At 30.5% G+C, this 54986-nt stretch carries 84 protein-coding genes, 1 pseudogene, 1 riboswitch and 1 other annotated feature (2 of these 87 running past the window's edge); of the genes and pseudogenes, 76 read left to right on the forward strand and 9 right to left on the reverse strand.

Features of this window, described 5'->3' with window-relative positions; all coding sequences use genetic code 11:
- Positions 1-447, forward strand: partial view of a GNAT family N-acetyltransferase gene (locus KQI41_RS00800; protein WP_195837936.1) — the 3' portion only. 51 nt of this gene lie to the left of the window's left edge; only the last 447 of its 498 coding nucleotides appear in the window; its start codon lies beyond the left edge, outside the window; the stop codon is at positions 445-447.
- Positions 448-585: 138 nt separating this feature from the next.
- On the opposite strand, the gene KQI41_RS00805 is transcribed toward KQI41_RS00800, so the two are convergent.
- The 5 genes from KQI41_RS00805 to KQI41_RS00825 all read right to left on the reverse strand — a co-directional run bounded on the left by KQI41_RS00805 (position 586) and on the right by KQI41_RS00825 (position 5768).
- On the reverse strand, positions 586-1671 hold the full coding sequence (locus KQI41_RS00805) for a uroporphyrinogen decarboxylase family protein (RefSeq protein ID WP_154439543.1): 1086 nt from the start codon (positions 1669-1671) through the stop codon (positions 586-588).
- 45 nt (positions 1672-1716) lie between these two features.
- On the reverse strand, positions 1717-2475 hold the full coding sequence (locus tag KQI41_RS00810; protein ID WP_154439542.1) for an ABC transporter permease: 759 nt from the start codon (positions 2473-2475) through the stop codon (positions 1717-1719).
- 105 nt (positions 2476-2580) lie between these two features.
- Positions 2581-3651: an ABC transporter substrate-binding protein gene (locus KQI41_RS00815; RefSeq protein ID WP_154439541.1), complete on the reverse strand. Its 1071-nt coding sequence runs from the start codon at positions 3649-3651 to the stop codon at positions 2581-2583.
- Between the two features lie 21 nt (positions 3652-3672).
- A complete protein-coding gene (locus KQI41_RS00820) occupies positions 3673-4464 on the reverse strand; it encodes an ABC transporter ATP-binding protein (protein ID WP_154439540.1) in 792 nt (263 codons plus the stop codon).
- Between the two features lie 302 nt (positions 4465-4766).
- Positions 4767-5768 (reverse strand): aminopeptidase, encoded by a 1002-nt coding sequence (locus KQI41_RS00825; protein WP_195837935.1) that lies wholly within the window; start codon positions 5766-5768, stop codon positions 4767-4769.
- Between the two features lie 181 nt (positions 5769-5949).
- Between KQI41_RS00825 and KQI41_RS00830 the strand changes: the two genes are divergently transcribed.
- From KQI41_RS00830 to KQI41_RS00920, 19 genes are all read left to right on the forward strand, one after another.
- Entirely contained in the window at positions 5950-6318 is a 369-nt protein-coding gene (locus KQI41_RS00830) for a hypothetical protein (protein ID WP_154439538.1), read from the forward strand.
- Positions 6319-6332: 14 nt separating this feature from the next.
- Complete coding sequence (locus tag KQI41_RS00835) at positions 6333-6872, forward strand: DUF2087 domain-containing protein (RefSeq protein ID WP_154439537.1); 540 nt, start codon at positions 6333-6335, stop codon at positions 6870-6872.
- Positions 6873-6919: 47 nt separating this feature from the next.
- Positions 6920-7207 (forward strand): DUF2087 domain-containing protein, encoded by a 288-nt coding sequence (locus KQI41_RS00840; RefSeq protein ID WP_326828313.1) that lies wholly within the window; start codon positions 6920-6922, stop codon positions 7205-7207.
- A gap of 33 nt (positions 7208-7240) precedes the next feature.
- Entirely contained in the window at positions 7241-7741 is a 501-nt protein-coding gene (locus tag KQI41_RS00845; protein WP_154439536.1) for a hypothetical protein, read from the forward strand.
- A 127-nt stretch (positions 7742-7868) separates the two neighbouring features.
- Positions 7869-8129 (forward strand) — a binding site (T-box leader).
- A gap of 111 nt (positions 8130-8240) precedes the next feature.
- Positions 8241-8783, forward strand: coding sequence for a GNAT family N-acetyltransferase (locus KQI41_RS00850; protein ID WP_154439535.1), 543 nt, complete (start codon positions 8241-8243; stop codon positions 8781-8783).
- A gap of 611 nt (positions 8784-9394) precedes the next feature.
- Complete coding sequence (locus tag KQI41_RS00855) at positions 9395-9982, forward strand: GNAT family N-acetyltransferase (protein WP_216584595.1); 588 nt, start codon at positions 9395-9397, stop codon at positions 9980-9982.
- Between the two features lie 200 nt (positions 9983-10182).
- Complete coding sequence (locus KQI41_RS00860; protein ID WP_154441458.1) at positions 10183-11196, forward strand: acyl-CoA thioester hydrolase/BAAT C-terminal domain-containing protein; 1014 nt, start codon at positions 10183-10185, stop codon at positions 11194-11196.
- Between the two features lie 33 nt (positions 11197-11229).
- Positions 11230-12444 carry an RtcB family protein gene (locus KQI41_RS00865; RefSeq protein WP_216584596.1) on the forward strand — a complete coding sequence of 405 codons (1215 nt, stop codon included), beginning with the start codon at positions 11230-11232 and terminating at the stop codon, positions 12442-12444.
- Between the two features lie 213 nt (positions 12445-12657).
- Positions 12658-12765: riboswitch (SAM riboswitch) on the forward strand.
- A 132-nt stretch (positions 12766-12897) separates the two neighbouring features.
- On the forward strand, positions 12898-13770 hold the full coding sequence (locus tag KQI41_RS00870; RefSeq protein WP_154441460.1) for a homoserine O-succinyltransferase: 873 nt from the start codon (positions 12898-12900) through the stop codon (positions 13768-13770).
- A gap of 16 nt (positions 13771-13786) precedes the next feature.
- Positions 13787-15016 (forward strand): homoserine dehydrogenase, encoded by a 1230-nt coding sequence (locus tag KQI41_RS00875; protein ID WP_154441462.1) that lies wholly within the window; start codon positions 13787-13789, stop codon positions 15014-15016.
- A 15-nt stretch (positions 15017-15031) separates the two neighbouring features.
- Positions 15032-16222: an aspartate kinase gene (locus KQI41_RS00880; RefSeq protein ID WP_154441464.1), complete on the forward strand. Its 1191-nt coding sequence runs from the start codon at positions 15032-15034 to the stop codon at positions 16220-16222.
- 137 nt (positions 16223-16359) lie between these two features.
- On the forward strand, positions 16360-16761 hold the full coding sequence (locus KQI41_RS00885) for a metal-dependent transcriptional regulator (RefSeq protein ID WP_154441466.1): 402 nt from the start codon (positions 16360-16362) through the stop codon (positions 16759-16761).
- A gap of 3 nt (positions 16762-16764) precedes the next feature.
- Positions 16765-17691, forward strand: a complete 927-nt coding sequence (locus KQI41_RS00890; RefSeq protein WP_154441468.1) for a metal ABC transporter solute-binding protein, Zn/Mn family — start codon at positions 16765-16767, stop codon at positions 17689-17691.
- A 28-nt stretch (positions 17692-17719) separates the two neighbouring features.
- The gene (locus KQI41_RS00895; RefSeq protein ID WP_154441470.1) at positions 17720-18454 is read left to right on the forward strand and encodes a metal ABC transporter ATP-binding protein; all 735 of its coding nucleotides are present in this window, start codon (positions 17720-17722) and stop codon (positions 18452-18454) included.
- A gap of 18 nt (positions 18455-18472) precedes the next feature.
- The gene (locus tag KQI41_RS00900; RefSeq protein WP_154441523.1) at positions 18473-19591 is read left to right on the forward strand and encodes a metal ABC transporter permease; all 1119 of its coding nucleotides are present in this window, start codon (positions 18473-18475) and stop codon (positions 19589-19591) included.
- On the forward strand, positions 19592-20713 hold the full coding sequence (locus tag KQI41_RS00905) for a metal ABC transporter permease (RefSeq protein WP_216584597.1): 1122 nt from the start codon (positions 19592-19594) through the stop codon (positions 20711-20713).
- 34 nt (positions 20714-20747) lie between these two features.
- Positions 20748-21251 (forward strand): dihydrofolate reductase, encoded by a 504-nt coding sequence (locus tag KQI41_RS00910; protein WP_216584598.1) that lies wholly within the window; start codon positions 20748-20750, stop codon positions 21249-21251.
- Between the two features lie 236 nt (positions 21252-21487).
- Complete coding sequence (locus KQI41_RS00915) at positions 21488-22666, forward strand: hypothetical protein (protein ID WP_216584599.1); 1179 nt, start codon at positions 21488-21490, stop codon at positions 22664-22666.
- A 47-nt stretch (positions 22667-22713) separates the two neighbouring features.
- The gene (locus KQI41_RS00920; RefSeq protein WP_216584600.1) at positions 22714-23241 is read left to right on the forward strand and encodes a YcxB family protein; all 528 of its coding nucleotides are present in this window, start codon (positions 22714-22716) and stop codon (positions 23239-23241) included.
- Positions 23242-23389: 148 nt separating this feature from the next.
- Here the strand turns inward: KQI41_RS00920 and KQI41_RS00925 are convergent, their stop codons facing one another.
- Positions 23390-24580, reverse strand: a complete 1191-nt coding sequence (locus KQI41_RS00925; protein ID WP_154441480.1) for a coenzyme F420-0:L-glutamate ligase — start codon at positions 24578-24580, stop codon at positions 23390-23392.
- Between the two features lie 97 nt (positions 24581-24677).
- Here KQI41_RS00925 and KQI41_RS00930 point away from each other — a divergent pair, with 97 nt between their 5' ends.
- The 4 genes from KQI41_RS00930 (at position 24678) to KQI41_RS00945 (ending at position 27396) form a co-directional block, all read left to right on the forward strand.
- Entirely contained in the window at positions 24678-25559 is an 882-nt protein-coding gene (locus KQI41_RS00930) for a LysR family transcriptional regulator (protein ID WP_154441482.1), read from the forward strand.
- Positions 25560-25629: 70 nt separating this feature from the next.
- On the forward strand, positions 25630-26022 hold the full coding sequence (locus tag KQI41_RS00935) for a hypothetical protein (RefSeq protein ID WP_154441484.1): 393 nt from the start codon (positions 25630-25632) through the stop codon (positions 26020-26022).
- A gap of 31 nt (positions 26023-26053) precedes the next feature.
- Positions 26054-26854 (forward strand): J domain-containing protein, encoded by an 801-nt coding sequence (locus KQI41_RS00940; protein ID WP_154441486.1) that lies wholly within the window; start codon positions 26054-26056, stop codon positions 26852-26854.
- A gap of 35 nt (positions 26855-26889) precedes the next feature.
- Positions 26890-27396: a GNAT family N-acetyltransferase gene (locus KQI41_RS00945; RefSeq protein ID WP_154441488.1), complete on the forward strand. Its 507-nt coding sequence runs from the start codon at positions 26890-26892 to the stop codon at positions 27394-27396.
- Between the two features lie 41 nt (positions 27397-27437).
- Here the strand turns inward: KQI41_RS00945 and KQI41_RS00950 are convergent, their stop codons facing one another.
- Positions 27438-28415 (reverse strand): diaminopimelate dehydrogenase, encoded by a 978-nt coding sequence (locus tag KQI41_RS00950; protein WP_154441490.1) that lies wholly within the window; start codon positions 28413-28415, stop codon positions 27438-27440.
- Between the two features lie 139 nt (positions 28416-28554).
- On the opposite strand from KQI41_RS00950, the gene KQI41_RS00955 reads away from it, so the two are divergent.
- Positions 28555-29856, forward strand: a complete 1302-nt coding sequence (locus tag KQI41_RS00955; protein ID WP_154441492.1) for a glutamate--cysteine ligase — start codon at positions 28555-28557, stop codon at positions 29854-29856.
- On the forward strand, positions 29856-30791 hold the full coding sequence (locus KQI41_RS00960) for a glutathionylspermidine synthase family protein (protein WP_216584601.1): 936 nt from the start codon (positions 29856-29858) through the stop codon (positions 30789-30791). The genes KQI41_RS00955 and KQI41_RS00960 overlap by 1 nt, the downstream gene beginning before the upstream one ends.
- Before the next feature lie 18 nt (positions 30792-30809).
- Here the strand turns inward: KQI41_RS00960 and KQI41_RS00965 are convergent, their stop codons facing one another.
- Positions 30810-31988 carry a tyrosine-type recombinase/integrase gene (locus tag KQI41_RS00965; RefSeq protein WP_216584602.1) on the reverse strand — a complete coding sequence of 393 codons (1179 nt, stop codon included), beginning with the start codon at positions 31986-31988 and terminating at the stop codon, positions 30810-30812.
- Between the two features lie 79 nt (positions 31989-32067).
- Positions 32068-32658: a transcriptional repressor LexA gene (lexA, locus tag KQI41_RS00970; RefSeq protein WP_216584603.1), complete on the reverse strand. Its 591-nt coding sequence runs from the start codon at positions 32656-32658 to the stop codon at positions 32068-32070.
- Positions 32659-32816: 158 nt separating this feature from the next.
- On the opposite strand from lexA, the gene KQI41_RS00975 reads away from it, so the two are divergent.
- The 50 genes and pseudogenes from KQI41_RS00975 to KQI41_RS01215 all read left to right on the forward strand — a co-directional run.
- Positions 32817-33032: a hypothetical protein gene (locus KQI41_RS00975; protein ID WP_216584604.1), complete on the forward strand. Its 216-nt coding sequence runs from the start codon at positions 32817-32819 to the stop codon at positions 33030-33032.
- 25 nt (positions 33033-33057) lie between these two features.
- Positions 33058-33852 (forward strand): ORF6C domain-containing protein, encoded by a 795-nt coding sequence (locus KQI41_RS00980; protein WP_216584605.1) that lies wholly within the window; start codon positions 33058-33060, stop codon positions 33850-33852.
- 11 nt (positions 33853-33863) lie between these two features.
- The gene (locus KQI41_RS00985) at positions 33864-34064 is read left to right on the forward strand and encodes a MerR family transcriptional regulator (RefSeq protein WP_216584606.1); all 201 of its coding nucleotides are present in this window, start codon (positions 33864-33866) and stop codon (positions 34062-34064) included.
- An 11-nt stretch (positions 34065-34075) separates the two neighbouring features.
- Complete coding sequence (locus KQI41_RS00990) at positions 34076-34234, forward strand: hypothetical protein (RefSeq protein WP_216584607.1); 159 nt, start codon at positions 34076-34078, stop codon at positions 34232-34234.
- 3 nt (positions 34235-34237) lie between these two features.
- A complete protein-coding gene (locus KQI41_RS00995; RefSeq protein ID WP_216584608.1) occupies positions 34238-34408 on the forward strand; it encodes a hypothetical protein in 171 nt (56 codons plus the stop codon).
- A 115-nt stretch (positions 34409-34523) separates the two neighbouring features.
- Positions 34524-34904: a hypothetical protein gene (locus tag KQI41_RS01000; RefSeq protein WP_216584609.1), complete on the forward strand. Its 381-nt coding sequence runs from the start codon at positions 34524-34526 to the stop codon at positions 34902-34904.
- 113 nt (positions 34905-35017) lie between these two features.
- Complete coding sequence (locus tag KQI41_RS01005; RefSeq protein ID WP_216584610.1) at positions 35018-35266, forward strand: hypothetical protein; 249 nt, start codon at positions 35018-35020, stop codon at positions 35264-35266.
- Entirely contained in the window at positions 35253-35390 is a 138-nt protein-coding gene (locus KQI41_RS01010) for a hypothetical protein (protein ID WP_216584611.1), read from the forward strand. Before KQI41_RS01005 ends, KQI41_RS01010 begins: the two co-directional genes overlap by 14 nt.
- Positions 35391-35393: 3 nt before the next feature.
- Positions 35394-35888: a siphovirus Gp157 family protein gene (locus tag KQI41_RS01015; RefSeq protein ID WP_216584612.1), complete on the forward strand. Its 495-nt coding sequence runs from the start codon at positions 35394-35396 to the stop codon at positions 35886-35888.
- Positions 35889-35901: 13 nt separating this feature from the next.
- Positions 35902-36447: pseudogene (bet, locus tag KQI41_RS19355) on the forward strand (phage recombination protein Bet); the annotation flags it as partial.
- A gap of 345 nt (positions 36448-36792) precedes the next feature.
- Positions 36793-37710, forward strand: coding sequence for a phage replisome organizer N-terminal domain-containing protein (locus KQI41_RS01025; protein ID WP_216584614.1), 918 nt, complete (start codon positions 36793-36795; stop codon positions 37708-37710).
- The gene (locus tag KQI41_RS01030; protein WP_216584615.1) at positions 37604-38443 is read left to right on the forward strand and encodes an ATP-binding protein; all 840 of its coding nucleotides are present in this window, start codon (positions 37604-37606) and stop codon (positions 38441-38443) included. Before KQI41_RS01025 ends, KQI41_RS01030 begins: the two co-directional genes overlap by 107 nt.
- 10 nt (positions 38444-38453) lie before the next feature.
- Positions 38454-38891 (forward strand): hypothetical protein, encoded by a 438-nt coding sequence (locus KQI41_RS01035; protein WP_216584616.1) that lies wholly within the window; start codon positions 38454-38456, stop codon positions 38889-38891.
- A 2-nt stretch (positions 38892-38893) separates the two neighbouring features.
- On the forward strand, positions 38894-39058 hold the full coding sequence (locus KQI41_RS01040; RefSeq protein WP_216584617.1) for a hypothetical protein: 165 nt from the start codon (positions 38894-38896) through the stop codon (positions 39056-39058).
- On the forward strand, positions 39052-39828 hold the full coding sequence (locus KQI41_RS01045) for a DNA-methyltransferase (RefSeq protein ID WP_216584618.1): 777 nt from the start codon (positions 39052-39054) through the stop codon (positions 39826-39828). The genes KQI41_RS01040 and KQI41_RS01045 overlap by 7 nt, the downstream gene beginning before the upstream one ends.
- Positions 39829-39839: 11 nt before the next feature.
- Positions 39840-40103: a DUF5405 family protein gene (locus KQI41_RS01050; RefSeq protein WP_216584619.1), complete on the forward strand. Its 264-nt coding sequence runs from the start codon at positions 39840-39842 to the stop codon at positions 40101-40103.
- 100 nt (positions 40104-40203) lie between these two features.
- Positions 40204-40608, forward strand: a complete 405-nt coding sequence (locus tag KQI41_RS01055; protein WP_216584620.1) for a RusA family crossover junction endodeoxyribonuclease — start codon at positions 40204-40206, stop codon at positions 40606-40608.
- A 99-nt stretch (positions 40609-40707) separates the two neighbouring features.
- Entirely contained in the window at positions 40708-40941 is a 234-nt protein-coding gene (locus KQI41_RS01060; RefSeq protein WP_216584621.1) for a hypothetical protein, read from the forward strand.
- 20 nt (positions 40942-40961) lie between these two features.
- Positions 40962-41171, forward strand: a complete 210-nt coding sequence (locus KQI41_RS01065) for a hypothetical protein (RefSeq protein ID WP_216584622.1) — start codon at positions 40962-40964, stop codon at positions 41169-41171.
- Entirely contained in the window at positions 41168-41623 is a 456-nt protein-coding gene (locus KQI41_RS01070; protein ID WP_216584623.1) for a YopX family protein, read from the forward strand. The genes KQI41_RS01065 and KQI41_RS01070 overlap by 4 nt, the downstream gene beginning before the upstream one ends.
- On the forward strand, positions 41623-41847 hold the full coding sequence (locus tag KQI41_RS01075) for a hypothetical protein (RefSeq protein ID WP_216584624.1): 225 nt from the start codon (positions 41623-41625) through the stop codon (positions 41845-41847). The genes KQI41_RS01070 and KQI41_RS01075 overlap by 1 nt, the downstream gene beginning before the upstream one ends.
- The gene (gene dut, locus KQI41_RS01080; protein ID WP_216584625.1) at positions 41848-42267 is read left to right on the forward strand and encodes a dUTP diphosphatase; all 420 of its coding nucleotides are present in this window, start codon (positions 41848-41850) and stop codon (positions 42265-42267) included.
- Between the two features lie 45 nt (positions 42268-42312).
- On the forward strand, positions 42313-42681 hold the full coding sequence (locus KQI41_RS01085; protein WP_216584626.1) for a hypothetical protein: 369 nt from the start codon (positions 42313-42315) through the stop codon (positions 42679-42681).
- A 96-nt stretch (positions 42682-42777) separates the two neighbouring features.
- Positions 42778-43101 carry a hypothetical protein gene (locus KQI41_RS01090; RefSeq protein ID WP_216584627.1) on the forward strand — a complete coding sequence of 108 codons (324 nt, stop codon included), beginning with the start codon at positions 42778-42780 and terminating at the stop codon, positions 43099-43101.
- Positions 43094-43219: a hypothetical protein gene (locus KQI41_RS19025; protein ID WP_280634043.1), complete on the forward strand. Its 126-nt coding sequence runs from the start codon at positions 43094-43096 to the stop codon at positions 43217-43219. Before KQI41_RS01090 ends, KQI41_RS19025 begins: the two co-directional genes overlap by 8 nt.
- A complete protein-coding gene (locus tag KQI41_RS01095; protein ID WP_216584628.1) occupies positions 43220-43396 on the forward strand; it encodes a hypothetical protein in 177 nt (58 codons plus the stop codon). It begins immediately after the preceding gene.
- An 8-nt stretch (positions 43397-43404) separates the two neighbouring features.
- Entirely contained in the window at positions 43405-43647 is a 243-nt protein-coding gene (locus KQI41_RS01100; protein WP_216584629.1) for a hypothetical protein, read from the forward strand.
- Positions 43648-43977 carry a hypothetical protein gene (locus tag KQI41_RS01105; protein WP_216584630.1) on the forward strand — a complete coding sequence of 110 codons (330 nt, stop codon included), beginning with the start codon at positions 43648-43650 and terminating at the stop codon, positions 43975-43977.
- Between the two features lie 3 nt (positions 43978-43980).
- Positions 43981-44484, forward strand: a complete 504-nt coding sequence (locus KQI41_RS01110) for a hypothetical protein (RefSeq protein ID WP_216584631.1) — start codon at positions 43981-43983, stop codon at positions 44482-44484.
- A 38-nt stretch (positions 44485-44522) separates the two neighbouring features.
- Complete coding sequence (locus KQI41_RS01115) at positions 44523-45026, forward strand: SprT family zinc-dependent metalloprotease (RefSeq protein WP_216584632.1); 504 nt, start codon at positions 44523-44525, stop codon at positions 45024-45026.
- Positions 45027-45054: 28 nt separating this feature from the next.
- Positions 45055-45261, forward strand: coding sequence for a hypothetical protein (locus KQI41_RS01120; RefSeq protein WP_216584633.1), 207 nt, complete (start codon positions 45055-45057; stop codon positions 45259-45261).
- A 227-nt stretch (positions 45262-45488) separates the two neighbouring features.
- Complete coding sequence (locus KQI41_RS01125; RefSeq protein WP_216584634.1) at positions 45489-45653, forward strand: hypothetical protein; 165 nt, start codon at positions 45489-45491, stop codon at positions 45651-45653.
- Positions 45650-45829: a hypothetical protein gene (locus KQI41_RS01130; protein ID WP_216584635.1), complete on the forward strand. Its 180-nt coding sequence runs from the start codon at positions 45650-45652 to the stop codon at positions 45827-45829. Before KQI41_RS01125 ends, KQI41_RS01130 begins: the two co-directional genes overlap by 4 nt.
- A gap of 228 nt (positions 45830-46057) precedes the next feature.
- The gene (locus KQI41_RS01135; RefSeq protein WP_216584636.1) at positions 46058-46285 is read left to right on the forward strand and encodes a hypothetical protein; all 228 of its coding nucleotides are present in this window, start codon (positions 46058-46060) and stop codon (positions 46283-46285) included.
- Positions 46286-46333: 48 nt separating this feature from the next.
- Complete coding sequence (locus KQI41_RS01140; protein WP_216584637.1) at positions 46334-46546, forward strand: hypothetical protein; 213 nt, start codon at positions 46334-46336, stop codon at positions 46544-46546.
- 1 nt (position 46547) lies between these two features.
- Positions 46548-46703 (forward strand): hypothetical protein, encoded by a 156-nt coding sequence (locus KQI41_RS01145; RefSeq protein WP_216584638.1) that lies wholly within the window; start codon positions 46548-46550, stop codon positions 46701-46703.
- 2 nt (positions 46704-46705) lie between these two features.
- Positions 46706-46987 carry a hypothetical protein gene (locus KQI41_RS01150; protein ID WP_216584639.1) on the forward strand — a complete coding sequence of 94 codons (282 nt, stop codon included), beginning with the start codon at positions 46706-46708 and terminating at the stop codon, positions 46985-46987.
- Between the two features lie 13 nt (positions 46988-47000).
- Positions 47001-47414, forward strand: a complete 414-nt coding sequence (locus KQI41_RS01155) for a hypothetical protein (protein WP_216584640.1) — start codon at positions 47001-47003, stop codon at positions 47412-47414.
- On the forward strand, positions 47398-47736 hold the full coding sequence (locus KQI41_RS01160) for an HNH endonuclease (RefSeq protein ID WP_244971076.1): 339 nt from the start codon (positions 47398-47400) through the stop codon (positions 47734-47736). Before KQI41_RS01155 ends, KQI41_RS01160 begins: the two co-directional genes overlap by 17 nt.
- Positions 47737-47998: 262 nt before the next feature.
- Positions 47999-48355, forward strand: coding sequence for a P27 family phage terminase small subunit (locus KQI41_RS18815; RefSeq protein ID WP_216584641.1), 357 nt, complete (start codon positions 47999-48001; stop codon positions 48353-48355).
- Positions 48336-49988 carry a terminase TerL endonuclease subunit gene (locus tag KQI41_RS01170; protein WP_216584642.1) on the forward strand — a complete coding sequence of 551 codons (1653 nt, stop codon included), beginning with the start codon at positions 48336-48338 and terminating at the stop codon, positions 49986-49988. The genes KQI41_RS18815 and KQI41_RS01170 overlap by 20 nt, the downstream gene beginning before the upstream one ends.
- 11 nt (positions 49989-49999) lie before the next feature.
- Positions 50000-51175 carry a phage portal protein gene (locus KQI41_RS01175; RefSeq protein WP_216584643.1) on the forward strand — a complete coding sequence of 392 codons (1176 nt, stop codon included), beginning with the start codon at positions 50000-50002 and terminating at the stop codon, positions 51173-51175.
- Entirely contained in the window at positions 51176-52045 is an 870-nt protein-coding gene (locus tag KQI41_RS01180; protein ID WP_216584644.1) for a head maturation protease, ClpP-related, read from the forward strand.
- Between the two features lie 2 nt (positions 52046-52047).
- Positions 52048-53286, forward strand: a complete 1239-nt coding sequence (locus KQI41_RS01185) for a phage major capsid protein (RefSeq protein ID WP_216584645.1) — start codon at positions 52048-52050, stop codon at positions 53284-53286.
- A gap of 11 nt (positions 53287-53297) precedes the next feature.
- Positions 53298-53462, forward strand: coding sequence for a hypothetical protein (locus tag KQI41_RS01190; protein ID WP_216584646.1), 165 nt, complete (start codon positions 53298-53300; stop codon positions 53460-53462).
- Positions 53463-53470: 8 nt separating this feature from the next.
- The gene (locus KQI41_RS01195) at positions 53471-53755 is read left to right on the forward strand and encodes a head-tail connector protein (RefSeq protein ID WP_216584647.1); all 285 of its coding nucleotides are present in this window, start codon (positions 53471-53473) and stop codon (positions 53753-53755) included.
- Positions 53745-54095, forward strand: a complete 351-nt coding sequence (locus KQI41_RS01200) for a phage head closure protein (RefSeq protein ID WP_216584648.1) — start codon at positions 53745-53747, stop codon at positions 54093-54095. The genes KQI41_RS01195 and KQI41_RS01200 overlap by 11 nt, the downstream gene beginning before the upstream one ends.
- A gap of 8 nt (positions 54096-54103) precedes the next feature.
- On the forward strand, positions 54104-54502 hold the full coding sequence (locus KQI41_RS01205) for an HK97 gp10 family phage protein (protein WP_216584649.1): 399 nt from the start codon (positions 54104-54106) through the stop codon (positions 54500-54502).
- A 4-nt stretch (positions 54503-54506) separates the two neighbouring features.
- The gene (locus KQI41_RS01210; RefSeq protein WP_216584650.1) at positions 54507-54860 is read left to right on the forward strand and encodes a hypothetical protein; all 354 of its coding nucleotides are present in this window, start codon (positions 54507-54509) and stop codon (positions 54858-54860) included.
- Positions 54850-54986, forward strand: the start of a protein-coding gene (locus KQI41_RS01215) for a major tail protein (protein ID WP_216584651.1). Its footprint extends 439 nt past the window's final position; 137 of the gene's 576 nt are visible here — the first part of the coding sequence; the start codon lies at positions 54850-54852; the stop codon falls past the right edge of the window. Before KQI41_RS01210 ends, KQI41_RS01215 begins: the two co-directional genes overlap by 11 nt.

The following is a 54986-nucleotide window of genomic DNA, read 5'->3' on the forward strand; positions in this document are numbered from 1 at the left end:
AACATCATGAAGCTATGGAATAATGGCGAAGTAATGAAATTTGTAGGTTTTCCTCATGGCTTGGGAACAACTATAAAGAATCTTGAAAAGTGGATTATACAGGCAATAAAACTACCATATCGTTGTCATTATTCTATTTATTTAGAGGATGGTACTTATTGCGGAGAAACATTTTATAATACCGATGTAAATACTAAAACAGCTGCATTAGATATTAAATTATTACCCATTGTCCAAGGTAAAGGAATTGCTTCAGAGGCATTATTATATACTATAGATAAAGCCTTTGAAGAAGGAAAGGCTGAAAGAGTATATGTGGAGCCACATAAAGATAATATAAGTGCATGGAAACTTTACGAAAGATTAGGGTTCGTCAGCAAACCTCGACCTGTTTACCTTGAAGATAATGATGTCTATTTAGAGATTGAAAGAGATGAATGGATATAAAGATTTTTATAGTATAAGTTATATCTTAAAAATGTAAGTGACATTGTTCAATATATGAAAGTCTTCTAAATGTAAAACATGGGTTTTATAACAGTCTTTAAGGCTGATATAAAACCCATATTTTTAGTAGATTTTAGATTATTTGCTATAATGTTCTAAAAGATACTTTACCTTTTCTGGATCAACAGGGTAGCCTACTTCTCGAACAGTTTCCATCATGGCTTCAATATTTTCTGAAGGAGTATCTATAGGTAAACTGCAACCAGACATAACAACATAACCTTTAGGTGAATCATAACCTTCCAAAATACATTCTAAAGTTTTGACATGAATATCTCTTGGAGTTCCAATATACATAATCCCACTGGGGTCAACATTTCCTAGAATTTTTGTTTGGTTACCAATCGTATTTTTACAATCTTTTAAGCTTGCTACATTATCTATACTCATACCTCCAATACCTATGTCAGCAAGATCCTGCCAAATTTTATCAGTTTGACCACATATATGAATAATGGGGCTGCTACCATAGCTTTTTATATAATCAACAAGTTCTTTTAAGTATGGCAGAGAAAATTCTCTAAAGGTATTAGGACTAATTACGGTACAAGAGGACATGGGTTCAGATATTGTAGGATTTAATCCAATGTCCATAGAAGCTTTTACATAGGCCTTACATGTTTCTAAGGAAATCTTACAAAGTTTATGTACAGCCTCTGGATTTTTATATATAAGTTTTAATGTTTCATTCACTCCGAAAAGGAAAAAGGCATTGGTAAAAGGACCAACAACTCCTGCGGAACATTTTATCTCATCTTTTGCAAGATCTCGTAAGTATTTCATTGCATCTAAATATATAGGCAATCGACCATCCTTATATGGATTGGCAGGAGTTAATGTGTCAATGTCTTCTATACGAGAAATTGCAGGTTTTACTAAATCCACAGTATCATCATCTGGTAAGATGACAGTCGCACCCATGGCTTCTGCCCAAGTAAATAAATCAGTAAAGATACGTAAGCTATCACATCCAAATTTACGATATGCTGCCATTTGTGCTTCAGCAATAATCTTAGGATTATGATTGAACTCGGAAATTTTACAACCATAAATTCTTGCTACTCCATTGGCAATATTGGGATTGCAGGGCAATCTATCTACTTCCACACCATTTGCAATAGCTGCTCCTCTTTCAGCTGGAGTCATAAGATCAGTATTAGACATAAATATAACCTCCTAAATAACAATTATAGTTAAGTGATAAAAATATTAGTCGTTTATAGTCCAATGAAGAATTTTGGATTTCATTAAATCAAATAGGTGCATTATGCAAACTAAAATTAAAGCCATAAATATAAAACCAACAATTACAAGGTCAAATCTAGCAAAATCAGAATAATACTGGACAAAATATCCCATACCAGAAGTTGCACCAAACATTTCTGCAACAGTTAGCATTACAAATGAAAACTTAAGTGCAATGGCACAGCCTGATAATATAGTAGGTGAGGCAGCCGGAAGTATGACTCTAAACATCCTTTCTGCACCTTTTATTTCTAAAGTAGCTGCATTTTCTAAATACTTTTTATCAATAGTAATTACTGCGTTAATTGTTGTACCTAATATTGGCCAAAATGATCCTAAAAATATAATAAATATAGATGCTATTCGAAATGATGGAAAAATATGAATTGCAAATGGTGTTAAAAGTGTAGCAGGAACTGCACTAAAGCCATTGATGTAGGGGGTGATATTCTTTCGAAGCAGTTTATTTAATCCAATAAATACACCAATACTTATTCCTAAAATAACAGCTGTAACATAAGCAGGTACAAGAAGACCCAAGGAATTTATTAGACCCAATATAAGCTTGCTAAAGTGTGTAACAAATCCTGGAATAATTTTACTGAATCCTGGAAATAAAAAAGGGTCAAATATTCCAAGGAAATCCGTTCCTAATCCATAAAATAGCACTATTCCAATAAAGATAAGAATAACCCCTAATCTATCGGATATAAATTTTTTCATATAAGTATACACTCCTTTTAAATATTAAATTACCAAGGTTTTCATCTATAAAAACAGCAGAGTTGATATATACATATCAATTCTGCCATAGATAAATACTATGAATTAAAAATTATTACTGTTAAATTCAACTAGTTTATCTTTAAAAAATGTGTTATCAGGATAGTCATTTATTAGAGAATCCAAAGCTGATTTATAATGATTTATATCTATATGATCTTCAATTTTAATTGCAGGATCCTTGATATAACCAAAAGACTGCATTTTTTCCCACATCTTTATTACGCTATTTTTGTAAGGATCAGTTTCATAAATCATATGTTCACTAAGTAAAAAACTTTCTGCAGTTTCAACAGACATATCTAAATTTTCAACTGTCAATTCAACAACACGACTCATATCATGCTGCATATCTGCTTCAGCTCTTAAATAAGCACGGAGTAATCTTTCTGCTGCTTCAGGATTTTCCTTTAACCAGCTAGTTTTAGCAATCATACGACAACATGAATGGTTTGGCCACAGTTCATCAGGCCATAAAACTATTTTCATTCCTGCATCAGCAATTTGAAGTTCAAAGCCTGTGGAAACTGATCCAAAGTCAGCTTCACCATTTCTTACTGCTTCCATTACATCTGTATTCTTTTTCATTTCGATAAATGTGACATCTTTTTCTAGATCAAATCCTGCATCATGTAAGATACCTTTTAATACAATATCAGGTGTACCACCTCTCATGATAGCAATTTTTTTACCACGAAAATCTTCCACACTATTATATACAGTATCAGGCATTGCAAAAACAGGAGTTGCTCCAATAATCATATAACCACCAAATATAGTAAATTCTTGACCATTTGCAATTTGTATCAAAGGACCACCTGTACCGTAGGTAGAAATAACATCTACCTGTCCTGAACTTAGGGCAGAAAAGGCATCTGAACCGTTGTTTATATAAACAAGATCAACATCTACTTTTTCTTCTTCTAAATATCCTTTGTCTTCAGATAAAAACTGAAATACTTGACCAGATGTTGCTTGTGCTGCTAATTTAACTTTAAGGACTTCATTATCTGATCCTAAATCATTGGAACTAGCGTTTAGGTTTTTCGTAGAACAAGCAGTTGAAAGTAAAGATACTACAATCAATAGTAGAATAATTTTTGCTTCTTTTTTCATCATTACACCCCTTATGTATTTTTAATATGTATTACTAGATTTTTTCTGAACTTCATCGTATATGATTTTTATTAGCTCATTTCGTAACTCCATTGCATTAGGATCATCGTAAATAGACTTACTATCTAGTTTCTTTTCTCTACAAAAAGAATGACTATGTATAATTTTACTTGGAGATTGACCAAATATAAAAATATCTGTTGCTAGAAGTAATGCTTCATCTACATCATGAGTAACAAAAAATATAGTTTTTCTATTTACAGTTTCCTGTTTCCATAAATCTAAGATTAGATTTTGAAGATTTGATCTAGTGACTGCATCTAAGGCACCAAAGGGTTCATCCATTAAAAGGATTGGAGGGTCAATGCTGAATGCACGAGCAATTGCACAACGTTGCTGCATACCTCCCGACAGTTCCTTTGGAAGTTTGTTGAAAGCAGACTCATCAAGACCAACATCTTTCATTCTTCTAAGAGCTTCTGCTTTTCTATCAGATGCACTCATATCTTTAAATTTTTGTTTGATTGCTATCATAATATTTTCACCAGCACTCATCCAAGGGAATAAACCACTATCTTGAAATACCATCCCTCTTTGTAGACTAGCATTTGTTAGTGGTTCATTTCCAATAGTGATTTTTCCTGAACTTGGTTTCTCTAAACCAGCCAGTAAACGAAGAAAAGTGCTTTTTCCACAACCAGATTGACCTAACAGACATACAAATGAACCCGATTTGACTTCAATATTAATATCAGCCAATATAGCATCTTTGTCATAGGAAAAGCTTAAACCATTTACAGATATATCCATCATAATTTTCCCTCCTTATTTAGTATTACATCTGCAATTTAAGTTATAATAAGTAAGGATTTATCAACACAAATCATAAGATTAAACTGATATGTATTTAATAGCAAATTACTAGATTAACACAACATAGTAGAGTATATAGTAAAAGAAAAACTTTGTCTAATAATTATTGTTTATAAGAAAAATTATGATATTGGTAAATCTTATAATTAATAGATTTACATTTTTATTGTAATGAACTAGGTGCAGATGTATATACTACCAATGAAGGAAGGCTACAAAGGGAATAAAATCAATTGCAGCAGTTAACTAAATATTATATCATCACAGGTAAATACAAAATCCATATGAAATGGACAGTTGTTTTCTCCACCAAATAAATGGTTCATTCCCAATCCTATATGATAAGTACCTAAGGATTTTTCGTCAATAGACGAAATACCTGTTAAATCTTTGACTTCAGGATTTAGTCCGATTCCAAACTCACATAAGATTCGAAAATTTTCTGGTAGTGAATTAAAAAATTCAGTTAATTTTTTAGAAGAAGACTTCATAAATTTACCATCTTTAAAGGTCATAAGTACATCTCTATATATTTGTCCCTTTAAATTTACCATGGAGACTAGTAAATCTCCATTACTATTATTTTCTATAGGAGCTATATAAACTTCACCTGGAGGAAAATCTCCACACCCATCATCTATAAACCATTCCCTATTATTAATATCTAATTTTAATGAATATTCTTTTCCAGTGAGTATTTCTATACTATTTTTATCTCTAAGGCTTTCGACTTTTTCTTTACAAAATTTTTTTAATTTAGGAAAATTTACAGACAGAGCATTACATAAAGCCCAGTTATAAATATCATAATCTAAACCTGCCTTAGAGGCATTTATTTCTGTAGGAACGTTAATCTGTATATAATACTTTTTATTTTCAGTTAGAGAGTTGAACAATTCACCTAAATATTTCTTGAATTTAGGTATACTCGATTCAGAAACTCCATTGGGTAAACTAGGGGGATACATGAATATATCTATTACTTGATTAAAAGAAGATAGATACCTTAAGTATTCTTCAGGAGTTTCTAGATTATTGTCAATTAAATTTAAAACTACTTTTTCAAAAAAAGAATTTGAGCAATGATGTTTAGAAGGAATGATTCCTTTTTTACTTAAATTCTCTGAAATCAAATCTAAAATTTTTAGATCTTCATTATCACCCCAAAAGTTCAATAAAACAAAATCTCCTTTTTCAAAGGGAAACCCTTCACAAATATTTGGAATAATGTCTGTAAATTTCACATCAATACCTCCTGTTAAGTTTATTTTGATATATATCAAATTATATTTTAGTACAAAACCTCTTTAGAATCAATTTAATTTTATATATATAGAATTAAATGTTATAAAAATATATAGATATATATTGAAATAGAAAACACAATAGTATACAATAAGAGTATAAATCATAGGGGGGAATATGATGAAGGATATAAATTGGTTAAAGGAAAATTATTTGAACTTTTTAGAAGAAAAACAAGAGAATTATAAAACAAACATAGAGGAACTACGAAAAAAGGAATGCTTAGATGAGGCTAATTTAGACAAGATAAGACTAAATATAGTTGAGATATTTTATAAAATGTTTAATATTAGTTTCAGTGATAAATCTGTAGACTTAGAAGAAAAATATCTAGATTTCTTTCATAAGATAACAAAGTCTTGGTATATAAATAAAGAAAAAGCTTTAAAGTTTGGGGAGGAAAAGGAAGTAATAATAGAAGATATAAAAATACAGGAAGCTGAAGAATTGAAAAGTCGATTTAAAGAATATTTTAAAGAGATATATTGATTAGGAGTGGTAAAATGAACTCATTAGAGATTTTCAAATGCTTGGCAGATAGCTCTAGATTAAGAATTATAAATAGTTTAATGATAGAGCCTATGTATGTGGAACTACTGGCTGAAAGATTAGAACTATCTGCTTCAACTATTTCTTTTCATCTTAAAAAATTAATGGAAGCTAATATAGTATCATGTAAAAAAGAGCAATACTATACAGTTTATAGACTAAATGAAAAGATATTTTCAATGAATCTTAAAGATTTAGTAAAGGATAATAGAAATGAAGAAGAAATCTTAAATCAAAGAGAAGAAAAATATAGACAAAAAGTAATAGAATCTTTTTTCAAGTACAACAAACTAAAGGATTTGCCAGTACAGCAAAAGAAAAAACAAATAGTTTTAGAAAAAATAGTAGAAAGTTTTGAAAGAAATAGGACTTATACAGAAAAGGAAGTCAATTTAATAATAGCAGATTTTCATGACGACTTTTGTACCATAAGAAGAGATTTAATAGGATTTAATCTTATGGAAAGAGAAGATGGAATATACAAAAGAATATAGAGCATAAATTTGATTTAGATAATACTTTGTAGAAAGGAGGGAATTCAGTGGGAAACAGTGGAGTTGAAAAGTGGATGAAAGAAAATAGAATCATTAATTTCCCCAGAAGGAAAAGTGACAAAATAAATCTTTTTTACTATTTAACTAATTTAGAGTTTGAAAATGGAGTAGAGTATACCGAAAAAGAAATTAATCATAAATTAGTTAATTACTATGAAGATTATGCCTTGCTACGTAGATATCTTGTGGATTTTGGTTTATTAGAAAGAAGCAAAGATTGCTCTGTATATATCCGTAAACAGGATAGAGAATATGTAGCAAATAATAATCATTAATATTATTTACAAACAATTAAATTGGATATTATGATGAATGAAGCAGTCACTAAATTGGTAGAAGCTTTATTTATAGCAAATGGTGAATATATATCCCATGAAAAATGGATTCTTCATTTTAGCAGAAGTCTTCCGTGGACACCTACAAAATGGGATATAAAAATTTCCGAGGCAATGAGTACAGGAGATTTATCACAAGAGAGTTTAATTAAAAGGCAAAATAATATTGAAAAATTATGGGAAGAAATAGACTCATACATTATAAAAAAAGAATGTCCTAATTTTAAACTTAAAGTTATGCAGAAAACCTTTTACGATTTGCTCCAACTATTGAGTAGTAATGATTATATAACAATTGAAGAATGGAGTAAAAATGCAAGTAAATCATTACTATTAGCAGAACCTTTTTTTAGTTGTGTAACGGCTATAGATGGTAAGATTATTTTTGATAAAGAAAAAGCTTTATCCATAAAACCAGAGGATTTATATTACTGGCATTATGAAATACTAGAAAAAGCCTTAATGAAAATATAGTATCTATTAATCTAAAAGTAAGGAGTATCATTTATTTTGTAGGACTATTAAATCTATTTTTAAAAATCAAAAAATTATATTGACTTTTGGTGCATAATAAAATATCATAATATAAACGAACACGAACAAAATGACGTTGACGAGGAGGAGTACATACTCACCTGAAGCATAGAGAGAAGATGGTTGGTGAAAATCTTCGTGAAGGAAGTGTGGAAGTAGCCTTTGAGTTGTGAACTGAAAAGATATAATCCTAGTAGGTTTCAACGGAATTTTCCACCGTTAAAAGGAAAGCAATATCAGATAATATATTTTATCTCGTATTGACAGAGTGCAGATAGTCATATCTGAAATTAGGTGGTACCACGGACATATATAGTTCGCCCTAAGCTTTAAACATTAAGGCTTGAGGCGGACTTTTTATTTTGTCTTATGAATGGTTGAAAGAATAGCATATATTTTAATGAAATAAACAAATAAAATTATATAAGGAGGATTAATTATGATTTATGATAAAGAAAATAAAACAATTACTACTGAGAGGCTAGTACTAAGGATATTTGAAAAATCTGATGCAGAAACTGTTACTAAGCTTTGTAATAATTATAATATTTATAAAAATACATTATATATACCTTATCCATACTCCATAGATTGTGCTTTATTATGGATACAAGCTCACGTTGATAACTTTGATGCTGACAGGTTATATGAGTTTGCTATTACAGATAAGGAGAAAGGAATATTATATGGTGCTGTAGCATTATCTAATAATCAACGATTTAATAATGGAGAAATAGCATATTGGATTGGTGAAGAGTTTTGGGGAAATGGATATGCTACGGAAGCAAGTAAAGCTATTTTAGAATTTGCCTTCAATGTTAAAGGGTACCACAAAGTATACGCCCGTTATTTTGCTTCAAATCCTGCTTCTGGTAGAGTTATAGAAAAGCTAGGTATGGTAAGAGAAGGAATTTTAATTGACCATGTAATGAAGGATAGTCGATACGAAGATCTTATATATTATGGTATTATAAACTCATAAGTTTTTAGAGTTTCTAATGAAAAATATAAGCTAAAAAGAGAATTTACTTGTAAATATTGGTACAATGATATAAGATATGTTCATTATAGTTATAAAAGGAGAATCTTATGAAAAAACTAATTTCAAACATTGTAGGGTAATATAATTTAATACCAATCTTAAAAATACTTTTCACTTATTAAGTATACAAGTTTATTTTATGTATAGTTTAATACTATTATTTTATAATGTAGTTATAACTATTGTACATAAAAATTGTATTTACGATAGGTTTATTAAGGTTGATTTTTAAGATAATCAATGTTAAGAAATAGTTTTTGCATTTATACCTTTTATAAATTTATGCTATAAAAAATACAATAAATTGATTATATTTTTTAAATTGCATACTTCTATATTTGTTATGTTATTAAATACCATACTTAATGTATGGATTTTTTGTATAATAAATAGGCATTTGTCTATCTATTTTACATATATAAAATAACAATAAATTTATTAAGGTTGTAAATGAAATCTAATTTCATTTACAATTTTTTTATTTTTTGTAGGAGGTAAAGTTATGCCAATATATCTTTAAAGAAGAAAAACAATAAGGAGGAATAATAATTATGTCTAAGAGTAAAGTTATGAATAATGAGGAAATAGGTTCAAAAGAAGTCTTTACTATAGATTGTAAAGATATAGTATTAAGAGAGTTTAGATTAGAGGACTTAGATGAGCTATATAATCTTACGTTACAACCTGAAATAACAGACTATTTACCTGATTGGAAAGGGACAAAGGAGCAACGTAAAAAATGGCTAATAGATTTTCATATGAAAAGTAACGAGAAATTTTTAAAAGCTATTCCAAACATTGGAGAGCAATGGTTGAATCTAGGTATTATATTAAAGGAAACAAATGAGTTTATAGGATGGTGTTGTACAGGACCAAAGGATGAATTACCTTTACCAAATAGAGAGATAGCCTATGCTATTTCAAAAGATTATAGGTCTAAAGGATATACCACTCAGGCAGCAGAGGGATTAGTAAAATATTTATTTGAAAATACTAATGTTGAGGTGCTAAATGCAATAGCCTTAACGCGTAATATACCTTCAAATAGAGTAATTCAAAAATGTGGCTTTGAGTATATAAATATTATTGAGATTGAAAATGAGGAATTTCATCATTATAAACTTAGTAAAAATCAGTGAAAGTAATTCTTCCATTGAAAAAATGTTCAAGTCTATGGAGGGTTGAACATTTTTGATGTTCAATTAAATTTGTATGCCAATTTATAACAGCCATGGTAATTATGATATAATAAAATTACTATATAATTATAGAAAAGAAGGTATTAATACATAAGAATATAATTGAATGGGGATAGTGGAATTAGCAAAGGGGGTATTTTATGAAAAGAGAATTAAGGATATTGGTAATAAATTTAATCATAATATTATTAGCAGTAGCCTTTATAGTAATTTCAAGAAATATTAATAAATCAAAAGCTACTGAAGCAATTTCAGAGTTTAAGAAACATCCTAAGAGAGGTGATTTATATAAACTGAGTCCTAAGAATATTAGAACTGTAAAGCAAAAAATAAATGGAGATTATATTAGAGGACTACATTATATTCCTAATGAAATCCATCATAAAGGAGTTGTAATTACATTTGGCGGGTCAGAAGGAAGCATATATGAGACCATGGCAGACTATTTATCAAGTGATGGATATGAAGTTGTTGCAGTATATTACTTTGGTCAGCAGGGGCAATCTGAAAATCTAAGCAAAGTTCCTTTGGAGATATATGAAGAAATTTATTCTTATATAAAAATAAATTGTAAAAATATTGATCAGATTACTATAGTAGGCATTTCCCGTGGAGCTGAGTTAGCTTTATTGATGTCTACATATTATGATAGTATCAATAATGTTGTATTATTTGCTCCTTCATCTTATGTTTTTGGTGGAATAGATTATGGAAATCCAGCTTGGATATATGAAGGTAAGCCCTTAGAATATCTTAATGGAGAAGTTAAAGGTATACCATTCATTCAGTTGTCTCTTTGTTACGGTTTAAATAAACCATATAAAAATATAATAGGTTCTGATGCTATTATAAAAAACAGCTCTAACCTAGAAGAGTCAAGAATTAAGGTAGAAGATTCCAATGCAAGGATATTGATATTTTATGGAACTAATGATGAGGTCTGGAATTCAAAAGATATGTCTAAAGTTATTGAAGAATATGCTAAGAAGGAAGTTATGATCTATGAAAATAAGGACGCAGGGCATAGTTTTGGGAGTCCAATGATAATAATGAATAATATGTTTAACGGTGGAAATTTAGATGCTAATATTGAAGCAGACCTAAATAGTAAAAAGATAGTTCTTGAAACTCTTAAAATATGGCACGATAATTAGGAAAAGAAAAATGTTTTTAGAAGAGGTGGTTTTGTGGAATTACAAGGAAAATATAATATAGCAAAGGTATTTACTGATAATCTTGAAGAGGGTGCAAAGGAGCAGATAATTGAATTACTAAATCAAGATTTCATTAAGGACTCTAAGGTTAGAATAATGCCTGATGTACATCAAGGTATGGGTTGTGTAATTGGATTTACAGCGTGTATGGGTGATAAGGTAATACCTAATATTGTTGGAGTAGATTTAGGATGTGGTATGATTACTGTAGAACTAGGAAATATAGATATAGATTTACCTAAATTAGATGATATAATACACAAAAGAGTCCCATCAGGAAAATCTACTCATAATGAAAGAAGATTCAAGTTTGATAAATTAAATAATTTATATTGTTTTAGAGATTTGAAAGATACTAAAAGAATTGAAAGAAGCATAGGAACATTAGGAGGGGGCAATCACTTCATTGAAATTGCAGTAGATAGTAAGAACAGCAAATACTTAGTAATCCATTCAGGCAGCAGAAATCTAGGAAAGCAAGTTGCAGAAATATATCAAAGACTGGCCATAGACTTATGTAGTGGAAAAGAAGATTATTTTATTAAAAGAGATGAAATAATTACTGGATATAAAGCAGAAGGTAAAAGAAAAGAAATAAAGAAGGTGCTTGAAGAACTGAAAAAGGAATATGATAATCTTCAGCCTAGCTACCCAAAAGCACTATGTTATTTAACTGGAGAATATAGAGAAAAATATTTACATGATATGAAGATTTGTCAAGAATATGCAAGTTTAAATCGAGAGATGATGGCAGATATTATTTTACAATCTCTATTTGAAAAAGGATTACATGAGTTTACCTACTTTGAAACCATTCATAACTATATTAATTTTAAAGATAATATTATTAGAAAAGGTGCTATATCAGCTTATGAGGGAGAGAAGGTCTTAATCCCTATAAATATGAGAGATGGCTCTATAATCGCCATAGGAAAGGGAAACCCAGAGTGGAACTATTCAGCACCTCATGGTGCAGGAAGGCTTATGAGCAGAAACGTTGCCAAGGAATCTGTCAATTTAGATGATTTTAAAAAAAGTATGGAAGGGATATATTCCACATCAGTAAATGAATATACCTTAGATGAATCTCCTTTTGCATATAAACCAATTGAGGAAATTCTCAATAATATTGGTGAAACTGTTGAGATTGTAGATATAATAAAACCAATATATAATTTTAAGGCATAGGGAAAATATTGTTGACATATTTACACCTCTATGTTAATATGATTAATAACTTAATAGCTTTACTTATCAAGAGTTAGGGTAGAGAATTAGCTCCATGACCCTACACCAACCTGTTATTTAACAAGGTGGTTCTGCTAATGCCGATAATATAGATTCGTGAATCTACCTTCTTAGCATTGGCTAGGAAGGTTTTTTTAATTACAATTTAATATTTTCTTATCTAGAGAGGTGGAGGGACTGGCCCAATGAAACCCAGCAACAGTTTTAAGCTATGGCTTAAAAAATGTGCTAATTCCTGCGGCGAAAGCTGAGAGATAAGAAGCGGAATTATATTTTTATATAAAAATCCCTTCTTATTTTAGAAGGGATTTTTCAATTATAAAAGGAGGAATAAAGGATGAAAAAGGAAATCAAATGTTTAAATGACAGATTATATATAGGTGGATGTAATAGATGGGTCTAGTAATCAATGAAAATATTTCAGCAATAGATCTATTAAGAAAGGATAATATAGACATTAATTTTCAAGGAGACTTTCAGGACTCGCTGAAAGTATTGATATTAAATTTAATGCCAAATAAATTGGATACTGAATATCAACTATTGAAATTATTGGGAAATAGTTTTGTAGATATACAAGTAGATTTTCTATATGTAAAATCACATAAACCTAAAAATACAAGTTTGAATTACTTAGAAATAGCTTATAAAACATTAGAGCAAATAAAAAATACAAATTATGATGGCATGATAATAACAGGTGCTCCCCTAGAATTTGTGGATTTTGGTGATATATCTTATTGGAATGAGTTAAAGATTATAATGGATTATTCTAATAAATATGTCAAGTCCACTATATACCTATGTTGGGCAGCAGTAGCAGGACTGTATTATAACTATAAAATACCTAAACATATCATTGATAAAAAGGTAGTAGGAATATTTAGTCATGAAATCATAGGAAGAAATTCTCCGTTATTTAAAGGACTTGAACAAGAAATAATCACCCCACATTCTAGATACTTTGAAATTAGAGAGGAGGATATAAGAGATATAAAAGAATTAGAGGTTTTATCTAAATCTAATGATGTGGGAATACATATATTAGCTGAAAGGGAAGGAAAGGCAATATATATTACAGGACATCCAGAATATAATACAGATACTTTGAAAAATGAATATAAGAGAGATAGAAATAAAGGATTAGTACCTAATTTGCCTAAAAATTATTTTCCCGATGATGATTTTTCTGTAATACCTAAAAATACATGGAGGAATCATTCACAGAGATTAATAAATAATTGGATAAGATATTATTTAGTATAAGGAAAGGGGAGTAGCAATGTTAAATATTGGATTATTAGGATTGGGAACAGTAGGAGTAGGCATTGTACAGATATTAGAAGAAAGAAAGGACTATTTAGAGAAACTTATAAAAAAGGAAATTAATATATCTAAGATACTGGTAAAGGACATAGAGAAAATAAGAGATGTAGAAATAAATAGAGGAAAGCTTACTACAGATGTTCATGAAATAATGGAAGATAATAGTATTGATGTAATTATTGAAGTTATGGGTGGTTTAGATAAGCCCTATGAATATATAAAGGAAGCATTAAGTAGAGGGAAGAATGTAATCACAGCAAATAAAGCTGTAGTAGCAAAACATTTAGAGGAGTTAACGGATTTAGCAAGGAAAAATAACAAGTTTTTTCTATATGAAGCTAGTGTAGGTGGAGGAATTCCAATTATAAAACCATTACAGGAGCAAATAAATATAAATGAAATACAACAAATAAAAGGAATTTTAAATGGAACTTCAAATTATATACTGACAAAGATGGTAACAGATGATTTAAGTTTCACAGAAGCCCTAGAGATAAGTCAAAACTTAGGTTATGCAGAAGCAGACCCTACTGATGATATTGAAGGCTATGATACTAGAAGAAAACTTAGAATTTTATCTACTATTGCATTTAAAGACAGGATAAATGAAGATAATATCTCATGTTATGGAATCAATAGTATAAGTTTTAAAGATATAAGAAATATAAAAAATATGAATTGCACAATTAAGCTATTAGGTACAGCAGTTTTAAATCATAATAGATATTATGCTTCTGTTGAGCCAGTTATTTTGAGTCAAGATTCTTATTTAGGTAAAGTTGATAATGCTAAAAATTTAGTCTCTTTTATAGGAAATATGGTCGGAGAATTAAGGTTTTTTGGGGAAGGTGCTGGGAGATTTCCTACAGCTAATGCGGTCTTAAGTGATTTAATAGATATTACAACCAATACTTATCCAAAAGTAAATTTAGGAATGAATGTGAATTTAGATAATATGAACGGATTATATAAAGGAAAATATTATATGAGAATTGATACTAAAGAAAATATTGGGGATAAAATAGAAAAATATATTAAGGATAATGGGATTATAGAGAATATGCTCGAAAAGCAAGAGAGTATTATATTTACAACTAAATCCATATCAAAAGAAAAATTAGAAAGAATGGCAGAGTTGTTCAAGATAGACAAGAAAGATTATTTCACTGCAAGATTAGAAGTGTAAAAAGGGTGTGATTTCATGATTATTCAAAAATATGGAGGGAGTTCAGTAGAAACTACTGATAAAATCATTCAAATTGCTAAAAAAATAATTGAAAGAAAGAAAAGTACTAAAAATATTATAGTTGTAGTTTCAGCTATGGGAAAAGATACAGATGGATTGCTTGAATTAGCAAAAAAAATATCTTCAGAGCCTATGGAAAGAGAATTAGATGTATTGTTATCCATAGGAGAACAGCGTACAATATCCTTATTATCCATGGCATTAAATACTTTGGGTCATAAGGCTGTTTCTTTAACAGGAACACAAGCTGGAATAAATACTAAAGGAAATTATACTAGGGCAAGTATAGAAGATATTGAAAAAAATGTAATAGAGAAATATTTGGAAGAAGGAAATATAGTAATTGTAGCAGGGTTTCAGGGAGTTAATGAAAAAGGAGATATTACAACTTTGGGAAGAGGGGGTTCTGATACTACAGCTGTAGCTTTAGCTGCTAAATTTAACTGTCCTTGTGAAATATATACAGATGTAGATGGAATATATTCCATTGATCCTAAGTTATATAAAGAGTCTTGTAAGATATCAGAAATAAATTATGATATTGCCCTGGAAATGGCTAGATTAGGTGCTAAGGTAGTTGATAAAAGAGCTTTAGCCTTGGGAAAGAGGTATGAAGTACCAATATATGTTGGAAATAGCTTCAAAGAACAGTTGGGAACGAAGATAGGAGGGGAAAGCATGGAAGAATTGAAAATATTATCATTGTTGGTAGATGATAATCAAGTAGAGGTAAGGATAAAAAATATTCCAAATAAAATAGAGGAATTATCTAATGTATTTAGAATATTAGGAGGATATAATTTAGATATTGGGATGACAGAAAACAATTTAATAGATGAACATATAAATATATCCTTTATATGTTCTAAAGAGTATATGAAATTATTTCCCTCCATAAAGAAGGATATAGTAAACAATGTAGATAGATTTATAGATGTGGAAACAAACCATACTACTAGAATATCCATAGTAGGTACTGGGAGAATAAATCAAGCTAAAGTCACATCAGAGATATTCGATATAGTAAAAGAATTTGGTATGAAATATAAGAAATTCTGTACATCTGAACTAAGCTTATCCTATTATTTTGAAGGTGGAGATATAAAAGCATTAGTCAGCAGAATAGCCCAAGCTTTTAATTTATAAAATAAATAAGAAGATGATTTCTGTATTAAACAGAGATTATCTTTTTTATTCTAAATATTTTGTGTTAACTCTAAAAGAAAGGGTATTATATACATAAGTTAGGCATGCCTAACATAATATAACCATGGAGGAAGAATATGAATATAAGCAAAGAAGATTATCTAAAGACAATATACGAGCTTGGTGGTGACAAGGAGCAAGTTAGTAATAAGAATATAGCCACAGCCCTTAATATATCACCTCCCTCTGTATCAGAGATGATAAAAAAACTATTACAGGATGGCTATGTTGAATATACAGTATATCAAGGTATAAAGCTTACAGAATACGGAGTGACAGAAGCTAAGAAAATCAGAAGGAGACATCTTTTATGGGAGGTTTTTCTTGTGGAGAAACTAGGATATAATTCTGAGGAAGTACATGATGAAGCAGAAAAACTAGAGCATGTAACTAATAAAAAGCTGGAAGAAAAATTGGATGAATATTTAAATTATCCCAAGGTATGTCCCCATGGGTCAAAAATAATAAGGGAGGAATAAGTAATGAAAAAAATATTGATTTTAATAATGGTTGTATCCATATTAACTGCTGTTGTGACAGGATGTGGAAATCCAAGTAAGGAGAATGATACTGGATATAAGGTGGTAGCCACTACTACTTTAGTAGCAGACCTTGTAAAATCCATTGGAGGAGAATATGTAAATGTTCAAGGGTTAATGGGACCAGGAGTTGACCCTCATTTATATAAAGCCAGTGCAGGAGATGTGAAGCTAATGCAAAATGCAGATATGGTAGTTTATAATGGTCTTCATTTAGAGGGAAAAATGGGAGAGATATTTGAAAATATAGAAGCTGGTGAGAAAGTAGTTTTAGCAGTGACACAAGATATAGATGAATCAAATTTTATTGATTTTGTTTCAAGTCCTGGAAGCTTCGACCCTCATATTTGGTTTGATGTAAAGCTTTGGAAGGAAGCAGCAAAAACTGTGGCAGAAGGACTTAAAGAACTAGATGAAGAACATACAAAGGATTTTGAGAGTAATTTAGAGAAATACTTAGGAGAGCTTAATAAGCTTGAAGAATATATTAACAAAAGAATAGCTGAAATTCCCGAGGAAAATAGAGTTCTTATAACTGCCCATGATGCTTTTAATTATTTTGGGAATGCTTATGGGTTTGAAGTTAAGGGGCTACAAGGCATAAGTACTGCTTCAGAAGCAGGGACATCTGATGTTCGTGAATTGGCAAAGTTTATTGTGGAACGAAAGATTAAGGCAATATTTGTTGAGTCATCAGTGCCACGAAAGAGTATTGAAGCATTGCAAGAAGCTGTTAAGGCTCAGGGATTTGAAGTGGAAATAGGAGGAGAACTATATTCTGATTCTACAGGTGATGCAGGAACTGATGATGAAACCTATATAGGAACATTTAAGGCAAATATAGATACAATTATTGATGCCTTAAAATAATTGAATAATTGGCAAGGAGGAATGAAATATGAATCTTGATTATATAATAGAGGTCGAAGATATGACAGTTGCCTATGAAGCAAAGCCCGTTTTATGGGACGTTGATCTTAATATACCAAAATCCATTTTAATGGCAGTAGTAGGACCTAACGGAGCAGGAAAGTCAACCTTAATAAAGGCTATGTTGGATTTAATAAAGCCAGTATCAGGAAATGTATTATTTAATGGGGCATCTTATAAGTCCCAAAGAAAACATATAGGATATGTACCCCAGTCTGAATCTGTAGACTGGGACTTTCCTACAAATGTTTTAGATGTAGTTCTTATGGGGAGATATGGGGAAATAGGATGGATAAAACGACCTAAGGAAGAAGATAAGAAAAAGGCAAGAGAAGCCTTAGAAAAGGTAAATATGATAGAATTTGCAGATAGACAAATATCACAGCTATCTGGAGGACAGCAGCAGAGAGTATTTCTTGCAAGGGCATTGGTTCAAGATGCAGATATATACTTTATGGATGAGCCATTTAAAGGTGTAGATGCTAAGACTGAAAAGGCTATAATATCCATTTTAAAGGAATTGAAGGAAAGGGGAAAGACCATAATAGTTGTTCACCATGATCTTCAAACTGTGGAAGAGTATTTTGATTGGGTGGTATTATTAAATACTCAGATTATAGCCAGTGGACCTGTTAGTGAAGTATTTACAGATGAAAATCTAAGAAAGACTTATAGAAGTACAGGGCAAATTTTAAAGAGGTAGGTGAGAAAGTTGTTAGATATGATATTAACAGATTATACTTTACAGATTGTATCCCTAGGCTCTGCACTTCTGGGGATAATATCAGGGGTTTTGGGAAGCTTTGCTGTTATAAGGAAGGAAAGTTTATTGGGAGATGCGGTTTCTCACTCTGCCTTACCAGGAATTGCATTGGCATTTTTAATGACTCAAAGTAAAAGAACAGAGATACTTCTTTTAGGAGCTTTGATTTCAGGATTACTATCTACATTTATTATTCTTTCCATAGTGAAGTATTCAAGAATTAAATTTGATAGTGCCTTGGCATTGATACTATCGGTATTCTTTGGAGGTGGCATTGTTCTTTTAACTTATATTCAAAAAATACCAAATGCAAATCAAGCAGGTTTAGAAAATTTCATCTTTGGTCAGGCATCTACTCTATTAAAGAGAGATATACAAATAATGGGTATATTGGGAGTGGTTTTAATAACTTTGATTGTCATATTCTGGAAAGAATTTAAAATAGTCTCATTTGATAGCGATTTTGCTGAAAGTCTTGGCTTTTCTACCAAAAAAATAACTACATTACTTTTTATTATGATAGTAACAGCTATTATTATAGGCTTGCAAACTGTAGGAGTTATCTTAATGAGTGCCATGCTTACAGCCCCAGCTGTAGCTGCTAGGCAGTGGACAGATAAATTATCTGTTATGGTAGTTTTATCGGCTCTATTTGGAGCTGTATCAGGAGTTATTGGTACTATATTAAGCTCTTTAGTTTCAAAATTACCTACTGGTCCAATGATAGTAATCGTTATAAGTATAATAGTAATTTTTAGTTTATGTTTTGCACCTAATAGAGGTTTGATATGGAAATATTTTAGAAATAGAAAGAAGGAAAGGACCATAAATGAAGACCAGGTTCTAGTGAATCTCTATCGTTTAGCTATGAATCATGAAGATTTGAATCATAGTCACAATATCTCTATAATAAAACCAGATAAATCTATGACTGTAAAATCAGCAAAAGAACTTACAAAGAAACTAGAATCCTTAGGAAGTAGAGGTCTTGCTAAGAAGGATTACTTCAATAAATGGGCAATTACTGAAAAGGGATTAGAATATGTGGAAAATTATTTTAAAAAGGAGGAGTTATAGATGTCACCACAAATGGAAATTCAAATCATAGCAGTTATAGTGGCAGTAGCGTGCTCCCTCCCAGGTGTATTTTTAGTTCTTAGAAAAATGTCTATGATGTCAGATGCTATAACCCATACGATTTTATTAGGAATAGTAATTGGATTTTTTATGGTAAATAGTTTAACCTCTCCTTTTCTAATAGTAGGAGCTGCTTTAATGGGAGTTATTACTGTATTTTTAACAGAGATGTTAAATAATACTAAACTAGTATCTGAAGATTCGGCAATAGGAATAGTATTTCCTTTGCTTTTTAGTATAGCCATAGTAATTATATCTAAGTATGCTAGTTCGGTTCATTTAGATACAGACTCTGTGTTATTAGGAGAGCTTGCCTTTGCACCTTTCAACCGTATGAAGGTATTTGGAATAGATATAGGGGCGAAGGCAATTTATTCCATGGGAGGTATTTTAATAATAAATCTTTTATTTGTAATAATATTCTTTAAAGAGCTTAAAATAGCAACATTCGATCCTGCATTAGCAACTGTTTTAGGATTTTCACCTGCTTTGATACATTATAGTTTGATGACCATAGTCTCAATAACTGCTGTTGGAGCTTTTGAATCTGTAGGATCTATTCTAGTAATTGCTTTTATGATAGGTTCTCCAGTTACAGCATATCTAATTACAGATAATCTAAAAAGTATGATTATTTTAAGTGGATTGATTGGTGGATTAAATGGAATTTTAGGATACCAATTGGCTTCCTTTTTAGATGTTTCCATAGCAGGCTCTATGGCAGTTATGACAGGAGTAGTATTCTTGTTGGTCTTTATATTTTCACCTAGCAGAGGATTATTAACTATTGTTAGTCGAAGAAAACGACAAAAAATAGAATTTGCAGGAAAATCTTTAATGTTTCATATATATAACCATGAAGGTAAAGAGGAGGAGGCTTTAGAGAGTGGGATTTATACCATTAAGGAGCATCTACAATGGAATGAGAAATTTATGAAATTAATAATAAAAGAACTTAAAGATAAGGAGAAAATCTATATAAAAGATGATATAATAAAACTAACTGAATCAGGTAGAGAATATGCTATAAAAAGCTATGAGGAAATAGTATCTGGATTCTAAAATAAAACTATATAATAAATTTGCAGGAGGCTATATGATTTTAATTTTTGCAGTAGATAATAATTGGAACATTGGATATGACGGAGATATGCTATATAAAATATCAGAAGACTTAAAGCGATTTCGACGACTTACAGAGGGAAATATTATTATAATGGGAAGAAAAACATTTGAGTCTTTACCAGATAAAAAGTCATTGCCTAATAGGATAAATATTGTAATAACTAGAGATAAGAACTATAAAGCTGAAGGTGCAACTGTGATTAATTCTTTAGAAGACTTATTTCCATTGCTAGAGGAATTAAACCCTAATAATGACATGGAGAATTTCATAATAGGGGGAGGGGAAATTGTTAAACAAACCATTTCCTATTGCAATAAAGCGTATATAACTAAAATATTTAACTCTTTTGAAGGAGCAGATACTTTCATACCAAATTTAGACTTATTAGATGATTGGAAAATAGTAAAAGAATCAGAAATAGATAGACAAGATGACTTAGAATATAAATATGTAGACTATATTAGAGTTAAATAAATATTCCCAGCGGAACAAGTTTGTTTAGGCTCTAAAGGTGGCACTGACCTTGAATACAATATAAGAACTTCTATACTGGCATAACTTATTAAATACATCGGGTATTTACTAAGTTGATGTTATCCATCTCCCATCTAAGAAGATGGGAGAATTACATATTAGAGATTAAATATATTAACAAGTTATTATGCTCAAGCTTTTTTATAAAACTAAAAGTAAATATATGGGGGATGATTATGGAATATAACTGCAGGATAACTAAAAAAGAAATAATAAGAAGAAATCTAGGTTTGCTTATAGACTATAAGACTTTAATTGCAGTTATATTTTTAGTTATAGGATATCTAGTAAAACCCCTTAAATTTATTTTTTTATTAGGTATTTCCTATTTTATCTTATATTTAATATTCATAATTAAATCATTACTAAGTAAGCAGAAAATTATATCCTTGGATTTTATAATTGGAGAAGATGAGCTAATAGTTAAAGTAAAGAATCAACAATTAATATTTCCTTTTAGAGATATAAAAAAGATAAAGGAAAATAGCCATGGTCTAATAATTAAGATGAATAGAAAATCAGAAGCGACATTAAGGACATTTGAAATACCATATGATTTAGAGGACAAGCATATAGGATTTATAAAAGAATTAAAGTATAGATATGAGAGTTATAAACCAAAGGACAAAGCAGAGGAAAGCTTTGAAAATGCCATAGTAGCATTTAAACTGAGTCCTAAAAAAGAAGTAATTAGATATATTAAATATTCTAAGAGAATTTATTTTAATATACTTCTTTCAGGTGTTTGTCTTTTTATTTCAATAATGTTAATAGATAGCAAACCATTGGCTGGTGTTACTTTGATATTTTTAGCCATAATGTCTTGGGTTGGATATTATATTGATTATAGAATGAAAAGCTTAAGAAATCCTTTAATATGCTCAATTGAAAGATTAGATAATGAGAGTTTTGAAATTAAAGGAAATACATTTAAAAGTATTGTAAATATAAAGGATGTCAAGCTTTTAAATATAAATAATAAGGAATACATTATTAAGGTTGAAGACATAACAAATGAATCATATGCTTTTACTGAAAAAGAAATAATAGCTGGAGATATTGATAATCTTGTTAAAGTCATAGGCGAATCCTATATAAAATTGAGAAGTGAAAAACTGCCAATATTATCTATGATATCTGCAATCATTAGTATTCTATGGATGCCAATGGTTCTTACTCCTTTGGGTACAAAAATATCTTTATATCTTCATTTTACATTCTTTATAATTTCATTGATCCTTGCAATTATTGGATTGACTAAGAAAAACATAATAAAAAGATTTATTTATGTGACTTTGTTTTTAGACTTACTATTATTAATATTTTATATCCATGTAATCAGTAAGATATTATAAAGATTTTATATATTGAGATAAAATGATAGAAAAGTTAGGAGGAAGACATGGCTAACAAATTATTTACAGTGAAAACTCGTATGACAAAAGAAGATTATCATAAATTTTTATATGTGGCAACATTTCGAAGGAACAAAGTAATAATTCCTTTTATAATTATATTAGCTGCTTTAATGGCTGCATTACTTGCCTTTGATGATAGGGAATTTAATATAATAAGGTTTTTTATGCTTTGGATTCTACTTGCATTAGTTTCCTTTAGCACAATGATTTTTAAGGTTGAAAGGAGAACTAAACAAAGAATAAAAACTGATAATACAGGAGTATTTGACTCTCAAGATATATTAGATTTTCATGATGATTTTTTAATTGTAAAAAACACAGCAATTGAAGGTCAATCTAAAATTAAATATGACCAATTTTATCAGGTACTTGAGTCGAAGGACTATTTCATAAACTATTTTAATATGAATCAGGCATCTTTAATAAGAAAGAAGGATATGGATGAAGAAGCTATTAAAAAGTTGAGAAATCTATATGAAAAACGAATGGGAAATAAGTATAAGAAGATCTAAAAATAAAGAGGATATAAGGTGATATGATACTTCCAAAGTAGACAATCTAATTAATTTAATATTATTACAAAAATAAAGTGTTTTACAATATAAATGTAACTGAATATAAGAAAGACAGAGGAAGATAAATATCCTCTGTCTTTTTGACCTATTTTATATATTTATCAAAATATCCTTGGATATAAACTATAGGAGTTCCCTTGTCTCCACTACCAGAGGTTAAATCTGAAAGGGAGCCTATTAAATCAGTAAGTCTTCTAGGAGTAGTTCCTAGAGAATCCATACCTTCAGTAAAAGAGGATTCTTTACTTTCAATATACTTAGATATGGCTGATTTTAATTCATCTCCTTGTAAATCGGCAAATTTATCATCTGCTAAATATTTTAATTTTACTTCTGAAGGAGTTCCTTCTAAGCCAGAAGTATAAGCAGGAGAAACTACAGGGTCTGCCAATTCCCAAATTTTTCCTACAGGGTCTTTAAAGGCACCATCTCCATAAATCATTACTTCAACGGTTTTACCTGTTTTTTCTTTGATGGATTCTTGGATTTTATCTACAACAGGCTGACAATCCCTAGGGAATAATTTTATTTTGTTTTCTGTTGATTTATTGGAGCCAAGTAAACCATATTTTTCATTATATCCACTGCCATTTATAGATGAAGTTAAAATATCATCAAGTCCATAAATGTTTTCTCCTCCATTTTCCTTTAACAATCTTTTAGTTCTAAATCTAGTATGAATATCACATACAATTACATTTTTAGTATAATCTAAAATAGTTTTTGGATTGTTGGAGAAAATTATTTCACAATCAGTTTCATATTCAGCAATTATGGATTTATAATATTCGATGTAATCTACATTAGTAAAAGGGTGTAAAGTATAGCCAAAATGTTTTCTAAATTCTTTTTCACTTAATACATCTGTCCAAGGATTTACTCCAGTCATATCAAATGTGTCTATATCTACTAAATGATTTCCAACCTCATCTGAGGGGTAGCTTAACATTAGTACTATTTTATTTACTCCTTTAGCAATGCCTCTTAATATGGTGGCAAAACGATTACGACTTAAAATAGGGAATATTACACCAATGGTTTTATCTCCAAATTTCTCCTTAATATCTTCTGCAATATCATCAATATGGGCATAATTTCCTTGAGCACGAGCAACGAGAGATTCTGTTATGGCAATTATATCTTTATCTTGAATTGTAAAATTTTCTATTTTGGAAGCTTTGATTACAGAGTCCACTGCTATGTCGATGATATTATCTCCTTCTTTAATAATGGGTGTTCTTAAACCTCTAATAACAGTTCCTACTACTCTTTCCATTTATATCGCTCCTTTCATATCCTACAATTTTAATATATAATATTTTCAGGTATAAGTAAAATAGGTATATGATATAATAGGCATAAGGAGTGGTTATATGTCTATTAGATTAGAGCTTTATAAAGTATTTGATAAAGTAGCTGAATGTGGAAGCTTTTCAAAGGCTGCTAAAGAATTATATATGACACAACCTGCTGTAAGTCAATCTATAGCACAACTAGAAGAAGAATTAAAAGTAAGACTTTTTACCAGAATTCCAAAGGGAGTAATACTTACCAATGAGGGAAAGATTCTATTTGAATATACGAATTCAGCAATTAGCTTATTAGATACTGGGGAAAAAAAAATAAAAGAATCAAGAAATTTAAATGAAGGGGAATTAAAGATAGGAGTTAGTGATACAATCTCTAGATATTATTTATTACCATATTTAGAGAGTTTTTATAAAGATTATCCTAAAATTAAACTAAAAATAATTAATCGTACTACAGATGACCTTAGAAATTTAATAAAATCAGGTGAAATAGATATTGGAATATGCAATTTACCAATAGAGGATAAATCATTATCTATAAGAAAATGCAAAGATATCCATGATATATTTATAGGTGGAGAAAAATACAAAGATTTGGCTTTAAAACCCATGACATATGATGAACTTTTAAAATATCCTTTAATATTTTTAGATAATAGGTCTAGGTCAAGACAATATGTAGAGGAATATCTTTTTTCAAAAGGAATAAGAATAAACCCAGAAATCGAACTAGGTTCTCATGACTTACTTCTTGAATTTGCACAAATAGGTTTAGGTTTAGCCTGTGTAGTTAAGGAGTTTTCAGAGGATTATTTAACACAGGGAATCCTATATGAAATTAATCTTGCCCCAAACATTCCAAAAAGAAGTATAGGGATTTGTTCATTGACAGGAGTCTCTCTTTCTCCAGCATCTAAAAAGTTTGTAGAGTATTTAGTTAAATGAAACTAGTTATGTTGCAAAGTTAATGTATTAATAGTAAAATATAACAAAGTATAGATAAGGAGTAATGTATATGAAATGGTTAAATAAGTTTATGACTGGTAGATATGGTGGAGATCAACTTTCAGTAGTATTGACATTTTTAGCTTTATTCTTGACTTTAGTAGCTAGATTTGCCAATATCCCTGTATTAATTTATATTGGATATATTCCATTGGTTATAAGTATATACAGGACATTTTCTAAAGATATAAATAAGCGTAGAATGGAGAACTATAAATTTACAACCTTTATGAGTCCTATTTATTCATGGTTTAAAAGGACTGAGAGAAAAGCAAAGGATTTCAAAACCCATAAGTATATTAAATGTTCAAATTGTGGTACAAATTTAAGAGTTCCAAAGAAAAAAGGAAAAATCATGGTTACTTGTCCGAAATGCAAGGAAAAGTTTGAACAAAGGACATAGAATCTTTTAATAAAGAGAGGTTTAATATTATATGAATATATTAAAAAAGACATGGGGTAATATTTTATATATTATTGCTAAAATAGTTTCTGTAGTATTTGATGTTTTTATTGGAGTTGTAGAGTTTATTGTGAGAATTGTAATAAGTGTTGGAAGAGGAGTATTAGGTATTATATCCATGGGTGGATGTTTATTGATTATGATATTAGGACCTGCTTTGCTACTCAACCCTCTTACTCTTTTTGGAATTGTATTTCTCCTCATATTTCCAATTTTAGGAACAAAGTTTATATCTTATTTGAAATATATAAAGTATATGGTAACAGAATATTTATTTGACCATGCAGATAATCTTATAAAAGGTAAAAAAGCAGAATTCGGTACATTTAATGAATATGGCAGTAAGTATAGAAGAATAGAAGAAGAAAAAAGAAGAAGAGAACAACAACAAAGACAAGCAGAGCAACAAAGGGAGTGGGAAGAGAGATTCAGAAAATGGGCTGAATATCAAAATGCCCAAAGGGGAAGTAGTGGGTATGGTGGTTACAGTAGTTACGGTGGTAATTATCAGAATACAGAATATGGAAATAGTTATGTAAATCCCAATATTGAATTTAAAAGTAAATATGAAAAGAGCTGTGATTTATTAGGAGTTTCCTATGATTCAGATAAATACCAAATAAAACTTGCCTATAGAAAAAAGGCAAAAGAATATCATCCAGATTTAAATAAATCGCCAGATGCTACTGTGGTATTTCAGCAAATAAATAATGCCTATGAATTTTTAAGTGATGATAATATAGAAAGATATAAAAATATAAGGGGAAATTAGGATAATCCTATTATCTTTAAATAAGGAGGATAAATATGTTACCAAATAATATTATTAGTGAAAGACTAATACTGCGTGATATGATGATGGATGATTCTAAAGATGTTTGGGAGATATGGAGTAATAGTGAAAATGAAAGATATATGAGTGATCCTGTTGAATCACAAGATGAAATTGTGTCCATATTTGATACAGACGATAGAAATGGATATTTAACAGTTGCGATTTTAAAAGATACTGATGAAATTATTGGAACTTGCTGTTTTGGTCCTACAGATAGAAATGATGAGTGGGGATTCGGGTATTCAATTAGGCAAGAGCATTGGAATAAAGGTTATGCAACTGAAATTGTAAAATCAGTTATTGAATTTGGATATAGTTCAGGAATTAAAGATTTTATTGCAAGTTGTGCCATAGAAAATACTGCATCAGGTAAGGTTATGGAGAAATGTGGAATGTATATAGACCATAAAGGTAGTTTTAGACAGCCCAAACTAGATATAGTATATGAGTCAAATGTTTATAAGCTGCATATAGATTAGCATTGGATAAAGTTAAGAGGATTAATCAAAAGATTAATCCTCTATAGTAATTCTTTTCGTAATTCTTCCATTGATTTATGAGATAAGTATCCTAAAGGAATATCAAATATAGTAATAGCACCAATTTTTCCTTCTAAGGTCATCTTATAAACTGCCCTAGCATAAGCTACCAGCACAGACGAAGTGAATTCTGGGTTACTATCAAGAGTAAGGTTAAACTCCATTTTTTGTTTGTGTTCTAGTCCTGTATTTCCAGCCCTAATGACAAATCCTCCATGGGGCATTTCATTATGATTTTTGTTGAATTCTTCCTCTGATATAAAGAATACAGTTGTGTCATATTCAGCAAAGTAATTTGGCATAGTCTTTATTTCTTTTTCTATTCTATCTTTATCTTCATTATCTTCACACACTACATAGCATATCCTTTTATGTCTACTACAGATTGGAGTATCTAAAATCTCACAATTTCTTACTTTTTCTAGAGCTTCTTTAACAGGTACAGTATATTGTACTCCATATTTTACACCATTTACTCTTCTAATTGCGTCTGAATGACCTTGGCTCAAGCCCTCTCCCCAAAAAGTATAATCTTTCCCATTTGGTAAAACACATTGACCTAATAATCTATTGAGAGAAAATAGCCCAGGGTCCCATCCAACTGATATAAGACTTAAATTTTTATTTTTAGATGCTATATTATTGATTTTTTCAAAGTATTCAGGAATTCTTCCATGATTATCAAAACTATCTACAGTATTAAAATTTTCTGCTATCATGGGTCCTTGTTCATCAAGGTCCATTAGAGAACCACCACATAGTATCATTACATCAATTTTATCTTTAAAATCCAATATATTAGAAATATGTACTACATTAGTATTTGTATTTAATAAATCAGGTTTTCGTCTTGTAAATATGGCTACTAGCTCCATATCAGCATTTTCTTTAACGGCTAATTCAGCACCCTTACCTAAATTCCCATAACCTACGATACCAATTTTAATTTTCTTATTCATATTACACCTCCAGTTTGATATTATAATTATATCATTTATTGATGGATATTATAATAGTATTAGCATATTATTAGAATTAGAATAATTGGGTATTAATAGTTGAAGAGAATAATATATAGGACCTAAGGGAGAGAAATAAATGGATTATGCTAGACAAATACAAGAAATAGTTAAATATTTTATAAATGGAGAAAAAAATATAGAGGACTTTAAAATTGGAGTTGAATTTGAACATTTTATAGTAGATAAAGATTCTTTAAGGACTATCTCCTATTATGGTGAAAATGGTATAGGTGAAACGTTACATGAACTTGAAAAAGGTGGTTGGACGGGAAGTTATGAAGGAGAATACATTCTTGGACTAAAAAAAGGAAATAAGACTATAACTTTAGAACCAGGAAGTCAATTTGAACTTAGTATAGAAGCTAAAGTAAATATAAAAGAACTTGAAAGAGAGTATCTAGGATTTTTAAATGAAATAGTTCCAATACTTCATAAAAAAAATCAAGGGCTAATGGCAGTATCATATCATCCAGAAACTAAAATAGATGATATAAAGCTTTTGCCAAAGGAAAGATATGATATTATGTTTAACTATTTTAAAACCAAGGGAAAATATGCTCATAATATGATGAAAGGCACAGGGGCATTACAAATAGCCATAGACTATAAGTCGGAGGAAGATTATAGAAGAAAGTTTAGAGTAGCCAATGGATTGTCTCCAGTATTATATGCTCTATTTGATAATGGATTTTATTTTGAAGGAGAAAAGTGGAATAAATATAATTTGAGAACTGATATATGGAATAATTGTGATAATGATAGATCAGGAGTAGTACAGCATGCTTTAGATAATGATTATGGATATAAAAAATATGCCGAATATATACTTAATAGTCCCCCTATACTTATAATAAAAGACAATGAAGTAATACCAACTGGTGAAAGAAAAGTAAAAGAAATTTTTGATCCAGAAAACTATAAGAAAGAAGAGTTGGAACATTTATTGACTATGTTTTTCCCAGATGTACGAACTAAAGGGTTTATTGAAATTAGAATGATGGACTCAGTTCCATATCCATTAAGTTTTGCAGCAGTGGCTTTAATAAAGGGGATATTCTATGATGAAGAAAATTTAAATAAAGTATATGATTATATTAAGTATATAACTATCCATGATGTAAATAAATCAAAAGAGGATATTATGGAAAATGGACTAAAAGGTAGGTTAAATGATAAAACTGTATTGGAAATAGGTAAATGGTTGGTAGAATTGGCACAACAAGGTTTAGATAAGGAAGAGGCTAAATACTTACTACCCCTTGAAGGAATGATTATATCAGAAACGAACCCCTATGGAATCACAGAAGAAAAATCTGAGTTAGGAAAGAAAGCAGCTTTAAATTGGTGTTTACTGAATAATAATATTGAGGTGATTTAATGAACTGGAAAGAAGTAAATGATGATTATATAGAACTAATTAAATCTGATATGGGAAAATATGAAAAGGACTATAGATTAACACTAGAAAAGGTAGCAAATTCTACAGCAATATATAAAGGAAAGCCAGTACCATTTCTTTATCACCCTATGTTTTATACTGAAAAAGATATAGAAAACTTCACAAAGATTGGTGATACTCTTATTTCCATAACTAATAAAGTGACTAAAAGATACTTAGAGTCTAAGGGGTTCAGACAAAAGTTTGAATTCAGTCCTCTTTTAGAAGAGCTGATTTTAGTAGATAATGGATATGATATAAATGTTCCCATAGGAAGATTTGATCTATTCTATAAAGATGAAGATAATTTCAAATTTTGTGAGCTAAATACGGATGGTTCTTCTGCAATGAATGAAGATAATACCATAGGGGAAATATTACTTCAAACAGAGGCTTTAAAGGATTTTTCTAAAGAATATAATTTATCTTTATTTGAATTAATAGATAGATGGGTAGACGATAGTGTTAGTATATTTAGACAATGGAATAACAAAATAGAAAAACCTAATATAGCCATAGTAGATTTTACTGAATCTGGTACATCTAAAGAGTTTGAAGTTTTTAAGGCTGCATTTATAAAAAAGGGATATAATACTATAATTGCAGATCCTAGAGATTTAAAGTATAGAGATGGAGGATTATATTTTGAAGACTTTAAAATAGATATGGTATATAGAAGAATTGTAACCTTTGAGCTAATAGAAAAGGCTAATGAAATACCAGATTTTATTGAGGCATATAAAAATAAGGCATTTTGTTCCATAGGATCCAGAAGGTCGGGGGTTCGACTCCCTCAGGGTACGCCATACGTATTGAAAACACAGTATTTCACAAAATCGAATTTTGTACGAAAAATAGATTTAGCCAATTTTTAGCCAATTGGATTTTATTTCTTACCTAAATAGTGAGTTTAGGGACTGTACATCATTCGCTTTTGTACTTTCTAAAACGTGAGCATATATTTCTGTAGTCTTTACACTTGAATGGCCTAGTAGTCTAGACACTGTAATGAGTTGTGAGCCATTTTTAATTAATTGAGTAGCAAAGGTATGCCTTAGCGAATGAAATCTCTTATATGGCACGTCTATGCCCTCAAATACCCTTTTCCATGACCTCAATAGGTTTCTACTATCAATATATGTTCCAGTTTCAGAAGGGAACAACAAATCGTTATCCTCGTACAATTCTCCTAGTTTTAATTTTTCTTCAATTCTTATTGTATTTAATTCCGCTAGATCCTTTTTTAATTCTGTAGGAATATTAACTTTTCTAATAGATCTCTTGGTCTTAGGTTTAGTTACTATTGTTTCATAATGATATTTGTTAGGACCATCAAATACTTTTACATAAGATAAAGTTTTTGTAACTTGAACTACCATATCTTTTATATCAGTTTTTTTAAGTGCTAATATTTCACCTTGTCTTAATCCAGTTCCTAGAGCAAATTTTACCATTATTCTTAGTTTGTCATTTTTTATACCTTCTAAGAGTATAGGAATTTCTTCATCTGTAAAAGTTTCTACCTTTTCTCCATCTTCATCAAATAAATCAATTTCATCTACATCTTCTTCCTCTTCGTATTGGTCTAATTTAATTCCAGTGCAAGGGTTTCTTAAAATATATCCTTCTATAACTGCATATCTGAAAAACATATTTAATACTTTGTGGAGATTCTTTATTTGTGAATAAGTTTTACCTTCTTCATGTAGTTCTGTATAGTATTTCTGTATGGTTACTCTTTGTATATCTTCAAGTCTAAATTTTCCTATTTTACTTTCAGATACATAATTTCTATATATTCCTTCGTATCTTTCAAATGTGGTAGCTTTTATTCCTGATACTTTAAGAATATCCCATACCCAATTTTTCATTGACCTAGACAATGAATCTTTAGTGTTAACATGATTTATTCCTAGAAGATTGTCTTTCATCCATTCAATTTTCTTATTTTCTGCATCTGTTTTTGAAGTTCCATAGAAATTTTTGATTATATCTTTTCCGTCTTTATCTTTACCTATAGTAACCCTAAGTCTATAGTATTTCTTATCGTTTATTTCTGTATTAGTTGCCATGTTATCCTCCTTTCGTGTTAAGTTGATGTTAAGTTAAGAATAAGAGAGGTATTTGGCCATTATACCTCTCTATAGCCTCTTATTCTCTTATGTTTAGTACTGCAACTAGTTTACCTAAAATACTTACGTTGCCACCTGTTAGAATTATAGGTTTGTATAAATCATTTTCAGATTGAAGAATTATTGTATCATTTTCTTTATAGAATTTCTTTAATGTAGCTGAATCATCTATAAGTACTGCTCCAATTTCTCCGTTTTCTAGACTACATTGTTGTTTTATAAAAACTATATCACCTGGAAATATTCCAGCTCCTAACATAGAATCTCCTTTAACTTTAAGAGCAAAGTCTGCTTTGATTTTACTGTCAATATTAAAATAATCTTCTATGTTTTCTTCCGCCATTATAGGAAGTCCAGCAGCTATTGTCCCCAAGAGTGGGATTCTCTTAGATGTTGAAGGGTTTTTTACATTAGACATTCCCATTACGTAGGTCGGGCTTACATCAAATATTTCAGATAATTTTTGTATAGTAGATCTCTTAAGGTTTTTAGTTATTCCACTTTCCCATTTTTGGACAGCTGCTTTTTTTACTCCTACTTTTTCACCTAATTCTTCTTGAGTTAAGTTATTTAATATTCTTAACTCTTTTATTCTATCGCCAGCGTTCATTTTATCACCTCCAAGTATCTTTATTTTACTATAAATTTATAGAAAATGCAAGAAAATATTAAAAAGTTTAAAAAAAAGATACAAAAGGTATTGACTTCATAATTCAACTATGTTAGACTTAAAGTATCCTAAAAAGATACACGAAACGAGGTGATTATATGAATACTAACAAACTTAGAGCTAAAATGGCTTTATATGGCGACACTGGGAATATATTGTCCGAGGTTTTGGGCATATCTCCCCAAAGATTTTCAGCTAAAATTAATGATAATAACGCTGAATTTACTCAAGGAGAGATTCAAATCATAAAAGACAGATATAACTTGACTGCCGAAGAAGTAGATGATATTTTTTTTAATAAAAAAGTATCGTAAGAAGATACAAAGGAGGAATGAGAAAATGAGTAACTTAATATTAAAAGGAAAAACAAAAGTGGAAAGTATGGAATTTAATCACATAGAAGGAGGTTTTGGAGAAGGTAAAAAATCAATGCTAGTAAAAGATATTGCTGAAATACATGGACAATCTCTAGGCGAAATAAATAGAAGGATAAATGATAACAGAAAAAGATTTAAAAGTAATGTAGATATTATTGATTTAAAAGAAACTGAATTCGCTATGGCTTTAACCCATAACGGAATTTACACCCAAAATTCAATAAATGCAAGTAAAAATATTTATCTACTATCCGAAAGAGGGTATTCAAAATTATTAAAAATCCTAGAAGATGATTTTGCATGGGAGCAATACGAAAAGTTGGTAGATGGTTACTTTAATATGAGACAAGTTGTTAAAGAAAATTCTATGGATGTAGCAAGGCTAATAAATCAACAAGTAAATATCATCTTAGGTGAAGTTGATAACCTTAATGGAAGAGTTGAGGATCTAGAAAATAACATGACAATTGATTTTGGGCAACAAAATACTCTGCAGAACAAAGCTAAGTCAAGAGTAATTAGTATCTTGGGTGGAATTAAAAGTCATTCTTATAAAGACAAGAGCCTAAGGTCAAAGGTATTCAGTGCATTATGGAGAGATTATAAAGATTATTTTGAAGTTGCAAGTTATAGAGATACTGCAAGATTAGATTTTAATAAAGCATTAGAATATATAGAAAATTGGCAAGTACAAGGTAAATTATTGAGAGAGATAGAGGATTGCAATAATCAAATAGGTGTAGAAGAAATAGCTTAGGAGGTGTAAATATGTCAGCTAGATTAATTTCAGTAAAACAAGCAGCTAAGATATACGGATTTCCTCAACAAGAGCTATATAGATTAGTGGCAAATAAGCAGGTCCCATATATAGAGATAGAAACTCTTTCAGGTAATAAGATGAAAAAGATTAATACTAGAACTTTTGAGGAATGGCTGGACAAGTTATCAGAGGAAAATGCAAGTATATAGGAGGTATCTCAATGCTAAATCTAATATGTACCCTAGTCTCTAAAATCGTTTTCTCGGGGTTAAATGGTACAAGCTTAATATTACCCCTAGGAATACTAATATATGTCCTATATGGACAAGCAAAAGATGTAAAAAGAGTATTTATAGAAGTGCTTAGAGGGGAGGTGTAGAAGGTGAAAACTAAAATTGAGGAATTAATAAAGAGATATGAGGAGTATAAAGAAGAGCAAATTGAATTATCGAGAAAAGCAGATGGTTATGGTCAAGGATTGCACGAAGGTTATGCTGACGCATTTGAATTAGTTATAGAACATTTGAATTCTATATTAGAAGGTGAGGAGTAATGAATATTAAGTATCTAAAGCATTACTTGAATAGATGTAAAGAAAAAGGAGAGTATGCTAGTTTTGAAGGACTAAAGAATTATCATAAAAATATTTTGAAAGAGAGGACAAGCATATGAAAACATGGGAAATGATTAAGGAATTAACGGAGAACCCAAAGAAGAAATTTGTAAGTGATAAAGGGTTGCCATGTGAGATTATAGCTTATGTAAATACAATCAACGTTTTAACATTTAAGTATAAAGATGGAGAAATTTCTAGAGGGATGTTTATAGGAAGAGAGTGGGAAGAAGTAAAAGAACCTCTATCATTTATAGAAGTATTGAAAGCAATAGAGGAGGGAGTTCCATCATACCTCTCACTTGAAAGCGAAACGAGTGACGTAGGCTATGAAAACTGGGCACTAGATGAAATGTTAGCTGATTTAACTGATTGCTTCGGAAGTGACGAGATAGCAGATATATTACTAAATAGTAAATTCTATATCAATGATTAGGAGGAATAGAAGATGATGAAGAATAGAAAAAAGACCTCTCTAGCGGGAACTAGAAAAGGTCAACAAGAATAAAATTAATAATGTAATTATATCACGAAAGGATTAAAAAGGGAATGAAATTACATGAGACTATTTACATGAAAATTACAGATAAAGATAAAATCTATTATTTGCTGTATAAATCTTATGCAGATGACCAAGACGGGAGTATAGATGTAGAAGAAATAAATAAAAGAAAGTTTGAATTTGCTAAAGAGTCAGAATTTAAAATAGAAGAAAAAACATTCGACAATGCTAGATTTGGAATAAAAAGAAGAATTCAACAGAATGAATTTGAGGGTGTGAAATATGAAGTGTCCTAGTTGCAAAAGAGATGTTGAAAAATTAAAAAAATATCAAGTTGCAGATTGCAAATGTGGAGCAAAGCTTATGTGTGTAGAGTTAAATAAAAATTTAATATTGATTGATTTAAGAAAGGATGAATAAATTATGTCATTTAAACTATACGAGTTAACAGAAATGTATCAAAATATTTCAGATTTAATAAGTGATGATGAAGTAGGTAATGAAGCACTAGAAAAAGCCTTAGAGGATATTAAAGACAATATAGAATTAAAGGCTGAAAATATGGCTAAGTTAATCAAAAACATAGATGGAGATATAGAAGTATTAAAAACAGAAGAAGAACGTCTAGCAGACCGCAGAAAGGCTCTTGAGAATAAGAAAGAGAATATCAAAACATATTTAGAAAATCAATTAAAGATAATGAAAGTTGATAAGGTGAAAACTCCGTTATTTACTGTAGCATTACAAAATAATCCTCAATCAGTAAACATACTGGATGAAGAATTAATACCTAATGATTATAAAAAAACTGTTACTACTACATCTATTTCAAGAAAAGATTTGTTAGATGATTTAAAGCAAGGACTAATAATAGATGGGGTAGAGTTGAGACAGACTAAATCTTTGAGAATTAGATAGGAGGGACAAGCTAATGAGTAATATAGTTGAATCTACAAACCAATTACAAAGTTTTGGATATAACCAAGAACAGGTTAATTTAATTAAAAATACAGTTGCTAAAGGTGCGACCAATGATGAATTACAAATGTTTATGTATCTAGCAAATCAATATAGTTTAGATCCATTTAAGAAAGAAATATGGTTCATGAAATATAGTGGACAAACTAACATAATGACATCCAGGGACGGTTATTTGAAGTATGCACAGCTTAATGAAGATTTTGAGGGGCTTATGTCCTTCGTAGTAAAAGAAGGAGATGTATTCGAGATAGATGCTTCTGAATACAAAGTAACTCACAAATTTGGAGCGAATAGAGGTCAAATACTTGGAGCATGGGCAAGATGTGACAGAAAAGGAAAGAAACCATTTATAGCTTATGTAGAATTTGCTGAATACAATAAAAACTCTAATATATGGAAGTCATATCCTAGTGCAATGATACAGAAAGTAGCAGAGGTATTTGTTCTTAAAAGAGCATTTGGAATAAACGGATTAGTAACTAGAGAGGAAATAGATGCAGAAGAACAAGGGGTGGAAATTACAGAAGAAGTGGCAGAGGGAAAACCACAGACTATATCGAAACCTCAACAGAAAAGAATATTTGAAATAGCGAAAGGCAATCAAGATATTGTCAAGGAAGTTTTAGAAGATTTCAAACTTGCAGGAACAGCGGATATAACAAGAGATTCATATAATGAATTTTGCTCTAAAGTTGAAGAATTAGCAAATTTTGATGAAGTCGTTGAGGTAGTTGAAGAGGTTGAAGAAGTACCTTTTAGCGAAATAGAAGAAGAGGAACTTCCTTGGAAAGAAGAAGATTAGGGGCGAATCAGCCCCTTGTATTTAAAAGAAGGTGATAAATTGTCAGAAGTAAAATGGATTAAGATTACTACTAATATGTTTGAAGATGAAAAGATTGATTTTATAGAAAGTTTACCAGAAGCAGATGCAATTTTAGTTATATGGGTCAAGTTGCTTACTCAAGCTGGAAAATGTAACTCAAATGGATATATTTTTTTAACTGAAAATATTCCTTATGATGAAAATATGTTGGCCCATAAATTTAAAAAGCCAGTAAATACTATCAAATTGGCATTATCTACACTTGAGAGATTAGGAATGATACAGCTAGATGAAAAAGGATATATAAGCATAACTAACTGGGAGAAACATCAAAACATAGAAGGTTTAGAGAAAATCAGAGAACAGACTAGAAAAAGAGTAGCAAAGTATAGAGAAAAACAAAAAGAATTACCTAGTGGTAACGTTACAGATAACGTTACAGTAACGGAAGGTAACGAGACAGATATAGAAGAAGATAAAGAAAGAGATATAGATATAGATAAAGAAGAAGAAAGAGAAGGAGATAAAACACCACCAGTACCTTATGAAAAAATAAAAAACTTATTTAATGAAATATGTAAATCTTATTCATCTATCAGATCTCTATCTAGTAAAAGAAAAGAACATATTAGAGCTAGATGGAAACAGTACAATTATCAGTTAGAAGTATTTGAGGAATTGTTTAATAATGCAGAAAGTAGTAATTTCTTAAAAGGACAGAATAAAAGGAATTGGAAAGCTAACTTTGATTGGCTTATAAATGATAATAACATGGCTAAAGTGCTAGAAGGTAGATATAAGAATGAGGAAGGTGAAGGAAATGGAGAGTATGCAGGAGCTACTAGAACAGAAAATCAAGGAAGCGAAGGAAAAGTCGATTTATCCCACATCGGATTCAAAGGAACGGGAGAAATTGACGACAGTGACCTCATATGATTGTGAATTATGTAAAGATACAGAATGGATAGACATAAAAGACGAATTGGGATTAATAAATTCATCTAAACCTTGTAAATGTGTTGAAATTAAAAGATATAAAAAGATTTTAGAGAAATCGGGAGTCAGTAAAGATTTTCTCAAAATAGGATTTAAAGAATTTGAGATAGAAGGAAAACATGAAACAGTTATAAAAGCTAAGGAATCTGCAATAGCATACTTTAAGAATTTTGAAGAAATAAAAAGCACAAGACAAAACAGTATAACCTTTTTAAGTAAAAACATAGGTAAGGTAAAAACTGGAATAGGAGCAGGGAAAACACATCTAAGCATAGCACTAGCAAATAACATAATGAATAAATATAGAATTGGAGTATTGTATATGCCTTATCGTGATGTAATTACTAAGCTAAAGCAAAATATGATAGATGAAGAATACTATCAAAAAGAAGTGGACAAGTTTAAAAATGCTAGTGTTTTACTAATAGATGATTTATTCAAAGGTAAGGTAAATGATTCGGATATAAATATTATGTTTGAGATTATAAATCACAGATATTTGAACAATAAGCCTATAATTTGCAGTTCTGAATTCGGAAAAGACGATTTATTAGAATTTGACCAAGCAACAGGAAGTAGAATACTAGAAATGTCTAAGGATTATTTAGTAGAGATAGGACTCACTAGAGAAGAATTAACAGAGGGAAAAACAATAAACTATAGATTGTGTTAGAGGTGATGAAATGAGACAAGGGAGAAGGAAATGGAGCCTTGAGGATGAAATATTCTTAGCATTGAACTATAACAAAATGTCAGCTAAAGAGTTAGGAGAAAAATTCAATAAAACACCTAATCAAATCCATGCCAAAGTAGGGCATTTGAAAAATAAAGGTTTGATTGGTGACGCAGAGCAATTAGCGGAAAGAGAAAAAAGAAAAAAAGAAAGTAAGGTAAATGAATTTAGCGAGGGTTTAGATTTATCCAAGCTAACTTTGAATAAGAAAAAGAGATACAAAATTTATAGAAAGAAAAACGATAAATTTGAATATGAAGAATACTTAATAGGTCGAATAATACAAGAAACAAAAGAATTAGTAACATTTAAAACTAAAGCAGGATATTGTGAATCATTTAGAAAATATGATTTACTCTGCGGAGAATATAGGGTTAAGGAGTTGTAATTATGATTGATAAATATAAAGTAGCGGCAGATATAAAAAAGAATAATCAAGAGTATACGCATGAAGAAGCTTTAAAAATAGCAAAAGAAGCGGTAAGAATATACTTTGATAGTAATTGTACACCTGAGGAAGCTATAGAGAAAGCTAAGGAAGTGATGAAATGTTAAATATAAAGACAGAATTGTACCATGATAATTTTCAAAATTATAAAAGATACAACATACCTAAGGCTCAATTAGTAATTGCTGATATACCTTACAACTTAGGAGTAAATGCTTATGCAAGTAGCACGGAATGGTATATAGACGGAGATAATAAAAAAGGCGAAAGCAATAAGGCAGGGAAACAATTCTTTAACAGTGATTCAAATTTTAATATAGCGGAGTATATGCACTTTTGCAGTAAGTTATTAAAAAAAGAGCCTAAAGAAAAAGGACAAGCTCCTGCAATGATAGTATTTTGTGCTTTTGAACAAATGCGAATGGTAATAGAGTGTGGTAAGAAATACGGATTTAATAATAGTTACCCTCTATTTTTTACTAAAAATTACAGTTCACAAGTTCTAAAGGCTAATATGAGAGTGGTTGGAGCAATGGAATATGCGGTAGTTCTATACAGAGATAAACTACCTAAATTCAATAATAACAAAAAAATGATATTCAACTGGATGGAATGGCCAAGAGATAATCAGACAATAAAAATACATCCTACACAAAAACCTATACCATTGTTAAAAAGATTAATAGAAATATTCACAGATGAAGGGGACGTGGTAATAGATCCTTGTGCAGGAAGTGGAACTACTTTAAAAGCAGCAGCAGAATTAAATAGACATAGTTATGGATTTGAGATAGATAGAAAGTTTTATAAATTAGCAAAGGAAAAAATGTTAAGTAGTATACAAGTTAGTTTTCTAATAGGTCAACAAAGTTTATAGGAGGAAGTTACATGAAAATACAAATAGATGATAAATATCAAATCACAAGTGACAGTATGAATTATATATTGCAAGAGAAAAGAGAGGTTAAAGAAGGCAAGGACAAGGGAGAGGTAAGAGAAGTGACATTAGGATATTACGGAACAATTACAAACGCACTACAAGGCTATAAAGAGACACAGATAAGAAATTCAGATGTGACCACCATAGATGAATTGATGAAGCTGATAAAAGATTTAGATAAAAAAATAGAAACCTTACTAGGAGGTAATTAAATGTTGAAGGCATGGAGAAGAAAGAGAAAAGATATATCTCTAAATAACGGAACATTCTTGAAATTATATATTAGGACAAGCATATTAGGAGGAAAATAGATTGAGAGAATTTACAGTACCAGGACCACCAGTTGCAAAAGGTAGACCAAGACTAGGAAAATATACAACCTATACACCTGAAAAAACAGTTAATTATGAAAACCTAGTTCAGTTTAGTTATTTGCAGAAATATAAAAATACAGAGCCGATGGAAGGATATTTAAAAATAGAGATGATATTCTTCATGCCAATACCAAAATCAACTAGTAAAAAGAGAAAAGAGTTGATGTTACAAAGAAAGATACTTCCAGATAAAAAACCTGATTATGACAATATGGCAAAGGCTATATCAGATGCACTTAATAATATAGCTTACAAAGATGACAACCAAATAGTTGAAGCACACATATATAAATTTTACTGCGATGAACCTAGGGCAGAAGTATTTATAGAAAACATATCCTAGAGAGGTTACACAAAGCATAGAGAGGTTTTAACTAGACATTAATACATTTACATACATAAGGAAACAAAACCTCTCTAAATTAAGATAGGAGGGACAAAAATGAGCAAATGTAATATAAGGCTAAAACTAAAAGATTTATATGCGATAAAACATGCAATTGAAAAAACTTTATCAGATAAGAAGCATAACCAACTTGCAAACTCTTTGACCGAGAAATATAACCTAAGTGATGAAGAGCTAAAACAACTATCCAAGGACATAGAGCATGAAGAAAAATTACTAAAGCAAATAAAAGAAAAAATTGATAGTTTTGAGGAATATATCGGAAGATAAAAGTCTAGGGAGTTGATTAAATGAACTGCTATAGAACTAATTGCAAATGTGATGATATAAAGAAAATGTATTGTCTATTTAGACTTAGTAAAGAGCAACAAAGGTTAATAAAAAAGATAAGTAGAAACAATTATTGTGACGAATGTGGACAAGTAACAGTTAAAGCTAAGTATAAGAATAAATATATAAACTTATGTACTGAATGTGGAGTGAGGGGGAAAGTAGCGTGAGAGAAATTAAGTTTAGAACATACAGCAAAGAAGATGAAGAAATGTATTACTCTAATGAAATGCATTGGAACATAGACTTTCATTTTAATGAAAATGGGAATTTGAAATGTTATATAAATTACTCATATGCTGATAGTTTCGGAGATGAACATGACCAATGGGTAGAGCTAGATAATATAATGCAATATACAGGACTTAAAGATAAGAATGGCAAAGAGATATATGAGGGAGATATTTGCAAATACACATTTGATCTGCCAAATTCATCATATGCTACAGAAAACGGTTTGAAGATTAGAATAAGTAAGGTGTTTTGGAGTGATTGGAGAGGTTCTTTTGCAATTGGAAATAGTTTAGCAAATAATGATTTATTCAATTATGTCAGAAACGGAAATAGAGTAGAAGTAATAGGTAATATATATGAGAATCCAGAGTTGTTAGAGGTAGAGTAATGAATCTACTCAATAAAACAACATACAAAGCAGTAAAGAGAATGAATAGACAAGAAATGAAAGAACACTTTGAGGAAATATATAAATTAGGATTTAGAGATGGTTCGGAAGTAGGAGATAAAACAGATTTCAGAATAAAATTATCAAAGGTATTAAATAAGACTAAAGGCGTAGGTATAATTTTGCACGATAGAATAATGGAAAATGCAAAGGAGATGGAATAGATGGAGATGAAAATAAAATGTACTGGTGAGAAACCAAGTTATGCTAATAAATATGCAGCAGGGTTAGATATGAGAAGTAATGAGAGAGTATGTATAATGCCAGGTGGAATTGTAGACATAGAAACATTACTAGCAGTAGAGATACCAAAAGGCCACTTTGGAATGGTAGTAGCAAGAAGTGGATTAAGCTTTAAAAATCAAATTAAGCTAATCAATGATGTAGGTATCATAGATGAAGATTACAGAGGGAATATAGGTATAAGGCTTATAAACGAAGGCAAGGAGCCGTATTTAATTGAAGTAGGGGATAGAGTAGCGCAGATGATAATAATGCCTTATATTCAACCTAAATTGGTGTATGTGGATGAATTAGAGGAAACTGAAAGAGGAAATAGCGGATTTGGTAGTACTGGAAAATAGATGAACATAATGTTATTTATGCGTAATAGAAAGGTGGTCATTTTTATGAATAAAAAAGAGTTATTAAAAAAATTGGAACTATTTCAAGACGATGAAGATATTGTAATTTTGTGCAAAGATAATAATGACAACGACTACTTTACATCACTAGAAAAGATTACTTTTGTAAAAAATCTAAATGATGGGTATGAGATAGTGCTAATACCACATACAGTGACGAATGAAAACAGTCGAAGAACAGAAAAAGAAATAAAAGAAATTATAGACGAGAAGTTATTATTGTTGGAACATTATATTAAAGCAGATAATTTTGATATGGCAAAAACTATATCCACACAATTAGTAATTCTGCATTGGGTAATTGGTTTAGATGGATACCATTATTATCAGCCATATGACGATGTGCTACTTTAATGAATATAACAAGTATTATATTCATCTAATTACACCGAAATCGAGGGAATTAAAATGGATAAGAAAATAGTACAAGCAGTATAAAGAGGTGAGTAAATGGAGAAACATCATATAGTGTTCAAAAGTCAAGGTGGATTAGATTTTGAATTAAATTATAAATATTTATCAAGTGAGGATCATAGAGGTAATGATGGTCCTCACCTAAACAGAGAAACGGATTTAAGGTATAAAATAGAATTAGAATCTACTTTAAGAATGAAACTCTTTGATGATTACTATACAGTAGAGGAATTAATAGAAATATTAGGATTAAATAGCAGACAAGCTCATAAGGCATTTAATAAGATTTCTAAATATCAAGAAGGAATGAAAAGAGAGGATATTATAAGAAGGTTGATGGGAGGAAAGCTATATGGGTAACTGTAAAGAGTGTATTCATTATGAAGAAGGACATTATAAGAATAAGGGCTATTGTCATTTAAATGATGTATATGTTAAAGAAGATGATGCTTGTGAAGATTTCGAGGAGGAAGAATAGATGGAAAGAAAAGCTAAAGATTGCTGTAATTGTATACATGACCCAATCTTATGTGTTGGAGAAGGTTTAGAAATAAGACTAGATGAAAGACAACTGAGAAAATTAATAAGAGAATCAGATGAATATGGGAATTGGTATAGGTTTTACTGTAAAAGACATAAATTCATAAAAGAGTAGGTGGCTATATGGTAGGTGAAATGTTAGCAGTAACGGATATGTTTGGTGCAAATAGATGGTGTATTAATAGATTAAAAGACAGGACTATATTCGAACGAGATAGGAAAGAGTATATTATATTTTGGGTAAAGGATTTTGCGGTTAAATTATATGATATAGCCACTTTGGAAGAAACTAATTGGATAAATGTACCAGACTTTCAGAAGAGTTATAAAGAAACGGAATATTGCTTAGTGTTGGAGGGTGAGTAGATGCAAGATTTAAATATAGAAATGAATAAACTAAGAAATGAATTGAATCTTGCAATAGAATTTGCTAAGAAAAGAGGACAAGAGCTGGCAAAAGCTGAAAGAGATTACAGAATAGCATTAGCAAAGAAAATACTTATAGAAAGAGATAATAAAGTACCAGTAACAATCATTTCTGACATATGTAGAGGGGACACAGAGATAGCAGAGTTAAAGTTTAATAGAGATGCATTAGAAGTATTATATAAGTCGGCAGGAGAGAGAATAAATGCTACTAAGCTAGAGATTAGGATAGTTGAAGGGCAGATGGAGAGCATGAGAAAAGGGGTGTAATGCATGGTTAATATGTATAGTAGAGTAGAAGGAATGTTATACAGTCACTATAAAAGAAAAAAGAGAATAGATAGCTTAAAGAGTAGACTTATTAGAATAGAAAATAGAATAGAGAGACTTAGAAGAGATATAAAAGAATGTAATATAGACTTAGAAGACACTATGAAAGCTATAGACTATTCAAGAGATTCTATACAAAACGGAGGGGTTACATCTAACATAGAAAGAGAGCTAGAAAGAGCGGTAGATGTAATTATAAAAGAAATAGAATACAACATAAGAGACAAATACAAGACAAAGAGTAAAATTACTAATTTAGAAAAACAAATAGAGAATATAGAGTTATTGCTGGAAGAGCTAACAGAAGAGGAATTAACGATAGTTGAGTTAAAATATGGAGAACAGTTAAATGATAGAGAGGTATCAGAAAGATTATATATGGCTAGAAGTACAATGCAGAGGAAGAAGGGAAGTATAATAGAATTTATAATAAATAAGTGCAAGTAATGTTATTTATGTGTAATACAGAAAGGTAGGATTAAGAAATGATTAAGTGGTTAAATACACCATTTGAAGATGTTATACAAGCAACTAAAAACTTATATGGGGATATAAACTGTGAAATATTAATAGACCCAGAATTAGCAACAGAAGAAGAGTGTTATGGCATGACTCAATGGACAGAAGAGGGAAGGGTTTTAATTACGTTGGATGGGAGAACCTCAATAGAAAGGTTGATTGAAACATTAGGGCATGAACTGGCTCATGTAGTAGTGGATAGGACCGAGAAAGATGACCATGGGCAGATATGGGAAGAAGTTTTTGATAATATATTTAAAGAATACAACAGATATTGTGAAAGAAAGTATTCAGATAAAAACCAAGAGAAAGCGACTTATAAAGGTTGCAGAGGGGCTTTAGAATTTATTGCTGATATAGCTTATGGCTATGATAATTCTAAAAGCGTAAAAGCATTGGAAAAACTGATAGATGAAATAAGGACAGAGGCAATAAGAGCATTGGAATTAGGCGAAGGATATAAAATTTAATGAACATATGCCGGGAAGGAGGATTAAAATGGCTAAATTTGAATGGATAGAATTTGAGGTTATTAAAGATATTTACTGGGATGATTGGGGTAGATTCGTTAAGGTTTTTTCTAAAGGTCAAATCTGCAAAGGGAAACTCTATGATGATGGGGCAATAGTTGCTGAAAGTCCATATTATGAAGGCATATCTGATTCGGTGGATTTAAGTAGAATTAAAATATTACATGATAATTAGTTGAACATAACAAGTAAAATGGGCAGAAAATGGGCAGATTATGGGCAATACAAGTATAGAAAGTATGTTAATATAGTAGTATGAACATCTTATAAATGAGATGTGTCAAATAAAAATGCGAAACCCACTCGCAACTAGTCAAATGAATAGAGCAAGGATTACATTAAAAGGACTTACATTATACCAGTAAGTCCTTTTATAGTACATAAAATTAAGTAGGTGAAATTATGAGAAAAGTAATCGAATATGAAGATATAGAATGTCAAGAATGCTGTATATCTTGTGAAAAGGATACTGATATATGCGAATACAGGAAACAAAGAGATAGAGCGATAAGAAGAAAAATATACAAAGCAAAGAAGGAGCAGAAAGACCAGGAGGGGAAATTATGACTATAGGAGAAATACTAAAACATAAAGACATATATACATACAATAAGCTAATGAATATGTTTAAGATAAAAGAACCTAAGAAGAAAATAGAATTAGGTTGTAGTGTAGAGGAATTAATGAGATCAGATAGCTATAAGAGAGTTGGAGGAAAGATTAAGCAGAGGAGTTGGGGATAATGAAAGGAGTATTACTAATATTAATAACTTTTATAATCCTAGCAGCTTGGCAAACTATAATGGAGAGTAGATAAAATAGTTGTCTCCAGACGATGGAGAGGTAGCATTTAATGTGTAAAAATAGCCATTGTTAAAAATAAATAATCATTGTCATAATATGTCGAACGATTATAGAAGGATTTTCTCCTTTCTTGTAGAAGTATATATGAGAAAGGGGATGATGGTTAGATGGGAGTTAATTTAGATCAAGCAATTAACGCTATAACTCAGTTAGCAAAAGCAAATATGAAATTGACTTATCAAATAGCAGCATTAAGAAAAGTCCTCATTGAAAGCAGGCTGTATGATGATGAAAAATATAAAGCCTATTTTGAGGAATTTATGAACGAACCAAAAAATCAAGAGTTATACCAAGATTATTTAAGAGAACTGTTTGAAGGAAATATTAAAGAATAAGAGCCATTAGGCTCTTTTTTCATGCAGTAAATCAAGACAGGTGATAGCGTGAATCCTAAAATAGAAAAATATCTTCTAATATTATTTATACTTATGTTTGGATTATTAAACTTAGGAATTGCTATTACCACTACAACATTGCTATTAGACTTTGATAGATTAGTTAAAGAGCAGTTAATAGAGATAATAGCAATTATATTATTTGCAGTATTATTTAATTATGTTTTATTGATTGTGCATAAGGATGAAGGGAGAGAGTGAAGTGAAGATACCTAAACCTAAATGTAATAAATGTGGAGAAGTAGCTCCAATAGATAATGAAATGAGTAATAAGGTATGGACAGTATATAAAACAAAAGAACCTTGTAAATGCGGAGGAAAGTTTAAAATAGACTTTTCATCCGAGGAAGGAGAATAGATATGAAAACCATATATGAAGAAGTAAAAGAAGAGTTAATAATGAAAGAAATAGAGAAGAAAAGAGTAGAGGTAAGAGAAGAATTAGATGAAGCAATAGAAGATGTAATAAAAGAATTAACTAATAAACCACTAGTAGAAGAAAATGATGAAGATGGCGGCTGGCATAAAAAATTAACAGATAGATTATTGCATTTGATATATCTTAGAAGGAAGTCAATAAAGATAGAATCATTCAAGGATTTAAATATGGAAGAACTCACGAAGGTAATTATAGGATATTAGGAGGTAAAGAAACATGAATAGCAAAACAATGTTATTTGAATGTATAGAATGCAAAGAAACATATTTAGCTGATAATCTATGCGATGGTTATAATTGTCCTAAGTGTGAAGGAATTATTGTAGGAAGAGGATTTATAAAAGACATAGAAGAAGGATTAAAAGATATGCAAGATAAGATCAATAAAGCTAAAGAAAATGGATTAATAAGAAAATATACTAAACCACCAAGAACTAATTACATTCCTTTTGATGGGCATATAGCCACACTACCTTTTGACAAATGTAAGCATGGAGTAGATTTAGGAAGTGGGAAAGATTCTACTGTATTTACAATTCATGCAGATATAGATGAACTTACAAAGATAGATGATGTTTTAAAAATGTTTAATGATTTAAAGAAATCCAGAAGAGTTGGTACTATTAGATAAGAGACTATTACAAGCAATTAGAGAAGGTAATACTCATTATTTTTATACCAGTAGGACATGGAGAAGAAAGAGAAAAGAAATACTTGAAAGAGATAACAATGAGTGTCAGATATGTAAACAGAATGGAAAGGTTACAGTAGGAACTAAAGAAGAACCTTTGATAGTTCATCATATAAAAGAATTAAAAGACCATCCTGAACTTGCCTTAGTGGATAAGAATCTATTAACCGTGTGTGATAATTGTCATGAAACAGTTTGTCATCCCAACAGACTAGGAAAGTATCAAGAGAGAAAAGGATTTGTTAATGAAGAAAGATGGTAGGTGTAAATAATGTGGAAACATTAAATATAAGAATAAATGTACCGGACGAAGTAAGTTGTAGTAAACAAGAGTTAAAAAATTATTTATATGTGCAAGCTCAAATACTAATTGATGAAGCTTTGGAATCAGAGGGGTGTCCCGTTAGGTATAGCATACCCCTAGTAAATATTTAGTGCTTTTTTATTAAAGTGTGTTTACCGAGTAGACGCCTAGGCAAAAGATGTTTATTAAAAAATTCATGTGATAGGGGAGGTGGGGGTGAGTGGACACAAGAATAGATAGAGAAGAAAGATTCAAAAAAAGGGCTAGGCAAAGAAATAAAATAGAGAGAGATCTGTTGGAACAGTTGAAAGATAAAAAAGATAACTCCCACTATCAAGAATTAATAAAAGATTATCTTTTTATGTGGGACACAATTCAAGAATTAAAACGTGACATAGAAGAAAAAGGAGTATCAGTATATTGGCAAAATAGCGAAACACAATTCGGATATAAGAAAAATGATTCAATTAGAGAAATGACAACGGTAAGCCAACAGATGTTAAAAATACTTGGTCATTTGGATATAAAACCAAGTAAAGCAGAAGAAGCTGATGAAGATGAAGAAATCAGATTATAAATACCACGAATATATTGATAACTACCTAAATGCAATTAAAAACAATGAAGTCACAGTAGGTAAATATATTAAGAAATTACCTAAACTAGTTGAAAAAGAATTAAACAAAGACAATGTATTTATAGATTCAGATAAAATATATGATGCTAAGAGAGTTATAGAGGAACATTCTGATATAACTCTTTTTGATTGGCAATTATTCGTTATTGGATTAATGAATTGTTACTATACAGATATTCCGGCTGTAGTATTTCCTGAAATTCTACTTTACATGGGTAGGGGTGCTGGAAAAAATAAATTCATAGCAGAATTAGCAAGGTACTTCACAAGTCCTAATTATGGAATTCCTAGATATAATGTGGACATAACGGCCAACAACGAACAACAGGCAAAGACTTCATTTATGGACCTACATTCATCCTTAGAAATCAATCCTACAAAGATGAAAAAAATATATAAATGGAATTTGCAAGAAATAGAATGCAAACCAACTGGGAGCAAAGTTAAATATTATACTACTAATGCAAAGACTAAAGATGGATTAAGGCCTGGGATGGTTATTTTTGATGAAATCCACGCATATGAAGACTATGACACTATCAATGTATTTACATCTGCATTAGGTAAGGTGCCGCATGACAGAACCGTATTTATTACCACTAACGGTTATGTTAGAGGTGGGGTATTAGACAAAGAACTTCAAAAAGCTAGGGATATATTAGATAACAAAGAGGAAAGCATGGGTTACCTTCCGTTGCTCTATGAACTAGATAATGACGAGGAAGTCCATAATGATAAAATGTGGGATAAAGCCAATCCGAGTTTAAGATATTTACCGAGCTTAAAAAACAGAATTCAAAGAGAATATAGGAATTCTAAAAGGGATTTAAGTGAACTTTTAGAGTTAATGACAAAAAGAATGAATAGACCTAGACAGAAACTCTATGCTCCGGTTGCAGAATGGGAAAAGATAAAAGCTACAAATAAACTTATTCCTTATGAAAAACTAGAAGGTCTTAGTTGTATAGGAGGAATTGACTATACAACAATAAAAGACTTTTGCTCTGTAGGATTACTTTTCAAATTAGAAGGCAAAAGGTATTGGATTGAACACACTTTTGTAAATAAAAAGGCATTAGAAATACCTAGCAGAGAAATTAAGTTTCCAGTAATGGAGATGGTAGATAGAGAATTAATTACAATAATAGAAGATGAAACTATAAGACCTGAAACAGTGTCAAAATGGTTTTTAGAAAAAGCTAGAACATACAACATAATCAATATTGCTGCTGATAGCCATAGGGCCACATATTTAAAACAAGAATTTGACGATTGTGGATTACCGTTAGAAATTGTAAGAAGGGGATATATAACACATAGTCAACTCTCACCCTTGGTAGAAAGTATATTTTCCGAGGAAACCTTAATATGGGGAGAAAATCCAACTATGAATTGGTATACTAACAACACTTATAGAGATATAGACGATAATGGAAATATAAGCTTTAAGAAGATAGAACCCGAGTTGAGAAAAACTGACGGGTTTTTTGCGTTATTACATGCTTTAACAATAGATGGACAGCTAAAAGAAAGTGTCAAGCCTAGACTACTAGGCACAATTAAATTCAACTAGGGGGTGAGTAAGTGGGAATAACGGATTTTTTTCGTGGTTTCTTTGATAAAGATAACAGGATTAGAAATTTAAAATCCTGTAGTCATGATATAGATATAAACACAAAATATAAAATTCTTATACTAGAATCCAGTATAGAACTTATATCTAAAACAGTAGCAAGAGCCGAGTTTCAAACATTTTTAAAAGGCAAAGAAGATAAAGGAAACCTTTACTACACTTTTAATGTAGAGCCTAATAGGAATAAATCAGCAACTATATTTTGGCAGGAAGTCATGAGAACTCTACTGACAAAAGGGGAAGCCTTGATAATAGTACAAAAACATAAATTGTATCTTGCAACTTCTTTTAATAGAGAAGAAAGAGCATTTTTAGATAACATCTATACAGATGTAGTTATAGGCGATTATGAATTAAGTGATACGTGGTATGAAAATCAAGTTTTGTATTTAAAATATGATAACGAAAAAATAAGGGCTGCTATAGATGCCATATACAATGATTTCTCTAAATTAATAGCATCAAGTATCAAAGGATATCAAAATTCTAAATCAAGAAAAGGTAAACTAAAAATACCAACTAATTTACCTAAAGAATTAGAAGAAGAAAAAGCTTTACAAAATCATCTTCAAGAATCGATGAAGGACTTCATGGATCCTGAAAAAGATGCAGCATATATTGAAAATGATGGATTTGAATATACAGAGTTGACCGAATCCAAAGGTAGCAAATCTAATGATAGCGGTAGAGAGACAAAAAATTTCATCAATGATATATTTGATTTTATAGCTATAGGTCTTGGAATACCTCCTAGTTTATTAAAGGGCGATACAGTAAACACCAAAGATGCAGTAAATAACTTCCTTACATTTTGTATCAATCCAATAGCAAGGATACCACAAGATGAAATCAATAGGAAGATGTATGGGCAGAAAGAATATTTATCTAATAGCTATGTGAAAGTTGATACAACAAATATTAAAGCAGTTGATTTAAGGGATATAGCAAATTCTATAGATTTACTTAATAGAAATGGAGCATTAACCATTGATGATACATTAAGGACCTTAGGTAAAGAGCCTATAGGTGGTGATTTAGGAGCAATGAGGTTTATAACTAAGAACTTAGAGTTACTAGATAAGGTACTCGAAGAAGGACAAATTGGCAATATAGAAAGGGGTGATTAAGTGAAAAGAATACCTAAGTTGAATTTGCAACTACATTCAGAGAAGAAAAGATACTACTCTTTATATCAAGAAGGTTCAGAAGCTAATATCTATATCTATGGAGACATAACATCTTGGCCTTGGCTAGAAAGCGATGTATCTAGCTATACATTGTCCAAGGAATTGCAAGAGTTAAAAGATGTAGAAAATATAAATGTATATATATCCAGCTATGGTGGAGAGGTTAAAGAAGGATTAGCAATTTATAAAGCATTAAAGAGACATAAAGCAAAAGTAACAACTATAGCTGATGGGTTTGCATGTAGCATAGCTAGTGTAATCTATGCAGCAGGAGATGAAAGAATTATAAGTGATATAGATTTGCTAATGATCCATAACGCTTGGACGTACACGGCAGGAGATTCTAATGACTTAAGAAAACAAGCTGATGAATTAGAGAAAATGACACAAAGAAGTATCAATGCCTATATGGATATAGTAAACATTGAGGAAGATGAACTAAAGGCATTAATGAATACTGATACCTGGATTGATGGAGCCGAGGCTTTGGAAATGGGATTTGCTACTAAATTGGTAAAATCAACAGAAAAAGAAACGGCAACTCAAAGTGTTAGAAAAACATTAATGCAAAGAATTAAAGAAGAACCTAAAAAGGCAGCAGTAGCTAATGTGAAGATAGATGAGAATCAGATGAAAGGAATAGTCCAAAAAGCTATGGAAGAATTTAAGCAACAATTGAAGGAACAAGGAGTTTTAAAAGAACCAGAGGAAGAAACTCCCGAGGAAAAAGAAATTGAAAAACCACAACAAACAACCAATAAGCCAATCAATATGATGAGGGCTTTTTTTAATTTAAAGGAGGAAGAATAAATATGAAGAAATTTAAGTTAAACTTACAAAGACACGCAATACCTAACCCTGATTTAATCGAGCAAAAGAAAAATGATATAAAGCAAAGATTAAATCAAGCGTTGAAAGAAGGAAATGAAAATGATTTCGCACAAGCTTTCACAGAGTTCGCAGATGATTTACAACAATCAGTTATCCAGGAAGCACAAAGTATCGTTGCTAACGTAGATAGACAAGTACTAGCAACTAGAGGGGTAAGACAACTTACATCAGAAGAAAATAACTATTATCAAAAAGTTATAGAAGCTATGAAGTCAGCTGACCCTAAGCAAGCGTTAACAACATTAGATGTAGTTTTACCAACTACTACAATTGATGCAGTATTTGAAGATTTAACAGTTAATCATCCTTTATTAAGTGCTATTGATTTTCAAAATGCTGGGGCTGTAACAGAATGGTTACTTAACTCTAATCCTAGACAATTAGCTTCATGGTCTCCACTTTGTGCTGAAATAGTAAAAGAACTTACATCAGGATTTAGAAAGATAGATTTACAACAAAATAAGCTTTCTGCATTTATTCCTGTTTGTAAAGCTATGTTGGATTTAGGCCCTGTATGGTTAGATAGATATGTTAGAACTATCTTAGCAGAAGCTTTAGCACTAGGTTTAGAAGATGGAATTTTGAGTGGTAGAGGACAAACCCTGAATCTACATGAGCCTATAGGTATGAGAAAGAATTTGGCTGGTTCAGTTGACCCTAACACTGGTTATCCTGATAAGTCCAAGGTAGCATTAAATGCACTTGATCCTATAACTTATGGAAACTTGTTAGCTACTTTATCAGAGACAGAAAACGGGAACCCTAGAATAGTTAATGATGTAATATTAGTAGTTAATCCAAAAGATTATTTAACTAAGATAATGCCTGCAACAACTCCAAGGGCAACAGATGGAACGTATACAAGAGATGTATTCCCGTTCCCAACTACTGTTATTCAATCTGTAGTAATGGCAGAAGGTGAAGCTATATTGGGTATTGGAAATAGATATTTGATGGCAGCAGGAACTGGAAAATCAGGTAAGATAGAGTATTCAGATGAATACAGATTCCTAGAGGATGAAAGGGTTTATCTAACTAAGTTTTATGGACATGGCCAACCTAAGGACAATAATTCTTTTATCTTACTAGATGTTACTAATCTAAAACCTACAGTAATGGAAGTTAAAGTTACAAATATAGATGAATTCCCAGTAGCTTAGGAGGTTAGAGAATGAAGGTAAGAGTATTAAAAACATTTAGAGATAAAGATACTAATATCCTTCACAGAAAAGGTAAAGGAATAGAAATTACTAAAAAGAGGTATGAGGAAATAAACTCAACCTCTTTTGGTATTTTAGTGGAGGAAATAGTAGAAAAGAAATCTACTAAAAAGTAGGTGATTGTATGTTACAAGAAGTAAAAGATTATTTAAAAATAACATGGAACAGTGAGGACGTTTATCTTCAAAATGTAATCAATAGAGGAAAAGAATATCTAAAAGATTTAACAGGCACAGATATAGACTTTGAAAATGAGGGACAGCCTAAGTCTCTCTTATTAGATTATTGCAGATATTATTACAATTCAGCTATAGAGTATTTTGAAGATAACTTTCAAAAGCAAATCGTAAGACTACAATATAAAGAAGCTATAAGGGTATCAAAGGAAGTGGTCGAAGATGAAGGATAAAAGAATGGCAATGAAGGATGTAAATAAAGTCTTTGATGCGTATGTTACCTTTCAAAAGAAAAAGAAACAAGAAGGCCCAATCCCCAACCTAGGGGATTATGAAGATTATATATCCTTGTGGGCAGAAAGTAGATTTCTTAGAGGTAAAAACTTTTATGCTGCTAGGGCTGCAAATGTAAAAACAGACGTAGAATTTATTATTAGATATAGAACAGATTTGGATGAAAAAATGAGAATTAAATTTGATAATAAATTCTATGAGATTGAAGGTATATTACCTTTAGATAATACTAGATCATATTTATTAGTTAAAGCTTATGAAATTAAGCATGATATGTAGGTGATACTATGTCATTTAAAATAGAACATAAAGAAAATGATGCAGATTCTTTTGATGTATTTCTATCGGGGATATTAGAAGATAGCGAAGAAGCAGAAAAGAAGATGTTGCAAGAAGCTGGGGAGCAAGTAAAAGAATATGTTATTGCAAACCTCAATAAACATAGGAGGGTATTAGCTAAAAGGTATTATGGTCGCCCAGCTATGGCTGATGATGTGAAAGTTTCTATAGTGACGAATAAACAAGGATTTAAAGTTGCTAGAGTGTATGGTGGGAAAAAAACAGGTACATTATGGCACTTGGTAAACGATGGAAACTTACACAGTATAGGAATACATTTTATGGATGGAGCATTAGCAAGAATGGATGGAACTATAGATAAATTATGGGATGAAATAATGAGGTGATAGGATGATACAAAAAGTATTCGATATATTAAAACCTCTGAATATACCAATTAAATATATATTAAGACCAGATATAAGTGGTAGCAAAATAGGTATAAGCTACCATTTTTTTAATGAGAGTCCTACCCTATATGGAGAAGGTATGGCAATAAAAACAGGTGGAGTACTACAAGTAGATGTATTTTCTACTATAGACTTTACAAGTGTAGTAAATCAGGTAAAGGAATTAATGAAAGCTAATAAATTCAGATTAGCTGATAGTAAAGATAGTGATGATAGCATGAGCAACATTAAATACTATCACAAGATATTAATATTTAATTATTCGGAAGAGGAGGTAATGAATAGTGGAAGTTAAAATAAATGTTCAAAATGTTCATTTGGCAGAAATAACGGAATCACCTGAGGGAGCAATTACTTTTGGGACTCCTGAACACGTAGTAGGAGCTATGGAGTTTGGAAGAGTTCCACAATTGGCAAAAGG

Source organism: Tissierella pigra, from assembly GCF_018917845.1.
GTDB classification, from domain to species: Bacteria; Bacillota; Clostridia; order Tissierellales; family Tissierellaceae; genus Tissierella; species Tissierella pigra.

Bases quoted from the DNA above. Each gene is read 5' to 3' on its own strand.
- KQI41_RS01200 (WP_216584648.1), top strand. From the start codon at position 53,745: ATGAAGGATAAAAGAATGGCAATGAAGGATGTAAATAAAGTCTTTGAT.
- KQI41_RS01100 (WP_216584629.1), top strand. From the start codon at position 43,405: ATGGTAGGTGAAATGTTAGCAGTAACGGATATGTTTGGTGCAAATAGA.
- KQI41_RS01040 (WP_216584617.1), top strand. From the start codon at position 38,894: ATGATTGATAAATATAAAGTAGCGGCAGATATAAAAAAGAATAATCAA.
- KQI41_RS01030 (WP_216584615.1), top strand. From the start codon at position 37,604: ATGCAGGAGCTACTAGAACAGAAAATCAAGGAAGCGAAGGAAAAGTCG.
- KQI41_RS00810 (WP_154439542.1), bottom strand. From the start codon at position 2,475: ATGAAAAAATTTATATCCGATAGATTAGGGGTTATTCTTATCTTTATT.
- KQI41_RS00945 (WP_154441488.1), top strand. From the start codon at position 26,890: ATGTTACCAAATAATATTATTAGTGAAAGACTAATACTGCGTGATATG.
- dut (WP_216584625.1), top strand. From the start codon at position 41,848: ATGGAGATGAAAATAAAATGTACTGGTGAGAAACCAAGTTATGCTAAT.
- KQI41_RS01005 (WP_216584610.1), top strand. From the start codon at position 35,018: ATGAAATTACATGAGACTATTTACATGAAAATTACAGATAAAGATAAA.
- KQI41_RS00960 (WP_216584601.1), top strand. From the start codon at position 29,856: ATGAACTGGAAAGAAGTAAATGATGATTATATAGAACTAATTAAATCT.
- KQI41_RS00885 (WP_154441466.1), top strand. From the start codon at position 16,360: ATGAATATAAGCAAAGAAGATTATCTAAAGACAATATACGAGCTTGGT.
- KQI41_RS00955 (WP_154441492.1), top strand. From the start codon at position 28,555: ATGGATTATGCTAGACAAATACAAGAAATAGTTAAATATTTTATAAAT.
- KQI41_RS01110 (WP_216584631.1), top strand. From the start codon at position 43,981: ATGGTTAATATGTATAGTAGAGTAGAAGGAATGTTATACAGTCACTAT.
- KQI41_RS00965 (WP_216584602.1), bottom strand. From the start codon at position 31,988: ATGGCAACTAATACAGAAATAAACGATAAGAAATACTATAGACTTAGG.
- KQI41_RS00905 (WP_216584597.1), top strand. From the start codon at position 19,592: ATGTCACCACAAATGGAAATTCAAATCATAGCAGTTATAGTGGCAGTA.
- lexA (WP_216584603.1), bottom strand. From the start codon at position 32,658: ATGAACGCTGGCGATAGAATAAAAGAGTTAAGAATATTAAATAACTTA.
- KQI41_RS01170 (WP_216584642.1), top strand. From the start codon at position 48,336: ATGAAGAAATCAGATTATAAATACCACGAATATATTGATAACTACCTA.
- KQI41_RS01135 (WP_216584636.1), top strand. From the start codon at position 46,058: ATGGGAGTTAATTTAGATCAAGCAATTAACGCTATAACTCAGTTAGCA.
- KQI41_RS00830 (WP_154439538.1), top strand. From the start codon at position 5,950: ATGAAGGATATAAATTGGTTAAAGGAAAATTATTTGAACTTTTTAGAA.
- KQI41_RS00835 (WP_154439537.1), top strand. From the start codon at position 6,333: ATGAACTCATTAGAGATTTTCAAATGCTTGGCAGATAGCTCTAGATTA.
- KQI41_RS01090 (WP_216584627.1), top strand. From the start codon at position 42,778: ATGGAGAAACATCATATAGTGTTCAAAAGTCAAGGTGGATTAGATTTT.
- KQI41_RS00855 (WP_216584595.1), top strand. From the start codon at position 9,395: ATGTCTAAGAGTAAAGTTATGAATAATGAGGAAATAGGTTCAAAAGAA.
- KQI41_RS01045 (WP_216584618.1), top strand. From the start codon at position 39,052: ATGTTAAATATAAAGACAGAATTGTACCATGATAATTTTCAAAATTAT.
- KQI41_RS00875 (WP_154441462.1), top strand. From the start codon at position 13,787: ATGTTAAATATTGGATTATTAGGATTGGGAACAGTAGGAGTAGGCATT.
- KQI41_RS01130 (WP_216584635.1), top strand. From the start codon at position 45,650: ATGACTATAGGAGAAATACTAAAACATAAAGACATATATACATACAAT.
- KQI41_RS00940 (WP_154441486.1), top strand. From the start codon at position 26,054: ATGAATATATTAAAAAAGACATGGGGTAATATTTTATATATTATTGCT.
- KQI41_RS00880 (WP_154441464.1), top strand. From the start codon at position 15,032: ATGATTATTCAAAAATATGGAGGGAGTTCAGTAGAAACTACTGATAAA.
- KQI41_RS01205 (WP_216584649.1), top strand. From the start codon at position 54,104: ATGTCATTTAAAATAGAACATAAAGAAAATGATGCAGATTCTTTTGAT.
- KQI41_RS00920 (WP_216584600.1), top strand. From the start codon at position 22,714: ATGGCTAACAAATTATTTACAGTGAAAACTCGTATGACAAAAGAAGAT.
- KQI41_RS00890 (WP_154441468.1), top strand. From the start codon at position 16,765: ATGAAAAAAATATTGATTTTAATAATGGTTGTATCCATATTAACTGCT.
- KQI41_RS00870 (WP_154441460.1), top strand. From the start codon at position 12,898: ATGGGTCTAGTAATCAATGAAAATATTTCAGCAATAGATCTATTAAGA.
- KQI41_RS00860 (WP_154441458.1), top strand. From the start codon at position 10,183: ATGAAAAGAGAATTAAGGATATTGGTAATAAATTTAATCATAATATTA.
- KQI41_RS00910 (WP_216584598.1), top strand. From the start codon at position 20,748: ATGATTTTAATTTTTGCAGTAGATAATAATTGGAACATTGGATATGAC.
- KQI41_RS01155 (WP_216584640.1), top strand. From the start codon at position 47,001: ATGAATAGCAAAACAATGTTATTTGAATGTATAGAATGCAAAGAAACA.
- KQI41_RS00985 (WP_216584606.1), top strand. From the start codon at position 33,864: ATGTCAGCTAGATTAATTTCAGTAAAACAAGCAGCTAAGATATACGGA.
- KQI41_RS00980 (WP_216584605.1), top strand. From the start codon at position 33,058: ATGAGTAACTTAATATTAAAAGGAAAAACAAAAGTGGAAAGTATGGAA.
- KQI41_RS19025 (WP_280634043.1), top strand. From the start codon at position 43,094: ATGGGTAACTGTAAAGAGTGTATTCATTATGAAGAAGGACATTATAAG.
- KQI41_RS00925 (WP_154441480.1), bottom strand. From the start codon at position 24,580: ATGGAAAGAGTAGTAGGAACTGTTATTAGAGGTTTAAGAACACCCATT.
- KQI41_RS01115 (WP_216584632.1), top strand. From the start codon at position 44,523: ATGATTAAGTGGTTAAATACACCATTTGAAGATGTTATACAAGCAACT.
- KQI41_RS00845 (WP_154439536.1), top strand. From the start codon at position 7,241: ATGAATGAAGCAGTCACTAAATTGGTAGAAGCTTTATTTATAGCAAAT.
- KQI41_RS01015 (WP_216584612.1), top strand. From the start codon at position 35,394: ATGTCATTTAAACTATACGAGTTAACAGAAATGTATCAAAATATTTCA.
- KQI41_RS01105 (WP_216584630.1), top strand. From the start codon at position 43,648: ATGCAAGATTTAAATATAGAAATGAATAAACTAAGAAATGAATTGAAT.
- KQI41_RS01095 (WP_216584628.1), top strand. From the start codon at position 43,220: ATGGAAAGAAAAGCTAAAGATTGCTGTAATTGTATACATGACCCAATC.
- KQI41_RS00895 (WP_154441470.1), top strand. From the start codon at position 17,720: ATGAATCTTGATTATATAATAGAGGTCGAAGATATGACAGTTGCCTAT.
- KQI41_RS01190 (WP_216584646.1), top strand. From the start codon at position 53,298: ATGAAGGTAAGAGTATTAAAAACATTTAGAGATAAAGATACTAATATC.
- KQI41_RS00805 (WP_154439543.1), bottom strand. From the start codon at position 1,671: ATGTCTAATACTGATCTTATGACTCCAGCTGAAAGAGGAGCAGCTATT.
- KQI41_RS01075 (WP_216584624.1), top strand. From the start codon at position 41,623: ATGAATCTACTCAATAAAACAACATACAAAGCAGTAAAGAGAATGAAT.
- KQI41_RS01150 (WP_216584639.1), top strand. From the start codon at position 46,706: ATGAAAACCATATATGAAGAAGTAAAAGAAGAGTTAATAATGAAAGAA.
- KQI41_RS01035 (WP_216584616.1), top strand. From the start codon at position 38,454: ATGAGACAAGGGAGAAGGAAATGGAGCCTTGAGGATGAAATATTCTTA.
- KQI41_RS01120 (WP_216584633.1), top strand. From the start codon at position 45,055: ATGGCTAAATTTGAATGGATAGAATTTGAGGTTATTAAAGATATTTAC.
- KQI41_RS00820 (WP_154439540.1), bottom strand. From the start codon at position 4,464: ATGATGGATATATCTGTAAATGGTTTAAGCTTTTCCTATGACAAAGAT.
- KQI41_RS01085 (WP_216584626.1), top strand. From the start codon at position 42,313: ATGAATAAAAAAGAGTTATTAAAAAAATTGGAACTATTTCAAGACGAT.
- KQI41_RS00930 (WP_154441482.1), top strand. From the start codon at position 24,678: ATGTCTATTAGATTAGAGCTTTATAAAGTATTTGATAAAGTAGCTGAA.
- KQI41_RS00850 (WP_154439535.1), top strand. From the start codon at position 8,241: ATGATTTATGATAAAGAAAATAAAACAATTACTACTGAGAGGCTAGTA.
- KQI41_RS00975 (WP_216584604.1), top strand. From the start codon at position 32,817: ATGAATACTAACAAACTTAGAGCTAAAATGGCTTTATATGGCGACACT.
- KQI41_RS01000 (WP_216584609.1), top strand. From the start codon at position 34,524: ATGAAAACATGGGAAATGATTAAGGAATTAACGGAGAACCCAAAGAAG.
- KQI41_RS01195 (WP_216584647.1), top strand. From the start codon at position 53,471: ATGTTACAAGAAGTAAAAGATTATTTAAAAATAACATGGAACAGTGAG.
- KQI41_RS00935 (WP_154441484.1), top strand. From the start codon at position 25,630: ATGAAATGGTTAAATAAGTTTATGACTGGTAGATATGGTGGAGATCAA.
- KQI41_RS01125 (WP_216584634.1), top strand. From the start codon at position 45,489: ATGAGAAAAGTAATCGAATATGAAGATATAGAATGTCAAGAATGCTGT.
- KQI41_RS00950 (WP_154441490.1), bottom strand. From the start codon at position 28,415: ATGAATAAGAAAATTAAAATTGGTATCGTAGGTTATGGGAATTTAGGT.
- KQI41_RS01210 (WP_216584650.1), top strand. From the start codon at position 54,507: ATGATACAAAAAGTATTCGATATATTAAAACCTCTGAATATACCAATT.
- KQI41_RS01060 (WP_216584621.1), top strand. From the start codon at position 40,708: ATGAGCAAATGTAATATAAGGCTAAAACTAAAAGATTTATATGCGATA.
- KQI41_RS01065 (WP_216584622.1), top strand. From the start codon at position 40,962: ATGAACTGCTATAGAACTAATTGCAAATGTGATGATATAAAGAAAATG.
- KQI41_RS00915 (WP_216584599.1), top strand. From the start codon at position 21,488: ATGGAATATAACTGCAGGATAACTAAAAAAGAAATAATAAGAAGAAAT.
- KQI41_RS00990 (WP_216584607.1), top strand. From the start codon at position 34,076: ATGCTAAATCTAATATGTACCCTAGTCTCTAAAATCGTTTTCTCGGGG.
- KQI41_RS00900 (WP_154441523.1), top strand. From the start codon at position 18,473: ATGATATTAACAGATTATACTTTACAGATTGTATCCCTAGGCTCTGCA.
- KQI41_RS01185 (WP_216584645.1), top strand. From the start codon at position 52,048: ATGAAGAAATTTAAGTTAAACTTACAAAGACACGCAATACCTAACCCT.
- KQI41_RS01010 (WP_216584611.1), top strand. From the start codon at position 35,253: ATGAAGTGTCCTAGTTGCAAAAGAGATGTTGAAAAATTAAAAAAATAT.
- KQI41_RS00815 (WP_154439541.1), bottom strand. From the start codon at position 3,651: ATGAAAAAAGAAGCAAAAATTATTCTACTATTGATTGTAGTATCTTTA.
- KQI41_RS01050 (WP_216584619.1), top strand. From the start codon at position 39,840: ATGAAAATACAAATAGATGATAAATATCAAATCACAAGTGACAGTATG.